This window comes from Pseudomonas sp. P4_B3 (assembly GCF_056402295.1).
Genome location: NZ_JBFUHR010000019.1, coordinates 57,672 through 115,342 on the forward strand (window position 1 = coordinate 57,672; position 57,671 = coordinate 115,342).

Sequence of the window (57,671 nt, forward strand, 5' to 3'; positions counted from 1 at the left end):
CACCGGCTCATCGTCCCGCACTTGCCGGGCACCCAGGCACTGGGCACCGACGTGCTGGGCCAAGGCGCGGTCAGTGCAGCCTGGCGATTGGGCGATGGCAGCCAACTGCGCATTGACCTGAACCTCAGCGACAGGCCCGTAGGCCACACCTCACAGACCGGTGCCGCGCGGTTGTTCGAATACCCGCCAGAGAGCGCCGGCCTTCTGGACCAGGGCACCCTTGCCCCGTATTGCGCGCTCGTCAGCCTCGCCGCCGCAGCCCCTTTGCTACCCCGTATGGAGAGCGTCCATGAGTGATGCGCAACTGGAAATCCTGGCCAGCCGTGCCGGCCTCGCGGTCGACTGGATCGACGCCAACGGTCGCCCGCAAAAAGTCGCGCCTTCAGTGTTGCGCAACGTGCTGAGCGGCCTTGGCCACCCAGCCGGCAGTGCCCAGGAAATCGACACCAGCCTGCTGGAGTTGCAAGCGGCGCAACAGACCCATCACTTGCCGCCATTGATCACCGCCGATGTCGGGGTGGGCCTGGACCTGGCGCGTTATTTCGAGCCCCAGACCCCTTGCGAAATCCACCTCGAAGACGGTTCGCGGCTCAACCTGAAACTGGACGCCAACGCGGTGCTGCCGGGGCTGGTACCGGTCGGCTATCAACAGGTCGGCATCGACGGACAAACCTTCACTCTGGCGGTGGCCCCATCCCGTTGTTACAGCGTGGCCGATGCCGTGGATAACCCCATTCCTCGTGCCTGGGGCCTGAGCGTGCAGTTGTATGGCTTGCGCCGCCCCGGTGATGGCGGGTTTGGTGACACCCAGGCGCTGGAGGACCTCGCCCGGGTGGCCGGTGAGCGTGGCGCCGAGGCGCTGGCGATCAGCCCGTTGCATGCGATGTTTTCCAGTGACACCCAACGCTATAGCCCATATTCGCCGTCCAGCCGTTTGTTTCTCAACAGCCTTTACTGCGCCCCCGGCACCATTCTCGGCGAACGCGCCCTGCGTACCGCCATCGATGCAACCGGCTTGGCCATTGAACTCAAGGCGCTGGAAGAACATCCGCTGATTGACTGGCCGGCCGCCGCCGAAGCCAAGCATCGGTTGTTGCAGGCCCTGTATGAAGGCTTCGTCCAGGGTGAACACCCGTTGCACGAAGACTTCAGCAGTTTTCGTCACGCCGCTGGCGAAGCGCTGGAAAATCACTGCCGCTTCGAAGCCATCCAGGAGGCTCGCGCCGCCCGCGGTGAACACCTCGACTGGCGGCAGTGGCCCGAACCCTGGCGCAACCCGCGCAGCGCCGAACTGGCGGCATTCGCCGAAGAAAATGCCGGGCGCATCGGCTTCTTCGCCTTCTGCCAGTGGCTGATCACGCGCTGCCTGGAGCGCGCGCAAACCGCCGCCCGCGCCAGCGGCATGAGCATCGGCCTGATTGCCGATCTGGCCGTCGGTGCCGATGGCGGCGGCAGCCAGGCCTGGAGCCGTCAGGACGAACTGCTCGCCGCCCTCACCGTCGGTGCACCACCGGACATTCTCAACCGCACTGGCCAGGGCTGGGGGATTTCCGCGTTCTCCCCTGAAGGCCTGGTGCGCAACGGTTTCCGGGCCTTCATCGAAATGTTGCGGGCCAACTTCGCCCACTCCGGAGGCTTGCGCATCGATCACGTCATGGGCTTGCAACGTTTGTGGGTGATCCCCAATGGCTCGCCGCCAGCCGACGGCGCCTACCTGTATTACCCGGTGGACGACCTGCTGCGCCTGCTGACGCTTGAATCCCATCGCCATCAAGCCATCGTCCTTGGCGAAGACCTCGGCACCGTGCAGGACGGCCTGCGGGAAAAACTCATCGCCCGTTCGATACTCGGCATGCGGGTGTTGCTGTTCGAACAGGACAACACGCACTTCAAGCCGATCCTCGACTGGCCGGACAACGCCCTGGCGACCACCAGCACCCATGACCTGCCCACCCTCAACGGCTGGTGGCATGGCCGCGATATCGACTGGAACGCCCGGCTCGGCATGGTCGATGCCAGCACTGAAATCGAATGGCGCCAGCACCGCGAGCGCGAGCGTGAGGGCCTGCGCCGGGCGTTGAGTCAGGACCCGCAGAACTTTCGCGAAGAGTCCCACGAAACCGACCAGGTGCTCGACGCCAGCGTGCGCTTCCTCGGCCATACCCGGTCGCCGTTGGTGTTGCTGCCACTGGAAGATGCCCTTGGCGTGGAACAACAGGCCAATCTGCCGGGCACCATCGATACTCACCCGAACTGGTCGCGGCGCTTGCCCGGATACAGCGAGGCCCTGCTCGATGGAGCGGATGCCGCGCGGCGTCTGGAACTGCTCGCCTGTGCGCGACTTCAGGCGGCCGAGCGTGATCGATGACTCAAGTGCCGAGCCGACCACTGCGCGCCACGTTGCGCCTGCAATTTCATAAAGGCTTCACGCTGGAAGATGCGGTGCCACTGGTGCCGTATTTCGCCCGTCTCGGCATCAGCCATGTCTACGCCTCCCCGCTGTTGCGCGCGCGCGTCGGGTCGATGCACGGCTATGACGTGGTGGACCCGACAAGGGTCAATCCGGAGCTGGGCGGTGAGGTGGCGCTGCGCAGTCTGGTCGGTGCCCTGCACGGGCACAACATGGGGTTGATCCTCGATATCGTCTCCAACCACATGGCGGTCGGCGGCAGTGATAATCCCTGGTGGCTGGATTTGCTGGAGTGGGGGCGCCTGAGCCCCTACGGCGAGTTTTTCGACATCCAGTGGCACTCGCCCGACCCGTTGATGGAGGGCCAGTTGCTCCTGCCGTTTCTCGGCAGCGACTATGGCGTCGCGTTGCAGGACGGCACCCTGCCCCTGCGCTTCGATGCCTGGCACGGAAGCTTTCATGTCGAGTACTACGAACACCGCTTTCCCATTTGCCCCTGGGATTACGGCGAGCTGCTCAAGGTCGATGCGCCGCTCGATACGCAACAGGCCGAACAACTCAAATCCCTGGCCGATCGCTTCAGCACCCTGAGCTACCAGACCGATGCCCACAGCCTGGCGCGACCGCTGAAAGCAGAACTACGCGACCTGGTCAGCGATCCGGCCATTGCCCAAGCCATTGACCAACACCTGAAAAACTACGACTCAGTGACCCGCGAAGGCTTCCAGCGCCTGCACAACCTGCTGGAGCGCCAGAGCTATCGCCTGGCCAGTTGGCGCACCGCCGCCGACGACATCAACTGGCGGCGCTTCTTTGATATCAATGAACTCGGTGGGCTGCGCGTCGAGCGTCCCGCCGTGTTCGAAGCCACCCACGCGAAGATCTTCCAACTGGTGGCTGAAGGGCTGATCGACGGGTTGCGCATCGACCATATCGACGGCCTCGCCGACCCGCGGGGCTACTGCCGAAAACTGCGCCGTCGGGTCGACAGCCTGTCCGCGGGGCGCCACCTGCCCATCTATGTCGAAAAGATCCTCGGCGAAGGCGAAACCCTGCATCGCGACTGGTCGGTGGACGGCACCACCGGTTACGAATTCATGAACCAGTTGTCACTGCTGCAACACGATCCCCGGGGTGCGCAGACACTGGCCGAACTCTGGCATTACCACAGCGAGCGGCCCGCCGACTTCTCCCGGGAAGCACAACTGGCCCGTCAGCAAATCCTCAATGGCTCCCTCGCCGGGGATTTCGAAAGCGTCGCCCAGGCCTTGCTGCAAGTGGCCCGGGACAATCTGATGACCCGCGATCTGACCTTCGGCGCCATTCGCCGGGCCTTGCAGGCGCTGATCGTGCATTTTCCGGTGTACCGCACCTACATCAGCGCCCTCGGCCGGTCGGCCCAGGACGAGGTGTTTTTCCAACGGGCCATGGACGGTGCCCGGCAAACCCTGGGTGAGGCGGACTGGCCGGTGCTCGACTGCCTGGCCGGCTGGCTCGGCGGTGAACCCTGGCGGCAGCGCCGGGCCGGTCGCCAGCGCAAACGCCTCAAGCACGCCTGCGTACGTTTCCAGCAACTGACCTCGCCGGCCGCGGCGAAAGCGGTGGAAGACACCGCGTTCTATCGGTCGGCGGTCCTGCTCTCGCGCAACGACGTGGGGTTCAACACCGAGCAGTTCAGTGCGCCGGTTGCCGACTTTCATCAAGCCTGCATCGAGCGCCTCGACACCTTCCCGGACAATCTGCTGGCCAGCGCCACCCACGACCACAAGCGCGGGGAAGATTCACGGGCGCGGCTGGCGGTATTGAGTGAGCGCAGCGACTGGTACGCCGACCAGATCGGTCTGTGGCGCACTCTCGCCCGGCCACTGCGCAGTGACGATCAAGTGCCGTCGGCGGGCGATGAGTTGATTCTGTATCAAGCGATTCTTGGCAGCTGGCCGCTGGAGTTGGCTGTCGATCATCCGCCGGCGCTAGAGGACTACGCAAAACGCCTCTGCCAGTGGCAACGCAAGGCCCTGCGCGAAGCCAAATTGCAAAGCAGCTGGAACGCACCCAATGACCCTTGTGAGCAGGCGAGCGAGGACTTCATCCAGCGCCTGTTGCTCAGCCCCGAAGGCGAGTTGTTGCGTACGGCCCTGGCCAAGGCTGCCCGTTCGATTGCCGTCCCCGGTGCACTCAACGGTTTGGCGCAAACCTTGCTGCGCATGACCGTGCCCGGCGTACCGGATTTGTATCAGGGCAACGATTTCTGGGACTTCAGCCTGGTCGATCCGGACAACCGTCGCCCGGTGGATTACGCCAGCCGCCTGCAGGCACTGCAGCAAGCGGTGGACCTGCCGGACTTGTTGCTGAACTGGCATGACGGGCGCATCAAGCAAGCCCTGATTGCCCGCACCTTGGGCCTGCGTGCCGAGCATGCCGAGCTGTTTCGGCGTGGCACTTACCAGGCCCTGGAAGTGGTGGGCAGCGAGGCCCATCGAGTACTGGGATTTGTCCGTGAACGGGAGGGGAAACGCGCCATCGTGATTGTGCCGATACGTTGTGCCGAGCTGCTGGAAAACGGTGCCGAACCACAGGTCCACGCGCCGCTGTGGGGCGATACCCGGGTCAAACTGCCGTTCACCGTCCCTGACGAACATATAGAGGGACTTTTTTCCCGCATCACAGTCACACAACACAGGGAGCTGCTGGTCAGCGCCGCGCTGGGGGATTTCCCGGTCAATCTCATTATTCAAACTGCCCACACTTGAGTTCAGTTCAGGAGCATTACGATGAGTACCAACGACAAACGCATCCGCGAGTTCGCCTATCAGATCTGGGAATCCGAAGGAAAACCTGAAGGTCAGGAAGCCCGCCATTGGGAGATGGCGCTCAAACTGGCAGAAGCCGAAGCCCTGGCCCCGAAAAAGTCCACGAAGGCCCCCGCCAGCAAGGCAGCGCCGAAGAAAACCGCAGACGCAAAACTCAGCCCGGACAAGACCCTCAATGGCAAGACCGCCGCGCCGAAAGCCAAGGCCAAACCTGCGGCAGCTTCGAAAGTCATCCCGCCCGGAGAAAAGGCAGTCGAGAAAAAGCCCCGGGCTGCGCGAAAACCGCCGGCGGTTTGAGACTGTCCTGACAGGGCTTGTGAAGAGTTACCATGAATATTGAGCCTTATGGCCTCATCGCGAGCAGGCTCGCTCCTACATGGGATCTGTGTCGTTCAAAAATTTGCGGCCCGTTCCCGATAAATGTAGGAGCGAGCCTGCTCGCGATGGCGGCGTGCCAGTCGCCATAGGTTTTGAGTTTGCAGGAGCACTTATGACCAGCCCAAAGAAAGCCGCCACGCCAGCCCCGCGTGCCGAAGCCACGCGAATCCGCGAAGGCCTGCCCTTTCCGCTGGGTGCCACCTGGGATGGACTGGGCGTCAACTTCGCGCTGTTTTCCGCCCACGCCACCAAAGTTGAACTGTGCCTGTTCGACGACGCCGGCGAGGTGGAACTCGAACGCATCGAACTGCCCGAATACACCGACGAGATCTACCACGGCTACTTGCCCGACGCCCATCCGGGGCTGATCTACGGCTATCGCGTCTACGGCCCGTACGACCCGGCCAACGGCCATCGCTTCAACCCCAACAAACTGCTGATCGACCCCTACGCCAAACAACTGGTCGGCAAGCTGAAATGGTCCGAAGCGCTGTTCGGCTACACCATCGGCCACCCCGACGCCGACCTCAGCTTCGATAAACGGGACAGCGCGCCCTTCGTGCCCAAATGCAAGGTCATCGACCCGGCGCACACCTGGGGCCACGACCACCGCGTCAGCGTGCCGTGGGACAAGACAATCATCTATGAAACCCATGTGCGCGGCTTCAGCATGCGTCACCCTGCCGTCCCCGAAAACCTGCGCGGCACCTTTGCCGGGTTGATGGTCGATGACGTGGTGGAGCACATCCGCAAACTCGGCGTGTCGACCGTGGAGTTGCTGCCGATCCACGCGTTCGTCAACGACCAGCATTTGTTGCACAAGGGCATGACCAATTATTGGGGCTACAACAGCATTGCGTTCTTCGCCCCCGACCCGCGTTACCTGGCCAGTGGCAAGATTGCCGAATTCAAGGAAATGGTCGCGCACCTGCACGAAGCCAATCTGGAGGTGATCCTCGACGTGGTCTACAACCACACCGCCGAGGGCAATGAACAAGGCCCGACCCTGTCCATGCGCGGCATCGACAACGTGTCCTACTACCGCCTCAAGCCCGATGACAAACGCTTCTATATCAACGATTCCGGCACCGGCAACACCCTGGACCTGAGCCATCCCTGCGTGCTGCAAATGGTCACCGACTCCCTGCGCTACTGGGCCTCGGAAATGCACGTGGACGGTTTCCGCTTCGACCTGGCAACCATCCTCGGGCGTTACCACGACGGTTTCGACGAACGCCACAGTTTCCTCGTGGCCTGCCGCCAGGACCCGGTGCTGCGCCAGGTCAAACTGATCGCCGAAGCCTGGGACTGCGGCCCCGGTGGTTATCAGGTCGGCAATTTTCCGCCGGGCTGGGTCGAGTGGAACGACAAATTCCGCGACACCGTGCGCGCCTTCTGGAAAGGCGACGATGGGCAACTGGCGGATTTCGCCAGCCGCCTGACCGCTTCGGGGGAAATGTTCAATCAACGTGGCCGGCGGCCCTACTCATCGGTGAACTTCGTCACCGCCCATGACGGCTTCACCCTCAACGACCTGGTGTCGTACAACGACAAGCACAACGAAGCCAACGACGAAGACAATCAGGATGGCAGCAACAACAACCTGTCGTGGAACCACGGCGTCGAAGGCCCCACCGACGATCCCGACATCAACGCATTGCGCCATCGGCAGATGCGCAATTTCTTCGCCACCCTGCTGCTGGCCCAGGGCACGCCGATGCTGGTGGCCGGCGACGAATTCGCCCGCACCCAGGACGGCAACAACAATGCGTACTGCCAGGACAGCGAGATCGGCTGGGTCAACTGGGACCTCAGCGAAGACGGCAAGGCCCTGCTCAAGTTCGTCAAACGCCTGATCAAGTTGCGCCTGACCTACCCGATCCTGCGGCGCGGGCGTTTCCTGGTGGGTAATTACAACGAGGACATCGGCGTCAAGGACGTGACCTGGCTGGCGCCGGACGGCACGCAAATGACCACCAGGCATTGGCACGATGCGCACAATCGCTGCCTGGGCATGCTGCTCGATGGCCGCGCCCAGGAAACCGGCATTCGCCGCAAAGGCGCCGACGCAACGTTGATGCTGGTGGTCAACGCGCATCACGACATCGTCAATTTCCGGCTGCCGGAAGTGCCTGACGGTGGTTTCTGGACGTGCATGATAGACACCAACCAGCCGTCGATCCACGGCCAGGAGCGCTTCGAGTTTGGCCACAAGTACTCGGTCACCGGCCGCTCGTTGCTGCTGTTCGAGTTGCAGCATGAGGAAGAAGAGTAAAAGAGACTCCAGGCATTCATGGCCGCAACACCGCAGAGCGGAAAAATCATTCTGGATAAGCTCGCGACGCGACGAATAGCGTTACATGAGCAATACTCGATTCGCGGCAATCCAGGGTTAGGCTTGTCGCACATTGCTTTCAACGAGCCCTCACGGGTCTGCCGGCCCTGGCTCGCACACGACTGAGGGCGAAACACAACAAGGACGTAATCCCCATGAAATCCGTTTCCGTCAGCGAAGCCAGCCTGCCATCACAAATCTGGAACAGTGCCCCGCAACTGGACAGCATCCCGGTCATCAGCACCCAATCCCTGGTGCCCACCGGCTCACGCGCGGTGCTCATTGCCCCGCACCCCGGCGATGAAGTCGTGACCTGCGGCGGCCTGCTGCAATTGCTCAGCAACCTGGGCCACCCGCTGCAATTGATCTCGATCACCGACGGCAGCGCCAGCCATCCAGGCTCTCGGCAGTGGTCGGAAAAACGCCTCAGCGTATTTCGTCCCCAGGAAAGCGTGGAAGCCATCCGCCGACTCGGTTTGCCGATGCACAGCCTGAAGTGGATTCGTGGCGGGTTTACCGACAACGCCCTGGTGGAACACGAAGAACAGATCGCCCGATTCATCACGCGCTACCTGCGTCCAGGTGATGTGGTGTTCAGCACCTGGTGCGAGGACGGCAACCTCGACCACGACACCGTCGGCCGGGCCAGCGCCAGGGCCGCGGCCAACGCAGGGGCATCCTACAACGACGTACCGCTCTGGGCCTGGCACTGGCCGGCACGGGACCGGGAGTTGATTCCCTGGCATCGTGCACGCAAGGTGCGCCTCGATACCTGGACCGTCGCCCGCAAGAGCCACGCCATTCACGCCTACGCCAGCCAACTCGACGGCGAACCGGCCATCGGCCTCGCGCCATTGCTGCCGCGGGCGCTGCTCGAGCGTATCCGTTTGCCTTATGAAATCGTGTTGGTTTGACAGCGCACCCCATCAGACTGAACTGCCTGCCGACGCATCAGTCGCATACATAAGCAGCCCTGAATCAGAGGAGTGGATGTGGCCAGTCATTCAAAACGGCAGGTAGCCCAATCAACGCCATTGAACACACCCCCGGCGATTCATCGGCTTCGCGTGCTGACGGTCAACACCCATAAGGGGTTTACCGCACTCAACCGGCGCTTCATCCTCCCAGAGTTGCGTGAAGCGGTGCGCAGTACGTCGGCAGACCTGGTGTTTCTGCAAGAAGTCGTCGGCGAACACGACCGGTATTCCTCCCGCTACAACGATTGGCCACAAACCTCGCAATATGAATTTCTCGCCGACAGCATGTGGGGCGACTTCGCCTATGGACGCAATGCCGTCTATCCCGACGGTCATCATGGCAATGCCCTGCTGTCGAAATACCCGATCCGCGAGTACCGAAACCTGGATGTTTCCATTACCGGCCCGGAACGTCGCGGCTTGCTGCACTGCGTACTGGACGTGCCGGGGCATAACGAAGTGCATGCCATTTGCGTGCACCTCAGCCTGCTGGAAAGTCATCGTCAGCTGCAGTTGCAGTTGCTCTGCCAACTCCTTGAGTCCCTGCCCGAGCAGGCGCCGGTGATCATTGCCGGCGACTTCAATGACTGGCAGATGCAGGGCAATGCCGCCCTGGCTCGTCGCAATTATCTGCACGAAGCCTTCGAACGCCACCATGGCCGCCCGGCCAAAACCTACCCCGCGCGGTTCCCCTTGCTGCGCCTGGACCGCGTCTACCTGCGCAATGCCAGCAGCCACGAGCCGCAAATACTCGGGAACAAGCCGTGGACGCACCTTTCAGACCATTTGCCATTGGCGGTGGAAGTGCATCTTTGAATCACGGCCATTCAGTGCCAATTGACGAAAAATCGTCCCCCACCTGTTATTTCTGACAGTAGCCACGTTGGATCCATGCCTGCTACGTTGGTGACGCCCTGACGGATATCCGCAGGGGCTTGCGACACACACGTAGCGCCTTGGTTGCCGATGGTATTTGCGGGTCACTGTTTTTCCCGATGTTGTCTTGCAACTCGCGCTGCCGAGCACGTCTGATTCCTGGTCGTTCCTGACAACCCAAGGAACGGAAGTTGATCCCATCGCGGAGGCAAGCATGGAGTTTTCGACAGATCTGTCCAAGTACCGTTATGGCGCCTGCCTGTTCTCAATCTGGTTATGTGTGAACTGGCCCCAGCCCACCCAAGCAGCCTGCACAATCTCCCCCACCGCCGGTAACGACAACTTCGTGTGCGACAGCGCCACCAGCGGGCCGCTGACCGATTTGTCGGGCAATAACTCCCTGACCTTCCCCACCAATGGCACCGGCAGGATCAACGGCAACGTGACCTTCGGCGCGGGTACCGACACCGTGACCATGGCCTCGGGCATCGTGGCCGGCGCGGTGGATCAGGGCGACGCAGCGGACAGCTTCACAATCAGTGCCGGGCAAGTCACCGGGGAGGTCAGCCAGGGCAGTGGCATCGATAACTTCGTCATGTCTGGCGGGACCATTCAGTCCCTGGCCCAAGGGGACGGTCACGATACCTTCCTGATGACCGGCGGCACCATCGTCGGCGCTTTCGAGGATGGCGACATCGCCAAAATGACCGGCGGCACCATTGGCCGGGTCGACATGAAACTCGATAACAATATTTTCGATATGTCCGGTGGGCAGATCCTCGGCAACCTGGTGACCGGTTTGGGCACCGATACCATCATCGTTTCCGGTGGCCGTATCGGCGGCAACATCAGTGTCAGCAATGGCAACGACAGCATCACGGTTACCGGCGGGGAAGTCGTCGGCGAGATCCGCGCCGGCAACGGCGATGACAGCCTGGTGTGGGACGGCGGCGGGATCATCCACTCGCAAATTCTCCTTGAGGCGGGCGACGATAGCGCGACCTTGCGCAATCTCACCGAAAGCACCCTCACCCCGAGCCTCAATGGCGGGGTTGGCAATGACCTGCTGACCTTCGATCACACCACCTCGTCAGGCGCCACCCGCTACGTCAACTGGGAAACGGTCAACCTCGGCAACAGCTCGCGCTTTGATCTCGATGGCACTTTTCAATTGGGGGACAGCACCAGCGGCACGGGCGTGTTCAACGTCGATGGCAGCAGCACGCTGACGTCGGTGCAGGGCAGCATCGCGCCATTGACTGCAGGTCGGCTCGTTACCTTGAACAACAGCGGGGTCATCGACCTCACCGGTGGCAACTCGCGCACCAATGACAGCCTGACGGTTGAAGGCAATTACGTGGGTAACGGCGGCCAGTTGCTGCTGCAAAGCGCCGTGGGCGATGACAGTTCTCCCAGCGACAAGCTGGTGGTCAACAACGGGACGCTGACCGGCAGCACCCTGATCAGCGTCACCAACGTTGGCGGCGTAGGCGCCCTGACCCAGCAAAACGGCATCCAGTTGGTACAGGCCAAAGGCACGGCAGTCAGCGACAACACTGCGTTCGCCCTGAAAGCGCCAGTGTCGGTCGGCGCCTTCGATTACCGCCTGTTCAAAGGCGGTATCACACCGGGCAGCGAAAACAGTTGGTACCTGCGTTCCTCGGTTGTGGCGCCGCCAGTGGTTGCGGTTGCCAATCCTGATCCCGCCTTGCCGCCGACGCTGGTGCCCATCGTGGCGGTGCCGGTGGCCGCGCCGGTGGTTGTGGCTTCCGGTGTTGATGGGGTTGCAACCGTCGAAGCCCCGGTGTTACCGGCCGCCGTACCCGGTGCCGCCCCGATCCCCCTGTACCGCGAGGCAGTGCCCACCTGGTCGGTGGTGCCGCCGGCAGCAGCACAGTTGAGCCTGACCGCCTTGGGCACTTTTCATGACCGTCAGGGCGATCAGCGCCTGCTGACCGAAACCGGTGCCTTGAGCGCCGGTTGGGGCCGGGTCTATGGCAAGAACCTCGAGCAGACCTGGACCGGCACCGTCAAGCCAAGACTGGATGGTTCGCTCAATGGCTTTCAGGTCGGCAATGACCTGTTCGCTTCGCAGTTGGCCAGTGGTCAAACCCAGCGCAGCGGTTTCTTTATCGGCCACAGTCGATTGCAAGGCGATGTCGACGGTTTCAACGAGGGCTTTGAAGGCAAACGCTCCGGCAAGGTGGAGTTGCAAGGTGACAGTCTTGGCGTTTACTGGACCCTGACCGATCCTGCCGGCGCCTATCTCGATACCGTGGCCATGTATACCTGGCTCAACGGTGACAACCGTTCCGAAAGTGGACTGAAGATCGACAATGACGGTCACGTCACGACGTTATCGGCAGAAGTCGGGTATCCGATTGCGGTGGCCGGTAGCTGGGTGATCGAACCCCAGGCCCAGGCGATTTATCAGAAGGTCAAACTCGACAGCCAGGACGACGGCATCTCCCATGTCTCGTTCGACTCCGACAGCGCCTGGACCGCTCGCGTCGGCGCACGCCTGAAGGGTCGCTACGAGGTCAGCGGCCGGCCGTTGGAACCGTACCTGCGGGCCAATATCTGGCACACCTTCACCGGTACCGACACGGTCACCTTTGACCATGTCGATCAGGTCGAAACCGAGCAACGAACCTCGTCCGCCGACCTCGGTATCGGCATGGTGCTGAGCGTTGCAGCCTCGGTCAGCGTGTACGCCGGACTCGACTACACCAGCAATATCGACAGCAACCAACAACGGGGAACGTTCGGTAACGTGGGGGTTCGGGTGACGTGGTGAGGGTTGAAAAGCGCTCCGGCCTGATTTTTTTTTGACGATCCACCGAAGACGCCGCGCCCACGGCCTGGGACCAACTCTACGGCCAGCCCTCTCGCCAGGTACAAACCGATTACCTTTCCCTGGGGTTGGCCGTCCCCGGCACCCACGAACTCAAAGGCCCGGCGATATTTACCCTGCAAAGCGCCAGCGGCCATATGCAAAGGGTCGGTCTGGAGTCAGCGGCTTCGGCCGCAACGAGCAAGGGACCCGAAGAGCCACCGAGGGCAGTGCGAGGACGTTGTCGGTGGAAGGTGGTTTCCCCATCGGCCTTGGCGAGAACCGGGTGATTGAACCCCAAGGCGCAATTGATCAATCAGCGCATCACCCTGGACACCCCGTATACCGGCAACACCGTGACCCTCGATCAGGTCGACAAGATCAGCAGTAGCCGTAGTTCCTCGACCGTCGAACTGGGTCTGGGCCAGGTCGCCAAAGTGACGCCGACCGTGGGCCTGTATGTCAGCGCCGACTACAGCAGCGACGTGGATGACAGTGATTTGAACGGATTGATTGGCAGCCTGGATGTGCGGATGCGCTGGTAAAAACTGGTATTTCTTACAGTATCCGCGGCCCTGCGGGTAATGCATTGTAATGGCAGGTCACTCTGATCGAGAGCATCACGAATGTCATTGGACTATGCGCATCACGGCACACCGAACCTTGCGGTTTCAGATCCCCGTGGCCTGGGGGTCAGGGCCATTCAATACCATCGGCGGCTGGCGGCCGATCCGCTTGAAGCGCGGGTGACGCATCAACGGTTCGATGCCGCCGGGCGGCCGCTGGCCAGCCGTGACCCGTATCTGTTTGCCTTGGCGCAGAACGATGCCTCGGTGCCGGCCAACCTTAGCCAGGTGTTCAGTTTGTCCGGCGTACCGTTGTCGAGTGACAGCGTGGACGCGGGGTGGCGAGTGGCATTGCACAGTGCAGCCGGGCAACGTGTCGAAGCTTGGGACGGGCGCGGCAGCCATTCCCTGACTGAGTTCGATGAACTGCTGCGGCCGGTGGCCGTGCATGAACGTGGTGAAGATGTCGCCGAGCATGTCCTTGAGCGTTTTACTTATGCGGGAGTCGATGCCGGCGCGGCCTCACGTAATCTGTGCGGTCAGTTGATTCGCCACGACGACCCGGCGGGGACGTTGCACCTTAATGATCTCGGCATCGCTGGCGCACTGCTACAACAGACGCGGCATTTTTTGCTCGAAACCAATCCCGTGAACTGGCCCGACACCGTGCCCGCCCGCGATGCGTTACTTGAGCCTGCTGAGGGCGCCATCACCGCCCTGCACTATGCCGCCAGCGGTGAACTGTTCCAGCAAATCGATGCACTGGGTAATCAGCAGCGTTTTACCTACACCGTCGCCGGTGAATTGAGCGACACGCGACTGATCTTGGCCGGTGAAGGCCAAACAGAACGGACGCTGGTCAGCGATCTTCGCTACAACGCCTCCGGCCAGATCGAGTCAGAAACCGCCGGCAATGGCGTCGTCACCCGCCACCGCTACGATCCTGCGGATGGCCGCCTCATCGGCCTGAGCGCCCACAAAGCCAACGGCACGCCGCTGCAGGATCTGAAGTACCGCTATGACGCAGTCGGCAACGTTCTGAGCCTCGAAGATACCGCCCAGCCGATCCGCTACTTCAACAACCAGCGCATCGAACCGATCAAGACCTATCGCTACGACACCCTCGATCAATTGATCGAAGCCACCGGATGGGAGGCAAAGACTGGGCATGGCGGTCCCGCCCTGCCCGACCTGCAGCCCTTGCCTCTCGACCCCAACCAGGTTGCCAATTACAGCCAGACGTATCACTACGACGCCGGCGGTAACCTGCTGGACCTGACGCACGTCGGCGCTCAGGCCCATGGCCGCACCTTGACCCGCGCCCGATACAGCAATCGCTGCTTGCCCGAACGCAACGGCCGTCCGCCGACCGAAGAAGAACTGGCCACCGGTTTCGATGCCAATGGCAACCTGCGTGAACTACAAGCGGGTCAATCGCTCGCCTGGGACCTGCGCAATCAGCTGTCCAGCGCGCGCCCGGTCGTCCGCGAAGACGGCAATGATGACTATGAACGCTACCTCTACGACGGCGGTGGCCAACGGGTGCGCAAGGTGCGTGCAAGCCAGACCAACGCTCGCACGCTGGTCAGTGAAGTGCGTTACCTGCCCGGCGTTGAGATCCGCAGCCAAGGCGGCACTGGGGAAATCCTTCATGTGATCTGCGCCAGCGCTGGAAGTAACAGCGTTCAGGTGCTGCACTGGGTTGCCAATCCGTCGGAGAACATCACCAACGACCAGGTGCGCTACAGCCTCAATGACCACCTGCAATCCAGCGCACTGGAACTGGACCAAAACACTGACCTGATCAGCCAGGAATGGTATTACCCGTATGGCGGCACAGCGTGTTTCGCGGCCCGCTCGGCCACAGAAGCCAAATACAAGACCGTGCGCTATTCGGGCAAGGAGCGGGATGCGACGGGGCTTTATTACTATGGGTTCAGGTATTACGCGCCGTGGTTGCAGCGGTGGATTAATCCGGATCCAGCGTGGGGAATTGACGGCCTCAACTTCTATCGAATGGTCAGGAATAACCCCATTGCTCTTCATGATCCAAATGGCTTGTCACCACACGGGGATCTGGCACGAACAATCATGGCCTCCAAAAGCTTTCAAAAAAATTACTATAAAAATCCTGAGATGGCCCTGAGTTTCATGGCAGAGATAGCTCAGGAGCAAAATCATCCCGCAGAGGTGATTGAAAGAGCGATACGAAGGGTTCGAAAGGAAATGAACTCACCGCTTGAAGAAGTAACGACACAGACAAGTAGTTTAGCAATCGCAAAACCTGAAAAAGAAATTCGCAAACCATCGCAAGAATATAAATACATGCGCGAATTCAATGCCATCTATTCCACAAATAAAGGCTCAGCGGCAATCAATAGCGCCATGCGAACGGGAACCCAGATTTCCATTAACGGCAATGAAGTGCTACGTGAAATAACAAAGCGGCATGGAGACGAACAGTTTTCCGGAAAGACAGGTAAAGATATAGAAAGCTCCATCAAAGTTACCGCCAAAGTCTTTAACCTGCACAACACAGAACAAATCAGCTACCAACTCTACAATCAAAGTGAAGCATCACTAACCACCTATTATCGTGGCCAAGACATATCAGATAGAGGCCTAGACGAACTTTTCTCTGCAAAGGAGGAGGGAACCGTCCTTCATTCAACGAGCTTTCTTTCGGTAGCGAAGGAAAAGAGCGTTGCTGAAGGATTCATGCACGGGACCAAGCCACTCCTAATAGCGATAAATGGATTTAGCGCCGCAAATGTAAATTCACCATACTCGGTGCGAATTGAAAAAGATTTAGTATTTACACCGCATGCAGATTTTGTAGTGACCGGTATCGGAAAACGCGAGAGCAACCAGAACCAATACGTTGTTAACCTTAAAGAAATACGAGGACACACTGGCACTCGCACCGCAATGCCATATTAAAACTTTCAATGTAGCGCTGGAGTGTGGCACTGGGTTGCAAGCCCACTCCAGAGCTTCTACTTCAGGTCTGAATTACCCCTCCGGCCTTAACATCAACACCGCCAACGGCGGCAAATTCAGCACCAACGACAACGCCTGCCCATGGCTCGGCGTTTCCTCGGCCAGCGCCCCACCACTATTGCCGTAGTTGGAACCGGCATAAATCGACGAATCGCTATTGAGCACCTCACTCCACTGCCCGGCAAACGGCACCCCGACGCGATAAGCCTCGCGCGGCACCGGGGTGAAGTTGGCCACCACCAGCACAGGCCGGCCGTCCTTGCTCCAGCGCAGCCAGGCATAAACGCTGTTGATCGCGTCATCGCCGATCAGCCACTGGAAACCCTGCGGCACATCGTCCTGCTCGTGCAGCGCCGGCTCTTCGCGGTACAAGCGATTGAGGTCAGACACCAGTTTCTGCACGCCCTTGTGCTCGGAGTATTGCAACAGGTACCAGTCCAGTTGCTGGTCATGGTTCCACTCGCGCCATTGGCCGAACTCGCAGCCCATGAACAACAGCTTCTTGCCCGGATGCGCCCACATGAAGCTCAGGTAGGCCCGCAGGTTGGCGAATTTCTGCCAGCGGTCGCCGGGCATCTTGTCGATCAGCGAGTGTTTGCCATGCACCACTTCATCGTGGGAAATCGGCAGGATGAAGCGCTCGGACCAGGCATACACCAGGCCGAAACTCAGCTCGTTGTGGTGGTGGGCGCGATACACCGGGTCCTGCTGGATGTAATGCAACGAATCGTGCATCCAGCCCATGTTCCATTTATAGGCAAAGCCCAGGCCGCCCTGTTGCGTGCCCTGGCTGACACCCGGCCAGGCGGTGGATTCTTCGGCGATGACCAATGCACCGGGCGCTTCCAGGGCAACCACGTCATTGAGGTGGCGCAGGAAGTCGATGGCTTCGAGGTTCTCCCGCCCGCCATGGCGGTTCGGCACCCATTCGCCAGCCTTGCGCGAATAGTCGCGGTACAGCATCGAGGCCACCGCATCGACCCGCAGGCCGTCGACATGGAAATGCTTGAGCCAGTGCAGCGCCGACGCCAGCATGTAGCCGTGCACTTCGGTGCGCCCCAGGTTGTAGATCAGCGTGTCCCAGTCCTGGTGGAAACCTTCCTGCGGGTTGCCGTACTCGTACAGCGCCGTGCCGTCGAACTGGGCCAGGCCGTGGATATCAGTGGGGAAATGCGCCGGCACCCAATCGAGGATCACCCCGAGCCCGGCCACATGGCAGGCGTTGACGAAGGCGGCGAACTCGTCCGGCGTGCCATACCGCGCACTCGGCGCGAATTGCGACAACAACTGATAGCCCCACGAACCGCCGAACGGGTGCTCCATGATCGGCATCAGTTCGATGTGGGTGAAGCCCAGGTCTTTGACATAGGGAATCAGCCGCTCGGTCAGTTCCGGCCAGGTGTACTGGCGGGCCACTTCGCCCAGGTCGTCCAGCTCGCATTGCCACGAGCCGGCGTGCAATTCGTAGATCGACAAGGGCGCCGTCACCCGGTGGCGGTCGCCCCGGGCCATCATCCAGTCCTGATCCTGCCAGTCGACGTTCAAGGGTGAAGCGACTTTCGAGGCGGTGTCCGGTGGCAGACTGGTGGCCAGTGCCACGGGATCAGCCTTCAACGGCAGTATGCCGTGGGCGCCGAGAATCTCGTATTTGTAGGTGTCCCCGGCCTGCAGGCGCGGGATGAACAACTCCCAGACACCGGTGGGATGACGCAGGCGCATCGGGTGCCGGCGCCCGTCCCAGACGTTGAAATCGCCGACCACCGACACCCGCCGGGCATTCGGTGCCCACACGGCAAAACGCACGCCGTCGACACCGTCCACGGTTTTCAGTTGCGCGCCCAGACATGCACTGAGGTCGCGGTGATTGCCTTCGGCAAACAGGTACAAGTCCATTTCGCCCAGCAACGGGCCAAAGCTGTAAGGATCTTCTACGGTTTGCTCGCCGCCGGCCCAACGGGTGCGCAACAGATACGCTTGCGCATGCTGGAAATGCCCGACGAACAACCCCGGCGTCTCCGTGACTTCAAGGTGACCAAGCTCTTCGCCGGAGTCCCTGGCCAGCACCTGCACACTCAGGGCACCCGGCAGGTAAGCACGGATGAATTGCCCGCCGGCACCGTCACCATGTGGGCCAAGAATGGCAAAAGGATCGATATGCTCGGCGCGCACCAATGCATCGATATCCCGCGTGTTGGGCAGCAGCGCTTCTTTGTGATGACCCTGTTCCTTGTTCGAGACACTCATGACTACTCTCCACCAAGATCGGAAAAGGGTTTAAGCCCACTCAATAATCCATATAAACCGTGCAACGGCACGGGCAACCAGGTGGGGCGATTTTCCGCCTCATAGGCCACTTCATACGCCGCCTTCTCCAGACCGAACAACGCCAGCGCGGCATCCTCGCCTTCTGGATCTTGCCATGCATGGGCAAGACTAGCTGCCGCCAGCCGATAAGCGTCGACAAATGCTTGCCGCGCCTCGCTCAAATAGCGATCGGTGACCCGCAAGCGCGCAGCATCGGCCGCCGCGGTGTTGTCGACGCTCTGCACATTGATCGCCATCGCCGCCGCATAGTCGAAGGAACGCAGCACGCCGCTGACATCCTTGTACGGGCTGTGTTTGCCCCGTCGGTCATGCAATGGCCGGGCCGGTTCGCCTTCGAAGTCGATCAGGTAGGCATCGCCCTTGATCACCAACACCTGCCCCAAATGCAGGTCGCCGTGCACACGAATGCGCAAGCCGCCCGCGGTCTTCTTGCCCAGTGCCTGTACATGGCCGAGGATGGCTTTCCTATTGTCCAGCAAACGGCTGACCAGGGTCTGGTCCGCCGTATTCAGTTGATTTTTATGCTGCTTGAGCAAGTTCAACGCGTCATCGATTTGCGCCGCGACATCCCTGGCCGAAGCCAGCGCCTCCTTCTGCGTGGTGACCTGGGGCAAGAAGTCCGGATTGGCACTCGGCGCCGCCAGCACCTGATGCATTTCCCCCAGGCGCTGACCGAGCATAGCGGCGAAATCTTTCAGTTCGCCGAGCGCGTTGTAGTGTTGTTCCTGCTCGGACACGGCGTCGGCCAGCTCATCGCGCAGCGCCCGTTCGAGGTTGTTCTGCGTCCACTCCCAGGCGTCGCCCTGGTTACTCAGATAGCCTTGGGCGATCATCAGCAGGTTGTCTTCACCCGCCCCGTCCCGGCGCACCACCGCACCCAGCAATGGCGAAATATTGCTGAACCCGGCTTCGGTCAGGAACGCGCTCATTTCCAGCTCCGGGTGCACACCGCAGGCAACCTTGCGGATCAGCTTCAGCACCAGGCTGTTGCCGATCACCACCGAGCTGTTGGACTGCTCGGCCGACAGGTATCGCACCGGGGACTCGGCATTGAGGCCGAGTTTTTCAAGTTCGGCGGTGGACTCGAAGCGAATGTCGCCATCACTGGATGCCAACACGGTGCCGGCCTGAATGCCCTGTAATACGGCATGCACAAAGGAGTCCAGGCTGAAGGCATCGGTGATCAGGCCGACCTGGCGCCCACGCCGTACCCGCGACAACGCCAACTGCTGGGGCAACGGAGTACCGACCTGATCCTCGGAAATAAAGCCGAATGGCAACTGGTAGCGGCTGCGCTGGCCTCCACTGGTGACATTGATCTCACTGAACAGCACCGGATGCTGCGGATCGCCGAAACGCACGCCATAGGCCAGATCGACCTGTTCAATGGCGGCGTCCTTGCCGGCGAACCAGCGGCGATTCTGCAACCAGCTCGGCAGGATGCTTTGCTCCAGCGTGGTGCGTGACGGCGCTTCGAGCAGCTCTTCCATGCGTTTTTTCAGCACCAGCGTGGTGAAGTCCGGCAGGCTTTGTGCGGGCTCCACGTGCCAGCTCGGCATCTGGTTTTCCGCGGCGAGGCCGAACCAGTAAAAGCCGTAGGGCGCCAGCGTCAGGAGGAAATTCAGCTGGCCAATGGGCGGGAACGCGTTACCCCCGAGCATTTCCACCGGCACCATGCCGACGTAGGCCGACAAATCCAGCTCGGCGGCCTGGGCACTGCGCGACACATTGGCCACGCACAGAATGACTTCGTGCTTGCCATCCACCCCGGTGTATTCACGGGTGTAGGCCAGAATCCGCCGGTTGCTGGGCGACAGCATTTTCAACGTACCGCGCCCGAAGGCCTTGGACTGCTTGCGCACGGCAAGCATGCGCCGGGTCCAGTTCAACAGCGAATGCGGATCGCCGGCCTGGGTTTCGACGTTCACCGACAGGTAGCCATATTGCGGGTCCATGATCGGCGGCAGCACCAGGCTGGCCGGGTCGGCGCGGGAGAAACCGCCATTGCGGTCGATGGACCATTGCATCGGCGTGCGTACGCCGTCGCGGTCACCGAGGTAGATGTTGTCGCCCATGCCGATTTCATCGCCGTAGTACAGGGTCGGCGTGCCGGGCATCGACAGTAGCAGGCTGTTGAGCAGCTCGACCCGACGGCGGTCGCGCTCAACCAAAGGCGCCAGACGGCGGCGAATGCCCAGATTGATCCGTGCGCGGCGGTCGGCAGCGTAGTAATTCCACAGGTAGTCGCGCTCCTTGTCGGTGACCATCTCCAGGGTCAGCTCATCGTGGTTGCGCAGGAAGATTGCCCATTGGCAGTTGGCGGGAATGTCCGGGGTCTGGCGCAGAATGTCGGTAATCGGGAAGCGATCTTCCTGGGCCAGCGCCATGTACATGCGCGGCATCAACGGGAAGTGAAAGGCCATGTGGCATTCGTCGCCGTTCAGGCCTTTTTTATCGGTGTCGCCGAAGTACAGCTGTGTGTCCTCCGGCCATTGATTGGCCTCGGCCAGCAGCATGCGGTCGGGGTAGTTGGCGTCGATTTCGGCGCGGATCTTTTTCAGGACGTCGTGGGTTTCCGGCAGGTTCTCGTTGTTGGTGCCGTCGCGTTCGATCAGGTAGGGAATGGCGTCCAGGCGCAAGCCGTCGATGCCCATGTCGAGCCAGTAACGCATCACCGACAGCACTGCTTTCATCACTTGCGGGTTATCGAAGTTCAGGTCCGGCTGGTGGGAATAGAAACGGTGCCAGAAGTATTGGCCGGCCACCGGGTCCCAGGTCCAGTTGGACTTTTCGGTGTCGAGGAAAATGATGCGGGTGCCGTCGTATTTCTGATCGTCATCGGACCACACGTAGAAGTCCCGGGCAGCCGAACCTTTTTTGGCCTTGCGTGCGCGCTGGAACCACGGGTGCTGGTCGGAGGTGTGGTTGATGACCAGCTCGGTGATCACCCGCAGGCCGCGTTTGTGCGCCTCGGCAATGAAACGCCGGGCATCGGCCATGGTGCCGTAGTCACTGTGTACGCCGCGATACTCGGCGATGTCATAACCGTCGTCGCGCCGTGGCGAGGGATAGAACGGCAACAACCAGATGGTGTTGACCCCAAGGTCGGCGATGTAGTCGAGCTTGGCGATGAGGCCGGGAAAATCGCCGATCCCGTCGTTGTTGGAGTCGAAATACGATTTGACATGAACTTGATAGATCACCGCGTCCTTGTACCAGAGCGGGTCCTTGATGAACGTGGCTGCCTTGGGTTTCTTCGCCATGTGAAACTCCTGGAATTCATTAAGGCCGCTCTCAAAACGCCCCCTGTAGAAGCTGCCGAAGGCTGCGATCTTTTGATCTTCGCTGTAAAGCAAAAGATCGCAGCCTTCGGCAGCTCCTACAGGGTGGTTTGCGGCGCATTCAAGCAGTGGTAATCCTCCAAATCCCGAACGGCTGATACGCCGGATCGATCCGCATCAATTGCTGCTTGCCGTACCAGGTCCAGCGATGGCCATTCATCAGGTCTTCGCCGTGAGTGCTGGCGTCATCGGGCAGGCCCATTTCCCACAAGGGCAACTCAAAGCTCGCTTCCTGCACGTTGTGCGGATCGAGGTTGACCGCCACCAGAATGAAATTGCTGCCGTCAAAGCTGCGTTTGCCGAAGTACAGGATATTGTCGTTCCACGCGTTGTAGACCTTCAGCCCCAGATGCGTGTGCAGCGCCGGGTTCTGTCGGCGAATGCGGTTGAGCTGGGCGATCTCGGCAATGATGTTGCCCGGCGCGTTGAAGTTCCTGGGGCGGATCTCGTACTTCTCGGAGTCAAGGTACTCCTCCTTGCCCGGCACCGGCGCCGACTCGCACAACTCGAAACCCGAATACATGCCCCACAAGCCTGAGCCCATGGTCGCCAACACGGCACGGATGAGGAACCCGGGACGCCCGGATTCGTGGAGGAACGCCGGGTTGATGTCCGGTGTATTGACGAAAAAATTCGGCCGGTAGCATTCGCGCCATGGCGATTCGTTGAGTTCCGTGAAGTAGCTCGCCAGTTCGGCCTTGGTGTTGCGCCAGGTGAAATAGGTGTAGCTCTGGGAATAACCGACCTTACCCAGGCGCGCCATCATTGCCGGGGTGGTGAAGGCTTCGGCGAGGAAGATCACCTCGGGGTACAACGCCCGTACATCGGCGATCAGCCATTGCCAGAACGGCAAAGGCTTGGTGTGCGGGTTATCGACGCGGAAGATCTTCACACCCTCCTCGACCCAGCCCACCACGACGTCGCGCAGTTCCAGCCACAGGCTCGGAATCGCCTCGGGGGCATAGAAGTCGACGTTGACGATGTCCTGGTATTTCTTCGGTGGGTTCTCGGCATATTTGATCGTGCCGTCCGGCCGCCAGTTGAACCAGCCGGGGTGTTGCTTGAGCCAAGGGTGGTCCTGGGAACACTGGATGGCAAAGTCGAGGGCGATTTCCAGACCATGGGCCGCGGCGGCCGCCACCAGTCGCCGGAAGTCTTCGCGGGTACCCAACTGCGAGTGAATCGTCTCGTGGCCGCCCTCCTCGCTACCAATCGCATAGGGACTGCCCGGATCATCGGGGCCCGCCGTCAGGGAGTTGTTCGGGCCTTTGCGGTAGCTGCGCCCGATCGGGTGGATCGGCGGGAAATACAGCACATCGAAGCCCATGTCCTGAATCATCGCCAGCCGTGAATGCACGTCATTGAAGGTGCCATGACGCGCCGGACTGTCGGTGATCGAACGCGGGAACAATTCATACCAACTGGCGAACTGCGCCAGTTCGCGCTCCACATCCAGCGGGTACTCCGGGCTCAGGCTCAGGTAAGCACGATGATCGACGCGGGCCATGAGGTCGGCACTACGCTGGTGCAAAAACAGCGCGACCTGCTCGGCTTCGAGCAGTCCTGACAGTTCATGGTGCAAGGCCGCCAGTTGCTCGCTGAGTTGCCCTTCGCTGCGTTCGGCGGCTTGTTGTACATGAATCCGCCCTTCCTGCAATTCCAGGCTGACGGGCACCGCCGCCGCATGCTTCTTTTCCAGCTCATAGCAAAAACTGGCGAACTGATCGATCCAGGCTTCGATACAGAACAGATAACGGCCCTGGCTGTGGACCCGGAACTGCCCTTGCCAACCGTTGTTGCCCAGATCGTTCATGACCGCGCTTTGCCAGACGTCCTCGTCCTCGGCCCGCCAGCGCACGCGAACCCCCAGCTTGTCATGCCCGTCGGCGAAGACCTTGGCCGTCACCACCACATCCTGCCCCTCCACGGCCTTGACCGCGAACTGCCCGCCTTCAAGGGTCGGCATGATGTTTTCCATGACGATACGCGGCAGCAACAACGCCTGCGACAGCGGCATGTGCGGGTTGTAGCTCAATTCAGTCGGTTTTTCAGCCGTCATCGAGCCTCTCTCCTGACGCCCCATGGACGCGTTTGTGTCTGGTCGCCATCCCGCTGGACTGTCCGCCCCGGAATGCACTCACTTAGGTTCCGAGCGACAGTCGCCGGGAAAGTTTCATCAACAATTTGCGCAATCAAGTCCTTCGCGCTGCGACCCACCCACTAGTCCACCAACTAAAGCACGACTCACGCCATGTGCCACCTGAGGTTTGAACAATGAACAATCCACTCCTGGCACGATCCCACCGCCAAGGGAAGAACCACCAACGACGATGCCGCCGGTGATTGTGGATCCGTAATGAAAACAGTTGATCGCTCCTGCGTCGAAAGCAGGGAATATCATAAAAAATGAATGACTCTTCCCAAGAACGCGTAGTACCGATCCTAAAGCGCCAATTCTGCCCGCCCGACACTTTACGAAACGCACATCCCACGCCTTATATGGCCGTCACTCTGTCAGCCTTGAGCGTGGCCAGCCATGAAAACGTTTTTTTCCAGCGTCAGCGAATTCACAGACAACGCTAGCGCACAGCACCACGCGCTCAACCGTGAACGACCAACCGACGGCTGGCCTCCCTTTGAAAATATTCAACTACGAATTTCTTTGCTTCGAAGCCGAACGCAACCCCTCAGAACCATCAACCAGAAGCTCGATCATCAGGGATCTGGAGAATCATCTGCTGCACGGTGATATTGACTACAGCCAGCACGAACTCTCGCAAACCCCGAGCAATGAGCAGGAATCAGGTTGTGAAAAAACCTCCGCTGACAGGGTGAGTCCCTGACAGGCAGGCACGGTGGATGAACGCCGGCACTTGAAAGCCACCGACAGTGGTTCGGTGATTTGACTGAGCTAGCACAGTAGCTGCCGCCACTGTTTGGGTCAGACCCTTGGGCCCAGCTGCGGCGGGTGCTTCAAGTTGTCGCAGGCCGTGCGCCCAGCACCATCTGATCTGCTTTTTAATGCAATACCTGAGTCTGTTATGCAAACAGATCGCCGCTCATAGTGCTCATGCCTGATGGAGGCTGATGAGCGAAAGACCATGAGCGAGAGAATCCCCGTCCGAACCGTAGAAACATTCGAGCCTTCGCGTCCAAAGATGAAGGCCAAATCCAGCGACAACCACATCCACACCCGCAGCTTCACCGGGTTGTTCCGCAACCTGCGCATCAGCGGTGCGGGTTTTCTGTTTTTGCTGTTTTTCGGCACCGTGTGGTTGAACTGGGGTGGCCGCCAGGCGGTGCTCTGGGATCTTTCCGAAAGCAAATTCCATATCTTCGGTGCGACCTTCTGGCCGCAGGACTTCATCCTGCTGTCGGCGCTGTTGATCATTGCCGCCTTCGGCCTGTTTGCGATCACCGTGTTCGCGGGACGGGTCTGGTGCGGCTACACCTGCCCGCAAAGTTCGTGGACCTGGATCTTCATGTGGTGCGAGAAGATCACCGAGGGCGAGCGCAACCAGCGGATCAAGTTGCAAGCCGCGCCGTGGGGCCTGAACAAGCTGATGCGTCGCGCGGCCAAGCACACCTTGTGGCTGGCCATCAGCCTGCTGACCGGCCTGACGTTCGTCGGCTATTTCACGCCGATCCGGCCGTTGGCCGAAGAGCTGCTGACCTTCCAGATGAGCGGCGTCAGCCTGTTCTGGGTGCTGTTTTTTACCGGCGCCACCTACATCAATGCCGGTTGGCTGCGTGAAGCGGTGTGCATGCACATGTGCCCCTATGCGCGGTTCCAGAGCGTGATGTTCGACAAGGACACCCTGACCATTTCCTACGACGTGGCCCGAGGCGAAAACCGTGGCCCGCGCAAACGCGAGGTCAAACCCGCCGAGGTCGGCCTGGGCGATTGCATCGATTGCCAGCTCTGCGTGCAGGTCTGCCCGACCGGCATCGACATTCGCGATGGCTTGCAGATGGAATGCATCGGTTGCGCCGCCTGCATCGACGCCTGCGATTCGATCATGGACAAGATGGGCTACGCCCCAGGATTGATCAGCTATACATCCGAACATCAGTTGCAGGGTGGCAAGACGCACCTGTTGCGTCCGCGCCTGATCGGCTACACCGCCGTGCTGCTGGTGATGATTGCCGCCCTGGTGGTGGCGCTGGTGGAACGGCCGATGGTGTCGCTCGACGTCAGCAAGGACCGGGGCCTGTTCCGCGAGAACAGCCAGGGGCAGATCGAAAACATCTACAGTCTGAAGGTGATCAACAAAACCCAGCAGCGTCAGGACTATCAATTGCGCCTGGTCGATGCCGATGATTTCGAGTTGCGGGGCAAGACCGGGTTGAGCCTGGCGCCGGGCGAGATTGTCGATGTGCCGGTGTCGGTGGCGATGCTCTCGCAGCGTCCGGCCAGCAGCTCACAGAGCATCGGCTTCAAGGTGGTCGACAACGATGAGCCCGACGTCTACAGCGTGGCGAAGAGCCGGTTTGTGGCGCCGATGAATCGCTGAGCCTTTAAGATGCAGAGTTTTAAAGATCGCAGCCTTCGGCAGCTCCTGCGCACGCAAGCCGATCCATTGTAGGAGCCGCCGAAGGCTACGATCTTGGCGGTACGACCGTCCCCTTTCTCCAAATGACACCCAACCGGGCTTTTGATGAAACGCTACGAAAAATTCGCCGACGACATCGCAGAACTGATCCGCTCCGGCGTCCTCGGCCCGGGCCAGCGTGTACCGTCAGTGCGCTACGCCAGCCAGACCTACGGCGTCAGCCCGTCGACGGTGTTCCAGGCCTACTACCTGCTGGAACGTCGCGGGCTGATCCGCGCTCGCCCGCGTTCCGGTTACTTCGTCAACGCTCATGCAACCCGGCCGTTTTCCGAACCGGTGATCAGCAATCAGGTCAACGAATCCACGGAAGTCGACGTCAGCGAACTGGTGTTCTCGGTGCTCGACTCCATCAAAGACCCGAACACTGTGCCCTTCGGCTCGGCGTTCCCCAGCCCGACGCTGTTTCCCCTGCAACGCTTGTCACGCTCCCTGGCCAGCGCCAGCCGCGAGATGGACCCGCGCATGGTGGTCACCGACATGTCGCCGGGCAACCCGCAGCTGCGCCGGCAAATCGCCCTGCGCTACATGGTCGGCGGGCTGATGCTGCCCATGGAAGAATTGCTGATCACCAACGGCGCGCTGGAAGCCCTCAACCTGTGCCTGCAAGCGGTGACCCAACCCGGCGATCTGGTGGCCATCGAAGCCCCGGCGTTCTACGCCTGCCTGCAAGTGCTCGAACGCCTGAAGCTCAAAGCCGTGGAAATCCCCGTGCACCCGCGCGACGGCATCGACCTCGGTGTGCTCGAGCAAACCCTGGAGCGCCATCCGATCAAGGCCTGCTGGTGCATGACCAGCTTCCAGAACCCCATGGGCGCGACTGTGCCCGAGGCAAAGAAGCAGCAGCTTGTGGAATTGTTGCGCCGCCACCAGGTGCCGCTGATCGAAGACGATGTCTACGCCGAACTGTATTACGGCCAACAAGCACCGAAACCGGCCAAGGCCTTTGATACCGAAGGCCTGGTGATGCACTGCGGCTCGTTCGCCAAGAGCCTGGCCCCCGGCTACCGCATCGGCTGGGTCGCCGCCGGGCGCTATGCGCAGAAAATCGAACGACTGAAACTCATGACCTCGCTGTGCGCATCAATGCCAGCGCAGGCGGCTATCGCCGATTACCTGCAGCACGGCGGCTACGACCGGCACCTGCGTAAATTGCGCCACGCGCTGGAAGACCAGCAAAGCGCCATGCTCGCCGCCATCGCCCGCTATTTCCCCGCGCAAACGCGGGTCAGCCAACCGGCAGGCGGGTACTTTTTGTGGCTGGAATTACCGGAGCAGATGGATTCGTTGAAGTTGTTTCAGATGGCGTTGGCACAGGGGATCAGCATTGCACCGGGGCCGATCTTTTCGCCGGCGCAGCGGTTCAGGAATTGTATTCGGTTGAATTATGGCAGCCCGTGGGACGAGGCTGCGGAGAAGGCGATGGAGACGTTGGGGCGGATTGTGCGGTCGTTCTGATGGTTGGATGTCGCCTGCTCTATCGCCTTCGCGAGCAGGCTCGCTCCCACAAGGGTTTATCCGTGTACACAATATCTGTGAACACTGGAATTCCACTGTGGGAGCGAGCCTGCTCGCGATGAGGCCTTATTCAACAACACAAAACTGAAGCGTTAACGCCCACCACCAAGATCAACAAAAGTCCCCGTCGCATAAGAAGCCTTGTCCGACAGCAACCAGACAATCGCCTCCGCCACCTCATCCGGACGCCCGCCCCGGGCCATCGGAATCGCCGATTCCAGTTTGCTGACCCGGTCCGGATCGCCGCTCAGGGCATGGAAATCGGTGTAGATGAAGCCAGGCCGCACGGCATTGACCCGAATCCCCTCGCCCGCCACTTCCTTGGACAGACCGATGGTGAAGGTGTCCAGCGCACCTTTGGAGGCGGCGTAGTCGACGTACTCGTTGGGCGATCCCAGGCGCGAGGCGACCGACGAAACGTTGACGATGCTCCCGCCCTGCCCGCCGTGCCTGGGCGACATGCGCAGGATCGCGTGCTTGGCGCAGAGGATCGGCGCCAAGACGTTGGTTTTCATGATTTTGAGAATGCGGAACTCGGACATCTCGTCGACCCGGGACTTTTGCCCGACGGTGCCGGCGTTGTTCACCAGCGCGGTGACCCGGCCCAGTTCGCTGTCTACCCGATTGAACAGCGCGATGACTTCGTCTTCGATGCTGACGTCGGCCCGCACCGCAATGGCTTGTGCACCGAGGGTGCGGACTTGCTCGAGCACGCCGAGTGCAGCCTGTTCGTCGGCCTGGTAGTTGATGCAGATCCGATAGCCCTGCGCGGCGGCCAACAGCGCGGTGGCGGCACCAATGCCGCGGCTACCGCCGGTGATGACGATGACTTTGTCCATGCGAGCTTTCCCCCAATCAAAGCTTAAGCGGTCGGGGGCTAGAATAACCGCCATTGACGGTTTTTGCATGGATTCACGTCAGCTGTCATGTCATCGACATTTCGCGCTCTGAACTGGCTTTCAACTGCTCGACCAATTGCTCCCCGCGATGGATTTCCACCATGAAGCCTGCGGCCGGCAACGGATGCCCCAGCAGGTACCCCTGCAACGAATCGCAACCGAGTTGAGTCAGGAAGTCCTGCTGCACACCCGTCTCCACACCTTCGGCGACGATGCGCAACCCCAGCGCCTGGCCGAGGGCGACGATGGCCGAAACGATGGCGGCGTCATCGCTGTCGTGCTCCAGGTCGCGGACAAAACCGCGGTCGATCTTCAGTTCGTTGGCCGGCAGGCGCTTGAGGTACATCAAGCTCGAATAGCCGGTACCAAAATCGTCGATGGACAGGTCGACGCCCATTTCCGACAGTTCCTGAAGCACCGTCATGCTCGCATCGGCATCGCTCATGGCGGTGGTTTCGGTGATTTCCAGGGTCAGGCTGTTGGCCGGCAGATGGTGTGTCGCCAGCGCTTTGGCGACGCTCTGGACCAGCCCGGAATGACAGAACTGGATGGCCGAAAGGTTCACCGCGATGCGCCAATCGGTGTAGCCCGACACGTACCACTCGCGCATCTGCCGGCAGGCTTCGTTGAGTACCCACTCGCCAATCGGGATGATCAGGCCGGTTTTTTCCGCCATTTCGATGAATTTGTCCGGCAACAGCATCCCTTGCGTCGGGTGCTCCCAGCGCAACAACGCCTCGGCGCCCACCGGACGGCCATTGGCGGCGTCGAACTTGGGCTGGTAATACAGGCTGAATTCCTGTTGTTCCACGGCATTGCGCAAGTCCTGCAGCAATTGCAGCTGTTTGCGGGCGTTGCTGTTCATCGAGGCATCGAAAAAACTGTAGCCGTTTTTACCCGCGCCCTTGGCGTGATACATCGCCGCGTCGGCGTTCATCAGCAACTCCTGGGCGGACTGCCCATTACCCGGGTAGAGCGCAATGCCGACGCTGGCGGAAATGTGCAAATCATGTTCGGCAACCCGGAACGCCCGCGCGATCAACCCGACCTGACGGGCCGCCAGGCTCAAGGCGTCGTTCTGTTCGCTCAATTGCACCAGCAACACGAACTCGTCGCCGCCGATGCGCGCCAAGGTGTCCTGGCTACGCAAGTCTTCGCGCAGGCGCAAGGCCACTTCGCGCAACAGCAAATCACCCATATGGTGACCAAAGGCATCGTTGACCGGTTTGAAGCCGTCCAGATCGATGAACATCAGGGCAAAGCAGCCACCCTCTTCCCGGACCCACGACATGGCCTGATCGATACGATCAGCGAGCAACATCCGGTTCGGCAACCCGGTGAGGGTGTCATGCAGGGCCAGTTGGGTCAGTTCACGGTTGGCCTCGGTCAGCGACTCGGCCAGGCTCGCGGTGCGGGCCTCCAGGCGCGCATCGAGGATCGAGGTCAGCAAAGCGATGCTCAGCACCGCCAGCGTGGTGACCAGTACCAGGTTGTCCAGGCCCTTGCCGCTCAGGCCATTGACCGCCGCCCCGCAAAAGCTGCCATCGGCAAAGCGTGCGGCGGCCATGCCGGTGTAGTGCATGCCGACGATGGCGATACCCATGATCACGGCGGCACCACCACGGATCAGACGGACATAAGGCGTGTGCTGGCGCAGGCGGAAAGCAATCCACAATGCCGCGCCCGAAGCACCGACAGCGATCATCAGCGAGGTGCCGAACAGCGTCGGGTCGTAGTCGATGCCCGGTTGCATGCGCATGGCGGCCATGCCGGTGTAGTGCATCGCGCTGATGCCGGCGCCCATGACCAACGCGCCAAAGGCCAGTTGCCAGGCCGGCAATTGCGGCTGGCTGACCAGCCACAGCGCAAAACCGCTGGAGAGCACGCCAATCAGCAGCGACAACAGGGTGATGGTGCCGTCGTACCCCAGGTCGATCGGCAACTTGAACGCGAGCATGCCGATAAAGTGCATCGACCAGATGCCGATGCCCATGGCAATGGCCCCGCCCGCGGTCCACAAATGCACGGCGCGGCCTTTGGCAGTGGCAATGCGTCCGGTCAGGTCGAGTGCGGTGTATGAGGCGAGAATCGCGACACAGAGCGAAATGATGACCAGGGTGGGGGAATAGCTACCGATGAGCATGGGGACTTCTCGCGCATGCCCCCGTCAATGGTATTGATTCTCGCTGGGGGGCAAATGCGGCGATTGTACTGATTCCAAATGAGAACGCACTCACAAAATGAGCAAAGGGCCATCAGTCCGATGAAACGCTTGTTTTAAGGTTTTACATTAACTCGCATCGGGCGCAAAAATCTGTAGAAGCTGCGGTGCGGCGATCCGACTTGCCAGCGAAGAGGCCATCAGGTCCAGCATTGTTGTCGCCTGACACACGGCTTTCGCTGGCAAGTCGGATCGCCGCACCGCAGCTCCTCCAGGGATTGCAGCGTTCGACCGTTATTGGCTATCGCTCACCTGAAGCTGTCCATCCCAGCCACCTCCCAACGCGGCAATCAACTGCACGCTGGCTATCAAGCGGCTTTGCAGCAGGTCCAGGTTACTGCGCTCATTGCTCAGCGCCGCCGCCTGGGTCACCACCACATCGATGTAGGCAATCAAACCGGCCTTGTACTGGTTCTGGGTCAAGCGTAGCGATTCACGAGCGGCGTCCAGTGCCTGTTGGCGCACGACGGCTTCGTCTTCAAGCACCTTGAGCTGCACCAGGAAGTTTTCCACCTCGCGGAATCCGTCCAGCACGGTCTGGCGGTACTTGGCCACCGTTTCGTCATAGGCCGCTTCACTGCGATCGACTTCCGCCGAGCGCTGGCCGCCGTCGAACAGGGTCATGGCCAATTGCGGTCCGACCGACCAGAAGCGGTTCGGCAGGCTGATCCAGTTGGAATAGGTGCTGCTGCTATAACCGCCGTTCATGTTCAGTGTCAGATCGGGGTAATAGGCGGCCTTGGCCACACCGATGTTGGCGTTGGCGGCCATCACCGAACGCTCGGCGGCAGCAATGTCCGGGCGCCGCTCCAGTAACTGCGAAGGCAGCGCCGACGGTACTTGCGGCAACGGCGGAATGTCCTGGCTTTCCGCCAGGCTGAACTGCGCCGGTGGCAAGCCGATCAGCACGGCAATGGCGTTCTCGAACTGGGCGCGTTGCCAGATCAGGTCGATCATATCGGCTTCGGTGCCCTTGAGCTGCGTCTGAGCCTGGGCCACGGCGTCCTTGCCGGATACGCCTGCGCGGTACTGGTTCTCGGTCATTTTCAGCGAACGCTGATAAGCCTCAACCGTGTCCTGGAGCAAGCGCTTCTGACCATCGATCACGCGCAATTGCAGGTAATTCTGCACCAGCTCCGACTGTTGACTCAGGCGCATCGCGGCCAAATCGGCAAAGCTGGCCTGGGCATTCGCGGTGTCGGCTTCCAGGCCCCGGCGCAGCTTGCCCCAGACATCCGCTTCCCAACTGACGCCCGCCTGGGCCGAGTACGTGTCGCGAATACCGCTGGACGAACTGCTCAGGCTGGAGTTGCTGCTGCCGGTGCCCTGGCTTGAGCGGTTCTTGCTGACGTTCAGGTCGACCGTCGGGAAAAACGCCCCGCGTGCGCTGCGCACCAACGCCTGGGCCTGCCGGTACTGGGCTTCGGACTGGGCGACGGTCTGGTTGGAGCTGTTGAGCTTTTCGACCAGGTCGTTGAGCTGCCGGTCACCATACAACTCCCACCACGCACCACGCGCCAAGGCATCGCTCGGATTGGCCTGACGCCAGCCCTCTGCGGCCTTGTACTGCGCCGGCTCCGCGGTTTGCGGGCGCTGGTAATCCGGGCCGACGGCGCAGGCACTGAGCATCGCCACGCACAGTGACAGGCTCAACACACGCGAGCCTCGGGCTGTGATCAGCGGTGCAGCCAGGTTGAAAAGCGAACGTTCAGTCATAGCGGAGTTTCCAGAGCAGCATCGGTACGCACCCCACGCCATTTATTGAAGCGATGGCGCAGTTTGTCGAGATAGAGGTAAACCACCGGGGTGGTGTAAAGCGTCAGCACCTGGCTGAAGATCAGCCCGCCGATGATGGTCAGGCCCAGTGGCTGGCGCATTTCCGCCCCTTCGGCACGGCTCAGCAGCAACGGCAAGGCACCGAGGATCGCCGCCAGGGTGGTCATCAGAATAGGTCGCAAACGTTGCAGGCAGGCACTGCGAATCGATTCCAGCGGTGCCATGCCCTGGTGTCGTTCCAGTTGCAACGCCAGGTCGATCATCAGAATGGCGTTTTTCTTCACCACGCCGATCAGCAGAAACAGCCCCAGCAACGAAATCAGGCTGAACTCGCCGCCCAACGCATAGATCGACAGCAACGCGCCAACCCCGGCCGACGGCAGCGTGGACAGGATGGTCAGCGGATGAATGTAGCTTTCGTACAACACGCCGAGCACCAGATACACCGCCACCAGCGCGCCGAGAATCATGAACGGCTGGCTTTTTTGCGTGGCGGCAAAGGCGTCGGCGGTGCCGGCCATTTTCACGATCACGTCTTCCGGCAGGCCGACCTTGGCAATCGCCCGCTCGATGGCGGCACTGCCCTGCTCCACGGTCACGCCTTCGGCCATGTCGAAGGCAATGCTTTCCGAAGCGAACTGGCCTTCGTGGCTGACCCGGTCGTTTTCCAGGCTGTTTTCGTAATGGGCAATGGTCGACAGCGGGATCCGCGCGCCGTCAGCGGTGATCACCTGGACCTGCTTGAGAGTGATCGGGTCCTGGGCGTATTTCGGATTGACCTCCATCACCACCTGATACTGGTTGAGGCTGTCGTAGATGGTCGAAATCTGTCGCTGACTGTAGGCGTTGTTCAGCACCGCCGTGACCATATCCATGTCGACACCCAGGCGCTTGGCCTGGTCGCGGTCGACGATCAGCGTCACCTGCCGGGCGCCCCGGCCTTCCCGCGCATCGATCGCCGTCAGTTCCGGCAAGGCCCGGAGCGCAGTGACGACTTTCGGATACCACTCGCGCAACGCCCCCAGATCCCCGCTTTGCAAGATGTACGAGTATTGCGAACTGGTCTGTTCGCGGCCGCCACCGAATTGCAGGTCCTGGTCGGCCATGAGCATCAGTTGTGCGCCGGGGACCTTGGGCATTTCCTTGCGCAGGCGTTCGATGACTTTCTGTGCGGAAATGTTGCGTTCCTTGATCGGCTTCAGGCGCACCAGCATGAAGGCGTTGTTGGTGCCGTTGGAACCGCCAATGAACCCGGCGACGCTTTCTACGGCCTCGTCCTTCAACACCGCCCGGCGGAAAATCTCCATCTTCGGCTGCATCACACTGAACGAGAGGCCGTCGTCGCCGCGCACGAAACCGATCAGCTGGCCGGTATCCTGCTGCGGCATAAATGTTTTAGGAACAACCACATACAACGCGATGTTCACACCAATTGTCACGAATAGACTGAGCAACGTCAGGCGCTTGTGGCGCAGCACCCAGTCGAGGCTGGTCGCGTATTTGCCGACCATCCAGTCGTTGGCCCGTCGGCTCCAGCGTTGCAGGCGGTTCTCCTGCCCCGGCGTATGCGGCTTGAGCCATCGGGCGCAGAGCATCGGGGTCAGGGTCAACGACACCAGCAGCGAGACCACGATGGCCGCCGCCAGGGTGATGGCGAATTCGCGGAACAGGCTCTCGATGATCCCGCCCATGAACAGGATCGACAGGAACACCGCCACCAGCGACACGTTCATCGACAACAAGGTGAAGCCGACTTCCTGGGCACCGAGGTACGCGGCCCGCATCGGCCGCACGCCTTCGTCGATGTGCCGGGAAATGTTCTCCAGCACCACGATGGCATCGTCCACCACCAGCCCGGTGGCCAGGATCAGCGCCATCAGCGACAGGTTGTTCAGCGAAAAACCGTAGAGGTACATCACGGCAAAGGTGCCGACCAGCGACACCGGCACCGCCAGCGTCGGAATCAGCGAGGCGCGGAAGTTACCGAGGAACAGGAACACCACCAGAATCACCAGCGCCACGGCGATCAACAGGGTCATTTCCGCTTCGTGCAGCGTCGCCTTGATGACGGGCGAGCGGTCCATGGCCAGGTTCAGCTTGACGCTGGCCGGCAACACCGCCTGCAATGCCGGCAGTTGCGCCTTGATCTCGTTAACCGTCTCGATGATGTTGGCGCCGGCCTGCCGGTTGATCACCAGCAGCACCGCCGCGTCGTTGTTGAAGAAACCGCTGTTGTAGCGGTCCTCGACGCCATCGCTGACTTTCGCCACATCCTTCAGGCGCAGGGCCGCGCCGCCGTTGTAGTGGATGATCAGCGACTCGTAGTCCTTGGCCTTTTCCAACTGGTCGTTGGCCTGGACCTGCCACAGCCGTTGATCGTCTTCCACCGAGCCCTTGGGCCGGCGCACGTTGGCATTGGCGATGGTGTTGCGCACATCGTCCAGGGCCACGCCGTACTGGTTGAGCGACTGCGGTTCGAGCTCGATACGTACCGCCGGCAGGGAACTGCCGCCGATCTGCACCTCGCCGACGCCCTGCACCTGGGACAGGCTCTGGGACAGGATCGTCGAGGCCAGGTCATAGAGCTGGCCTTTTTCCAGCACATCCGAGGTCAGCGACAGCACCATGATCGGTGCCTGGGACGGGTTGACCTTCTTGTAGGTCGGCATGCTGCGCATCCCGCTCGGCAGCAGGTTGCGCGAGGCATTGATGGCCGCCTGCACTTCCCGCGCCGCGCCGTTGATGTCGCGGTCGAGGTCGAATTGCAGAATCACCCGGGTCGATCCCTGGCTGGACCGGCTGCTCATGGTGTTGACCCCGGCAATGGCGCCGAAAGAGCGTTCCAGCGGCGTGGCCACGGTCGATGCCATCACCTCGGGGCTGGCCCCGGGCAGACTGGCCTGGACCACGATCACCGGAAAGTCCATTTGCGGCAGCGGCGACACGGGCAGCAAACCGAAGCTCACGCCACCCAGCAGCATGATCGCCAGGCTCAGCAACATGGTCGCGACCGGGCGCTTGATGAAAGGTCCCGAAAGGTTCATGGCTGCTCTACCGCTTCCACGGACTCAGGCTTGCGACCCCAGCGCCGACCGAGACGGTCGAAGTACAGGTAGATCACCGGTGTGGTGAACAGGGTCAGAACCTGGCTCAGCAGCAATCCGCCAACCATCACCAGACCCAGCGGCTGACGCAGTTCCGCGCCGGAACCGGTGGCCAGCATCAACGGCACGGCACCGAACAAAGCGGCCAGGGTGGTCATCAGGATCGGCCGGAAACGCAGCAACGCCGCCTGATAGATCGCCGTTTGCGGGTCCATGCCCTGATTGCGTTCGGCGTCGAGGGCGAAGTCGATCATCATGATTGCGTTCTTTTTCACGATGCCGATCAGCAGAATGATGCCGATGATCGCGATCATGCCCAGGTCATTGCCACTCAGGATCAACGCCAGCAACGCACCCACCGCCGCCGACGGCAAGGTCGAAAGAATGGTGATCGGGTGGATGTAGCTCTCGTAGAGCACGCCCAGCACGATGTACATGGTCACCACCGCCGCCAGAATCAGCAGCAAAGTGCTCGACAACGAAGCCTGGAAAGCCTCCGCCGCGCCCTGGAACTGGGTCTGCACGCCAATCGGCATGCCAATGTCCTTCTGCACCTGCTCGATGATCTCTACCGCATGCCCCAGCGCCACGCCGGGCGCCAGGTTGAAGGACATCATCACCGCCGGGAACTGGCCGATATGGGTGATCGCCAGTTGCGCCTGGCGCTCCTCGATATGCGCCAGGCTGGACAGGCGGACCTGACCGCCATCGGTGGTCTTGACGTGAATCTGGTTCAACGCATCCGGGCCGATCTTCTCGCCGGCCTGCGATTGCAGCACCACGCGGTACTGACTGGCCTGGGTGTAGATCGTGGAAATCTGCCGCTGACCAAAGGCGTCATACAGCGCATCGGTGATGTTCGACACCGACACCCCGACCCGCGACGCCGCATCGCGGTCGATCACCAGGTAGACCTGCAAGCCCTTGTCCTGCAAATCGCTGGCGACGTCGGTCAACTCCGGCCGGTCGGCCAAGGCCTCCACCAGACGCCCGCTCCACAGGCTCAGCAACTCCGAATCCGGCGACGACATGCTGAACTGGTACTGCGTGCGGCTGACCCGGTCTTCGATGGTCAGGTCCTGCACCGGCTGCATGAACAGGCGGATGCCGACCAGTTTGTCCAGCTCCGGTTGCAGGCGGGCAATCACTTGCGTGGCGCTCAGGTCGCGGTTGTGGTGCGACTTGAGGTTGATCAGCAACCGACCGCTGTTGAGGGTCGAGTTGTCACCATCCACGCCAATGTAGGAGGACAGACTCTCGACCGCCGGGTCGGCCAGGATCACCTTGGCCAGTTCCTGCTGGCGCTCGCTCATCGCCGCGAAGGAAATCGATTGCGGCGCTTCGGATATGCCCTGGATGACGCCGGTGTCCTGCACCGGGAAGAAACCCTTGGGCACCACCATGTACAGGAAAACCGTCAGTGCCAAAGTGCCAATCGCCACCATCAAGGTCAGCGGCTGGTGCTTGAGCACCCACTGCAACTTGCGTCCGTAAGCGGCGATCATCCAGTCGATGAACGCACCGCTGGCACGGTAGAAACGGCCCTGCTCTGCTTCCTTGGGTTCGCGCTTGAGCAACCGCGCGCACATCATCGGCGTCAGGGTCAGGGAAACCACCAGGGAAATCAGGATCGCCACCGCCAGGGTGATGGCGAACTCGCGGAATAGCCGCCCGACCACATCCGCCATGAACAGCAGCGGGATCAGCACGGCGATCAGCGACAACGTCAGGGAGATCAGGGTGAAACCGATCTGTTTGGCGCCCTTGAGCGCCGCGTTCAGCGGGCTGTCGCCCTCCTCGATGAAGCGCGCAATGTTCTCCAGCATGACGATCGCATCGTCCACCACGAAACCGGTGGCGATGGTCAGGGCCATCAGGGTCAGGTTGTTGACCGAGAACCCCGCCAGGTACATCACGCCGAACGTACCGATCAGCGACAGCGGCACGGCCACCGACGGAATGATCGTGGCGCTGGCGCGACGCAGGAACAGAAAGGTCACCATGACCACCAGGGCGATGGCGATCAGCAATTCGTGCTGCACGTCCTTGACCGAGGCGCGGATGGTCTGGGTGCGGTCGGTCAGCACCACCACGTCGAGGCCGGCCGGCAGGTTGTCGGTGATGCTCGGCAACAGGGCCTTGATCCGGTCCACCACCTCGATGACGTTGGCGCCGGGCTGACGCTGGATGTTCAGCAGCACGGCCTGGTTCTCGTTGGCCCAAGCGGCCAGACGCTCGTTCTCGGCGCCGTCGACGATTTCCGCCACGTCCTTGAGTCGCAACGGTGCGCCGTTGGCGTAGGCCAGAATCAGATTGGCGTAGTCCTTGGGCGACGTCAGTTGATCGTTGGCATCGAGCATCGAGACCCGGGTCGGGCCGTCGAAGTTACCCTTGGGCTGGTTGACGTTGGAGGCGCCGATCAGGGTGCGCACATCCGACAGGTTCAGGCCGTTGGCCGCCAGGGCCTCGGGGTTGACCTTGATCCGCACGGCCTGGCGCTGGCCACCGGCAATGCTGACCATGCCGACGCCGCTGATCTGGGCAATCTTCTGTGCCATGCGCGTATCGACCAGATCGTTGAGCTTGGGCAACAGCATGGTCTTGGATGTGATGGCCAGAGTCAGCACCGGCGTGTCGGCCGGGTTGACCTTGTTGTACACCGGCGGTGCCGGCAGGTCCTTGGGCAGCAAGTTGGTCGCGGCGTTGATCGCCGCCTGAACTTGTTGCTCGGCCACGTCCATGTTGATGTCGAGGCTGAACCGCAGGGTCAGCACCGACGCCCCGCCGGAACTGGTGGAGGCCATTTGCGTCAGGCCGGGCATCTGCCCGAACTGCCGCTCAAGTGGCGCAGTCACTGCGCTGGTCATGACATCCGGGCTGGCGCCGGGATACAGGGTCATGACGCGAATGGTCGGGTAATCGACCTGGGGCAGCGCCGACACCGGCAGCAGCCGATAGGCGATGACGCCGGCCAGGATAATGGCCAGCATGCTCAGCGTGGTGGCTACCGGGCGTAGGATGAACAGCCGCGAGAGATTCATGCGCCGTCCTTTTTCGCCTTGTCAGTGGTCGCAGGCTCAGCCGCGTCGGCCGCCGACTTGCCTTGCAGGTGTTCGGTTGGCGTGGTCGGCACGTCCTGGCGGTCGTTGACCACCTCCACGTCGCTGCCGTCCTTCAGGCGGTCAGTGCCTTCCAATACGACCCGATCGCCCGCCGACAGGCCTTCGGTGACCACAGTGTTCAGGCCGTCACTGGCGCCGACTTTCAACTGACGGATCTTGACCTTCTTGTCACCGTCCAGGACATAGGCGAACGTGCCGTTGGTGCCGAACTGGATCGCGGCGGAAGGCGCCAGTACGACGTCCTTGAGGGTGTCGGCCAGCAGGCGCACATTGACGAACTGATTGGGGAACAGCGACTGATCGCGGTTCTCGTAACGGGCCTTGAATTTCAGGGTGCCGGTGGTGACGTCGATCTGGTTGTCCAGGCTCTGCAGCACGCCCGTGGCTTGCAGTTTGGTATCACCGCGGTCCCAGGCTTCAGCCGGCAGTTTGGCGCCGCTGCGATAACGGGCGAGCACGGTGTCGAGGCTGTTTTCCGGCAGGGTGAAGGCCACGCTGATCGGTTGGGTCTGGGTGATGATCGCCAATGCAGTGGTGTCGTTGGCCGCGACCAGGTTACCGACGTCCAGTTGACGCAGGCCGACGCGACCAGTGATCGGTGCGCGGATCCGGGTGAATTCGAGGTTGAGCTTGGCGTCGTTGACCGCCGCCTGATTGGTCTTGACGGTGCCCTGGAACTGACCGACCAGCGCTTCGGCGGTGTCCAGGGTCTGCTTGGCAATACTGTCTTCGCGGTACAGGCCGCGATAACGCTCGACATCGACCTGGGCGTTTTTCAGCTGCGCCTGATTCTGCAGCAAGGTGCCTTCGGCCTGGAGCAAGGCGTTCTGGTACGGGCGCGGATCGATTTCGGCCAGCAGGTCGCCGGCCTTGACCATCTGCCCTTCTTCGAAATAGATCTTGACCAGCTCACCGCCGACGCGGCTGCGGACATTGATGGTGTTCAGCGCCGTGACCGTGCCCAGCGCCTTGAAGTACAGAGGGAAATCACCAGTGACTGCCGGCGCCACTCGCACCGGTACCGGCCCGGACGCCCCGCCGAATCCAGGTCGCATTCCGCCTGACCTGCCGGTATGCCCCGCGACGGCTTTCTGCCCCGCAGCCTCTTTGGTTGCAGCGCTGCCGGGCCAGAATTTCCAGCACAGGGCGGCGATGACCAACAGGACAAGCAGGCCGAACAGCCAGCGACGAGGACTATGGGAAGCGGAGGATTGCATTGAGTGATCAACCATTGGGCGCGTGGGCTTTTTTACATGAGGCTGAACGATAAGCACTGGCGGGTTTTAAGCAAAGCGCCTTTACCGGCAATTTACCTTTGGCTTACGTAACAGGAGTTTTGTGTAAGACACTGAAGCACAAATGAAAACGGCCTGGACAGAGCCAGGCCGTTAAACATTCTAAAGCCAGACTTATTTCAGAACAGCAAGTGCCGCTTCGTAGTTCGGCTCGTCAGCGATTTCGCCAACCAGTTCGCTGTGCAGCACGTTGTCGTTTTCGTCCAGAACCACAACGGCACGAGCGGTCAGGCCTTTGAGCGGGCCGTCGGCGATGGCCACGCCGTAGTTCTGGATGAACTCGGCACCGCGCAGGGTCGACAGGTTCTGTACGTTTTCCAGGCCTTCGGCGCCGCAGAAGCGGGCTTGGGCGAACGGCAGGTCAGCGGAGATGCACAGTACGACAGTGTTGGCCACGTCGCTGGCCTTGGCGTTGAACTGGCGCACGGAAGTGGCGCACGTCGGGGTATCAATGCTTGGGAAGATGTTCAGTACTTTGCGCTTGCCGGCAAAGTCTTTCAGGGTGACGTCGGACAGATTGCCGGCAACCAGGGAAAAGGCTGGCGCCTTGGAACCGGCTTGTGGCAGTTGGCCGTTGACTTGAACCGGGTTGCCTTTAAGAGTGACTTGAGCCATGAACGGAGTCCTTCTGAACGTTGTGGTGGAGAATTTTGACGAGGCCGAAGTTAACCACGAAATTGTCCTACGACCTATGGTCAAACATAAATTGTCATGTATCAGCGTACAAAACTGGATACAAACCTTACCCCCGTGGGAGCGAGCCTGCTCGCGATAGCGCTATGTCATTCAACATCGCTGGTGACTGATCTGACGCCATCGCGAGCAGGCTCGCTCCCACAAGATCACGGCGCTACTTAAGCAATTGCAGCATGTTCCGATGTCGCGCCTCGAAAATCCGCCGCATATAGGAATTCACAAGCAGCGCTTCCACCAGCGCACCGCCAATCGCCGAATACGTCACCCGGTCGGTGTATAGCGTACCGCCCTCTCCCGCCTCGACCCGATGTTCATGACGAAAGGCACGCATCGGTCCCTTGAGCATCTCGTCGATGAAATACATTTCACCGACTTCACGGATCACTACCGTCCAGCTCGACGGAATCACATTGAACATCCAGTGGCGAAAGCGGAATTGCCGCCCGGCTTCAATCCGCAGGTCATTCAGATTGATATCGCCTAGCGGGGTAATGCGCTCAGGGAAAATCTTCGGAAAGTTGACCCCTTCCAGGCAGAAGTCGAGGACCTGTCCGGGCGTGCGGCCGGGGATGAGTGTAGTGAGTTCCAGAATTGCCATACGGGACACATTCCTTTGATCGTTGGACAGGCTCGCCAGAAATACGGTGTAGCGAAATGGCGGTCGAAAAGAAACCTGCCAAAGTGTCTTCTACAACAATTTTGTCGAGGGGCTGTCGATTTGCACTACAGCCATTCGACCATTTAGCGAGTCACTCAATAACAACGGAGAATACACCATGCGATTCATGATCATCATCAAGGCCAGCGCCGATTCCGAAGCCGGCGTGATGCCCAGCCAGGAACTGCTGACTGCCATGGGCAACTACAACGAAGAACTGGTCAAGGCCGGCATCATGCTCGCAGGCGAAGGCCTGCACCCCAGCAGCAAAGGCACCCGCGTAAAGTTTTCGGGGGAGCAACGCTCCGTCATCGACGGCCCCTTCATCGAAACCAAGGAACTGATCGCCGGCTTCTGGTTGTGGAAAGTGAAGTCCAAAGAAGAAGCCATCGAGTGGGTCAAGCGCTGCCCCAACCCGATGCCGGGCACCGAAGCCGAGATCGAGATTCGCCAGGTGTTCGAGGCTGAAGACTTTGGTGCCGAATTCACGCCGCAACTGCGTGCGCAGGAAGAACGGGTGTGGGAGCAGGCGAAGAAGAACTGAATCCCCTGGAGCGAGCTTGCTCGCGAAGGTGGCAGATCAGCCACCATCAGCGTTGAATGTAAATCCGCCATCGCGGGCAAGCCCGCCAAACTGGATCTGTGTGCGCCACCGGTCCCCTGTGGGAGCGACGGTGCGGCGATCCGACCTGCTCGCGATAGCAATAGCACATCCACCACAAAATTCGGCACCTTGCTCCTTTGCCTGATCGGAACAAGCACCCTCGCCGCCGAACCCGAACTGGGGGTCAGCGTCAGCCTGCAACCCGCCGATCCCGTCATGGTCGGCAGCCTGGTCGAACTGCAACTGGGTATCTGTGGACCCGACGCAGCCGTCGCAGCCTGACGGCCCGCGCCTGCAAACCTTCCTGCGGGCCTGTTACGGCCGTGAACCGGACAAAGATCAAGCGCTGCGCCAAACCAGGGAATCCTTGTCTACGCTGCATAGTCAGGCCGGGCGCAACAGAGAATCAGTCACTTGTGCACTGCATCCGCCCAACCCCGTTCACGAGAAGGATTTCCCATGACGAATTCGATATCGTTGCGCCATCACTGCGCATTCAGCTTCCTGCTGACCCTGGCTTTGAGCCTGCCGTTACTGGTCCAGGCGGCCGAGCCGCTACCCTCCTGGAACGATGGCCCGTCGAAAAAGCAGATCATCGAGTTCGTGCAGACGGTCACCGATCAAAACAACAAGGACTTCGTCAAGCCCGAGGACCGAATTGCCGTGTTCGATAACGACGGCACCTTGTGGAGCGAGCAGCCGATGTACTTCGAGTTATTGTTCGCCCTCGAGGAAGTCAAACGCACCGCATCGCAGCACCCGGAATGGAAAACCACCCAGCCCTTCCAGGCGGTGCTGGAAAACGATCACAAGGCCCTGGCCGCCAGTGGCCTTGAGGGCATGATGAAAATTTTCGGTGCCACCCACACCGGGATGACCACCGAAGCCTTCGATGACTACGCCAAGACCTGGCTGAGCCAGGCCCGCCATCCGAAAACCGGCAAGCCGTACACCGAGATGATCTTCCAGCCGATGCTGGAGATGCTCGACTACCTGCGCGGCAAAGACTTCAAGACCTACGTCGTGTCCGGCGGCGACACCGGGTTCATGCGCGCCTTCGCCGAGAAGGTCTATGGCATCCCGCCAGAACAGGTCATTGGCACCACCTTTGTCACTGCCTATCAATTCAAGGACGGCCAGGCGTCTATCCTGCGCACGCCAAAACTGGCCCACAACGACGATGGCCCGGGCAAACCGGAAAGCATCGACGCCGTGATCGGACGCCGGCCAATCCTCGCCTTTGGCAACTCCGACGGTGACTTGCAAATGCTCCAGTGGACCGCCGCCGGTCCCGGTAAACGCTTCATGGGCCTGGTGCATCACACCGACGCCAAACGCGAATGGGCTTACGACCGGCAATCGCAGATCGGTCGTCTGGACAAGGCTCTGGACGAAGCAAACAAACGTCGCTGGACGGTCGTCGACATGGCGTCCGATTGGCGTCGGATCTATCCGTTCGATGCCTCCACAGCCGAGCAAGTGCAATAAAAAGACGTGATGCAGGACTGCAATAAACGTTTTTCGCAGTACATTACCGGTGGTTTTTCGGGGAGTGATTGGGTGCCTTGCCCGCGAAGGGGCCATCAGCCCAACGCAACGTCATTTGACACACGCCGACCATCCGGCAAAGCTGCATCGAGCTTCATCGCGCACCGCAAGGCAATCGCACCTGGACCATGGAAGTCGTGATGCCGAAACATAAAAATAAAGCTGCAAACCCACACCCTGTTTCGCAACCGACCCTGATCAACCGTTATCTGTTCCCGGTCACCATCGGCATCTTGCTGCTCGCAGTGGTAGGTATTGGCTGGTTTTTGCTGAGCAGTACACCGACGCAGCTCCAGCCAGTCCCTGTCAGCGCCCCTGTCGTCGAACCGGCCAAGCCGCAACCGGTCGCTCTCGTGCCTGCGAAAATGGTCGACGAGCAACAATGCCAGGGCTGCCACGGCGAGCAGGTCAAGGACTGGCAAGGCTCCCATCACCAGTTGGCGATGCAGCAAGCCAACGCCGACACCCTGCTCGGCGACTTCAATAACGTCACCTTCAAGACCGAAAAAGAGACCACGGTGTTCTCGCGCAAAGGCGACGAATTCCGGGTCAACACCCCCGGCGTCGACGGCAAGAATGCCGACTTCAAGGTGGCCTATGCTTTTGGCGTCGCCCCCTTGCAGCAATACCTGATCGAGGTCGGCGAAGGCCGCCTGCAGGCGCTCGGCGTAGCCTGGGATACCGAGAAGCACCGCTGGTTTCACCTGTATCCGGGCCAGGGTGTGAACTTCAAGAACCCGCTGCACTGGAGCAAACCGAGCCAGAACGCCAATTTCATGTGTGTCGAGTGTCACACCACCGGTTTCAAACGCAATTTCGATGCGGCGAAGAACACCTTCGACAGTCACTGGAACAGCCTCGGTGTCGGTTGTCAGGCCTGCCACGGTCCGGCGTCCAGCCACCTGGAATGGACGGCGAAGAAAACCGACCTGATCCATGCCGGATTTGCCGTCGACCTCAAGGACAAGAACGCCACCGTCGAAATCGAAACCTGCGCCCGCTGCCACTCGCGCCGCGCACCATTGGACGACGGTTACACAGTCGGCAAGCGCCTGATGGACGACTACCTGCCGAGCGTTCTGACCCGTGAACTGTACGCACTGGACGGCAAGATCAAGGACGAAGTGTTCGAACACGGCTCCTTCGCCCAGAGCAAAATGTTCGACAAGGGCGTGCGTTGCAGCAACTGCCACAACCCGCACAGCACTCAATTGAAAGCGCCAGGCAACGGCGTTTGCCTGCAATGCCATAACACCGCCGGCAAAACCACCGTGGAAGGCGTCGACAGCAAGGGCCTGCAAGCGAAAAACTACGATTCAATCGAACACACGCGCCACACCATGGGCCAACCGGGCTCGCAGTGCGTGGATTGCCATATGCCCGGCAAGTTCTACATGGGCAATGACTTGCGGCATGACCACAGCTTCAGCATTCCCAACCCTGAGCGAGCAAAGATTCTCGGTACGTCTGACGCCTGCCTGACCTGCCACCAGGGCAAGGCCGGCGACAAGATCACCGGGCAATTCAAACTGTGGAACACCGCCAACGCCAGCGCGGTGCAAGCCCCGCGTTACGACGAAAGCCTGTGGCTGATCCGTAACGGTCAACCGGGTGCGGCGCAGGCGCTGTTCGAGCAACTGCAACGCAGCAATCTGCCGGCGATCCAGCGCGCGACGCTGCTCGGCGAATTGTCACTGTATCCGAGCGAACAAGCGTTGAAACTGGCCACCAGGGACCTGAACAACCCGGCGCCTGAAGTACGTGAGAGTGCCATACGCGCGCTCAGCGCATTCCTGCCGCCACCGGAACGCGCGCATCTGCTGACCCCCTTGTTGAATGATCCTGTCAGAGCAGTGCGCATCGCCGCCGCCCGGGATTTGCTCAGTGTGGCGCGCAACGGCCTGGGCACGGCTCAGGACAACTGGAATGCCGCTATCGTCGAATACGAGGCGGTGCAAAAGAGTCTGGCCGAGCGTGCCGAGGCCAACCTCAACCTGGCCATGCTCTATCAGGCGGATGGCCGCAGTGCAGAAGTCGAAGGTTTGCTGCGTACCGCCTTGCAGCGCGATCCGGACTTCTACCCGGCGCTGGTCACCCTGGTGCAATGGCTAGAGGCCAACGGTCGCCGTCAGGAAGGCCATGTCCTGCTGGCGCAAAGCCTCAAGGACCACCCCGACTCAGGCCTGCTGCAACACACCCGGGGCCTTGCGCTGATTCGCGCGGGCAAGGCCGCACAGGCCATGCCGTACTTGCGCAAGGCCGCGCAACTGGAGCCACAGAGCGGACAGTTCGGCTATGTGCTGGCGGTGGCCCTGCATGACAGCGGCAAGATTGACGAGGCGTGCGCAGAGCTGGAACGGCTGTTGAAAGAACAACCGTCCAACCGCAATGCCCGCTTGTCGTTGATCCAGTACTACCTGGACAACGGCCAGGAGCCCAAGGCGCAGGTTCTGTTGCAGGGCTGGAAGAAAATGAACATGGGGGACCCGGCGTTGAAATAACAGCTGGCGTCACACCTCAAACGCTTTGCTTGCCCTGGCAAAAGTGTATCGAAACCAAGGCGTGAAATGCTCCGGGTCCCGGAGCAGGCGCGCCTCTATTTGCCCTCGGGACAGGTAACAAAACGCTTGGGCTTCATCTGGGTTCAGTACCGGCAACTGGTCGCTGACCCCATAAAATACGTGACCGTATTCGTGCTCCACCAAGCCTTGGTCAACCTCCAGCCGGTACTTGATCTCAAAGCCCTTGTGTAGCGTACACCTGAGGCCCATTTCCTCTTCAAGTCGCCTCTGTGCCGCTGCAAGTGTGTCCTCCCCTGGGTAAGGATGACCACAACAGGCGTTACTCCAAAGCCCACCACAGTGGTATTTGTCCGCGGCGCGCTGCTGGAGCAAAAGCTCACTGCGCGAGTTGAACACGTACACCGTGACCGCTCGGTGCAACAGCCCCTTTTCGTGGGCTGCCAGCTTTTCCATCTCGCCCACCGGATGGTCATTTTCATCAACCAGAATCACTTTGATCTCAGCCATCACAGCTTCACCAGATGCAACTGGACCATGCGCAAGGTACCGACAACGTACAGTGGATCATCCGCAATATGCGCCAGCTGGGCAAGAATGGAATCAGCCTCTTGCCCAGTACACAACCCCATCGAGATCAAGGGTTGATGAATTTGCGTAAATGAACGCCAAAGCAGGCTTTTCTGGCGGTCGGTGGCCAGGATCGGCTGGCTGAACGAATAAGCCTTTACCCGGACACTGTCCAGTGCATGAACATAGCTCCATAACGGATCAATACAGTCAAAACGCAAGCCCATCCTCGAGGTCAGTGCTTGTCCGAGGGCGTTCGCACGATCGAGCGCTTCATGGCGTGGATAACAGAAAAAGGGAAATCCCGGCTCTTCGATCAGCAGTGAACCGCCCGGCTTACAGAGTGCCAGAGCGTTATGGAAGAAGGTGTCCCACTCTCTCAAATGCAATAGGAGATAGCGGCAATAAACTGCATCTGCCTGTGGAATATCCCGGGCAGGGTCCAGCACATCATGACGATGGAAGCTGACGTTCGGCACGTCAAGCGCCACCCGGTTCTGCTCACAGATAGACAGCTGCTCATCCGATAGATCCAGCCCGTAGACCCAGGACCGGGAGAACGCCTTCGCCGTCCAGCATGTCAGTTGGCCGTGACCACAACCAAGATCAATCAGAGTACTTGCCTGAGCTGGCAGGTGACGTTGCAGAAAGTCCTGGCTGCCTGGATCGTAGATGCTGGCCAGCACTTCGAGGCGCTCGCGATCGGCATCGCCCACGCGTAATAGATAGGACCGGGATTGACTGTCCAATTAAAGCTCCATCTTCAAGGTTTATTTCCGGGTAGGGTCAACGCTTGCTCAGCAGTACCGGCACATGCGAGGGGCAAAGGGTGAAGGCGTAAACTTCACTCGTTTCAACGGCGTCCGGGTCCGGTAGCACATGGAAGTTCCTGGCCAATGTACTGATGGCCATGAGGCACTCCAGTTTCGCCAGGCGATGACCGGGGCAATACCTCGGCCCGGATCCAAAGGGCATGAAGGCCTTGTGGTTGTCATCGATATAGCGGGCGTCATCGAGCCAGCGTTCGGGGCGCATCTGCCAGGCATCGGTAAAGCAGCCAGGCTGCTGTCCCAGGTGGCCCGGCAACAGGAATAACGGGGTGCCTCGGATCACCGACACATTGTCGATCACCACATCCTGGTTAGGCTCAAGCGTCAGGAGCGGAAACACCGGTTTGAGACGCATGCTTTCCTGTATGACTGCGTTGACGTAGCGCAACTCATCAATTTGCTTTATGTCGCTCAACCGGGTGCCGGCACCGATGACACTGTCCACCTCGCGCTGCATCTCACGCTGAATATCGGGGTGACGGGCCATGTAGTAAATCGTCCAGGCAATCGTATTGGCAGTGGTGTCCTCTCCCGCCAACAGGAAAGTCAGCACATTGCCGACAATCTCGCCATCGCTCAGGGCTCCGGTGTCATTGTTGTTCTGGTAGGCAACCAATGCTTCAACCATGTTACCCGGGCGCTCGCAAAGCGAGGGATCGGCTGCAATACGCACGCGCGCCTGCGCGATCATTTCATTGACTGTCTGGTTTATTTGCGCAAGGGATGCGTCGAACTTGCGGTCCAACCTAGACTTCAGGTAACGCCAATAGGGAAATATCGCGGCCTGACGCCGCGCAGCCGTGTGCAAGAACTGCGACAGGTGCCCCTGCAGCACGCTGTTCCTGTCATTCAAGGTGTTCAGGTCATGACCAAAGGCAAACCCCGCAACGATGTCGACCGTATAGCTCATCGAATCCTGGCGAATATCAAACGCCTGCCGGGCGATAGCGCGCGCGCGCCAATGGTTCTCAAGGCGTTCCGTGACTGCCTCCAATCGACTCCAGAAATGTTTGACATGCAGTTTGTCAAATGCCGGCACAACCAACTCGCGATGGCGTCGCCACTTCTGCCCCTCGGCCACAAACACGCCATCGGCTCCAACTTCCAGCCCCAGCTCTTCCATTTTGCTCCATCGACGAAACTTTTCCGGACGATTGCGCAACAACTCGCCGATCAGTGCCGCATCGGAAATAACCAGAATACGGCGCCAACCGATTCTGAATGTATAGATAGAGCCATATCGGTCCGCCCACTCGCATAGTTGCCTGTAGACCTGCGATGACTTGAGTTGCAATGCATTACCGAGCAATGGCAACCCGACGGGTCCGGGAAGTTGTTCAATCGCAGGCATTGCGACCCCCTGGTTCAACATCATTTCGAGAGGTCAGGCGTAAATAGGCATTTTTTAATGTTTGATCGAGTTGCCAATCCTGACTGGCACCTGTGCGACCTCTGCTCTGGACGAGTTCAGCGAGATGCAGACTGTCTTCTTTTCCTTTCCAGTTTTTCCGGTACTCACCCGATTTGTATCCATTGCGTTGTCGAAACACATGCAATTCATATTTTTCGCGGTACGTTGAAACTACAGCGTCCCAGTCACTCAGCCCCGACAGGCAAAATATGCGCTCCAGCACAGGCAAGGCAGCCACTCCAAAAATCGCCAGGCCCGCGAACCACTCCAATAGCTGCAGGACATCACAGGCCTTCAGGTCAATCACGCGCTTGTCGAACAGATAATGTTTCACTTCGGGATCTGATTGCCCGACCAGGGCGCGAGCGGAAATACTCAGGTCACCGCGATTTTCACTGATGTGATGGGAGAGGAAGAAGCTCAATACATCCATGAGTTCATATTGAAACTGTTGCAGATCGGGGGCCTGGGGAGTCCACCACTTCCAGCCGTGATGGTCCATGGCCTCGGCGGTTTCAGCCAGAACGCCACGCAGATAAGGATACCGAGCACGGGACCAGTCCGGATCCACCAGGCAATTGAGACTGTTCTGCCACGAGACCAGCGACAGAGCCTGTTCAAACGAAATTCCCTCCATCCGATGAAACCTCTTCGATCTGACCACCCATTCAAGAGTTGAACAAAGTGTCATCTCGGAATCAGAGCCACTATCAGCTTTTTCGGATATGTACGTAGGAAACCACGTTACAGATTCAGCTACCCTGATCGCCGCTCCCACAGGGTTACCTGCCAATCACAAAATTGACAACAATCAGCTGCGCTCGCGAGGAATCAGACTCTGCAACTGCTGCGCCAGAAAGTTCGCATCGAAGGCAAAGGTGTCCGGGTCTTTCAGGCCATTGGTCTTGCGCCACTGCCAGCTGTCCGACGGCGGCAGGCAAACCAGCGAAACACTGCCATACCGCGCCGCCGTGAATCCCATCACCGCCAACGAAATCTGTCCGCCGACACCCATCACGTCCGGTACGAATTCCACCGGTTTGCCGGCGATCAGGATGCTCAGCTTTTCGGTCTTGAATGGAGAGGTCTCCACCGGAGCACTCGGCCCCGACGCGACATACGCTTCGCGGTTCACTTCGAGCAGGTCAGGTGCCTTGACCGGTTCCAGCCACTGCTGGATCTGATCGAACAGCCCACCAATACGCGCTGCCCAATCGGCCGACCGGGACTCAAACAGTTGCTTCTTGTGCGCTTCGCTTTGCGCATAGTGGCGCAGCATTTCACCCAGTTGCTGTACATCGTCCATTGCAGTGTTCCTTTGGTTGCAGCAGTGCTACGGACATTGAGCATGGCAGATGCGTGCAGCCGGTGTGCAACTAACAGCCGGGAGGTACGCCAGAGGTTTGCCCTGGGTGGCTGACTCAACCGGCTTTGGGCGGGCGACGCAGGCGCGCCATGCTCAAGGTGTCCACCAGCACGCCGTCGCGCACGGCGTAATCACGGAACAGGCCCTCGGTTTCGAAGCCGAACTTGCGGTACAGGGCAATGGCCGCTTCGTTGTCGGCGTACACCGAAAGCTCGATGCGCTGCAGATTCATCCAGTTGTCAGCGATATCCAGCGCCGTCGCGAGCAGCTTCGAACCCACGCCCTTGCCCTGCCACGCCACCGCAACGCCCATACCGAAACTGCCGGCATGGCTGCGACGAATGCGTGAGAACTGCTCCAGGCCAATGTTGCCGATGACCGTCCCTTGATGCAGGGCCACCACTTTCACCAGGCGTTCGTTATCCTGCGCCAGGCGACTGCGCCAGAGCTCGGTGGACTGAAACGGCATTTGCAGGGTTTGTCGGGCGATCTCCGGGGCGTTGTACAGCGCCGTGATGCCTTCGATATGGGACTCGTTGAAGCGTTCGAGGGTGATAACGGGTTCGGTGGCTGGCATGGGTGAATCATCCTTGAAGCAGACATGGTCGCTCACTCTATAACGCTACCTTCGGGTGTGGCGAGAACCAATGTGGGAGCACTCAGCTTTCAAACCACGCCCGGCGCTCGCTGAAGGTGTTTTCGATCAATTCGACGATCATCTTTACCTGCGCGTCGTCCCCGGAATGGGCGTTGACCGCCATCCACACCTGACGTCGCATCGGCTGGTCAAACAGGCCCGGCAAGGCGATCAGCCCGCGGTCGAAGTGGCTCATGTAGTGCGGCAGCAGGCCGATGCAGGCACTGCAACGGATCATCTCCAGCATCAGCTCCCAGGATTGCAGTTGCACCGCTCCGGCCAGGCGCTGATCCACCAGCGCATTCCATGGCCGCAAGCTTTCTACATGCCCGTCCTGCTGCCATTGCACCAGGAGAAAATCGGCCAGGTCATCCAGGCATTCCGGCCTGGAAGCGACCCGCGAGTAGCGCTTGGCAATGTGCGGCAGGTAATCCAGTTGCACCAGACGCCGGGGTTCAGTGGTGGCAAAGCTTGGCCCCGGTAACGGCGACTCGGTCTCGCCCAGCCACACCACCACGTCGGCGCTGACCGCCTGCAATGACAATTCGCTGTCGAGCGTGATGATGTCCAGCCGCACGCTGGCGTTGCGCCGCAGCAGTGCAACCAGGCCGCGTCCGAGAATGTCATGCAGGATCGAATCCGCCACGGCCAGGCGAATCAACGGCTGCTCGATCACCGGCAAATTGCGCTCATGGGCCAGGGCGATCAATTGTGCGTGCAAACGCAAGCCATCGCGGCTGAGGCTGAAACCATTGTCTGAATGGTTGAACAATGAACACTGGAGCTGCGTTTCCAGCAGCACCAGTTGCCTGCGCAGGCGGGTGGCCTTGAGGTTGAGACTGCGGGCGGCCTGCATGAAGCAACCGCAACGGGCGCTGACGGTGAAACACAGCGCCAGTTCGGGGTCGATACCTGCTGCCAACTGGCGCCAGGAGGTGTTTTTATCAATGGCTACACGATACTCGGTAGCCCCCTGGCGGGTGCTGGTTTCCATGACTGACATCGAGGACTCCCTGTCGATCTGACACTGACATTTGCATCCTGCGGGTCGTTCATGAACCTGCCATGACAAAGACTCAGGCGCTGGGCGTCTGACGAAAGCTCACGGCCAGACGGTTCCAGCTGTTGATGGTGGTGATGGCGATGGTCAAGTCGACCATTTCACTTTCAGTGAACTGCTCCCGGGTTTGCGCGTAGACATCGTCCGGCACGTGGCTTTCGCAGAGCAAGGTGACCGCCTCGGTCCAGGCCAGCGCGGCTCTTTCCCGCGGATTGAAAAAATTACTGTCGCGCCAGACCACTATGGAATAGAGGCGCCGATCGCTTTCGCCCAGGCGCCGTGCATCCACCGAATGCATGTCTGTGCAAAAGGCACAGCCATTGAGTTGCGAAGCACGAATCTTGATCAGGTGCAGCAGGCCCTGCTCGATGCTCAGGCTGCTGGTCAGGGCCTCCATCGCGATCATGGCTTTCATCGCTTTGGGGGACGCGCTGTAGTAATCCAGGCGGGGGGTCATGGAGCGATCTCGTGCAGCAGTGATGTGACCTTCACGGTAGTCGCTGGCGCGCAGGCATGACAGATCCAATCAGGCGATTTCCCCGGGGACCAACGCCACCAGACCAATTGACGGTTTTTCCACTGCACAACTTCTGCACGACAAGCGGATAAGGGTAATCTTGCGCGACGCACACGCGCCTCAACAGACCCGGAGCCTCGCCGGTATGGAACTACATGTTGTCATCAACGGCCGCAAGGACCTGGCCGGCCAGCTGTACAACCAACTGCGCAGCGCCATCGAATCCGGTCGCCTGGCCGCCGGGACGCAACTGCCGCCCAGCCGCTTGCTGGCCGGGCAATTGGGTATTTCGCGCAAGACCATTTCCGATACCTACGCCCAGCTGACCTACGAAAACTTCCTCACCGGCGTGGTCGGCAAAGGCACTTACGTCAACGCGCGCACTTCAAAGGTGCAGCGTAAACAGAGCCATTGCGAGCTTGCCGGTTTCGAGGTGATCGAGTCCTGGCGCAACCTGCCGGTGTTTCTGCGTCACCCGACGCTTGAGGGCTCGCTGCGCTACGACTTCATCGGCGGCGCCACCAGCAAGGGCCAGTTTCCCCAGGATGACTGGCGACGCTGCACCTCTCACGCACTGCGCCAGATTGCCGGTTCCAAAGGCCTCTACAGCCTGCCAGAGGGTTTGCCAGCCCTGCGCAACGCCATTGCCCGGCACATCGCGTTCTCGCGCGGGGTCAATTGCCAGGATGAGGATGTGGTGGTGTGCAACGGCGCGCAGCAGGCGCTGGACCTGATCGCACGGGTGCTGATCAGTCCAGGCAGCCTGGTCGCCATGGAGGACCCCGGTTACCCGCCGGCGCGGCTGCTGTTCGGCACCCATGGCGCCACGGTGATTGGCGTACCGGTGGACGCCGAAGGCATTGTGGTGGACCAGATTCCTCGCGGCACGCGCCTGATCTATGTCACCCCTTCGCACCAGTTCCCGCTGGGCATGCCGATGAGCCAGGCGCGCCGGGAAGCACTGCTGGTCAAGGCCCATGAGCTGGGCGCAATCATCATCGAGGACGACTACGACAGCGAATTCCGCTATGAGGGCCGACCTGCCGATTCCCTGCAAAGCATGGATGAACGGGGGATCGTCGCTTACGTCGGCACGTTCTCGAAAACCCTGTTGCCGGAGCTGCGGCTCGGCTATGCGATCCTGCCACCAGCGATCCTCGAGGCCGTGGTGCGTGCCAAACAGCTCACCGACCTGCATACCTCGACCCTGCCGCAATGGGCGCTGGCCAAGTTCATTGCCGAAGGCTGCCTGCTCAAGCACATTCGACGCTGCCATACGATCTATGCCGGGCGCCGCGAGCGGATCCTGACGCGCATGGCCGGCGACCTTTCGCCCTGGCTGGAAGCGGTGCCGTCCACTGCCGGATTCCACATGGTGGTGATGTGCAAAGTGCCGATGGATATTCCATTGGTGATCGAACTGGCGAAAAAAGTCGAAGTCGGGCTCTATGCCATCGACAGCTTTTTCTATCAGCAAGCGCCCAGGGCCGGGCTTTTCTTCGGTTTTGGCGCCATCGAAACCCTCGACATCGACATCGCCCTGGACCGTTTGCGCGACATCCTGCAGCAGGTAGCCTGACGAATTGGCCTGCGCCTTTATCCGGCGATTGGCTATTGGCGGTCCCCGGGGGCAGGCCTATCCTGCATAGGCGTTATCCCTCAATGAGCAGGATTCGTCCGGCCTGATTCAGGAGTGTGAGCAATGTCCCATGAAGTGATCAATACCGTACAGGTACAGGCCGCCGCCGGCCGCTCGGATGAACTGGGTAAGCAACTGCAAAAGATTGTCGAAACCCTGCGTGAACTACCGGGCTGCGAATCCTATATGGTCGACCGCTGCCCCGAGGACACCAATCGCTGGACCGTCAGCGCCCACTGGCAATCGGAAGCGGCCATGCGATCGCATTTCAACTGCCCGCAGGTCCAGGGTTTTATCAGCCTGATCGATAGCCAACTGGCCAATGCCGTGGACTTCAACAGTTTTCCGATCGTTTAAAAACAAGATCAAAAGATCGCAGCCTGCGGCAGCTCCCACACGGAATTCTCCGTAGGAGCTGCCGCAGGCTGCGATCTTTGCTTTTAACGCCGGTTAATTGGTCCCCTCGCCTTCCCGAATATTGGCTGTTTGATCGTTACCACTTGCGCACTACTGTGGATTGCAACAACCAACCACCGCAGGTAACGAACCATGAACGTGTTGCGCTTCTGTGCTGCCCCCCTTGCCGCCCTGGCCCTGATGTTTTGTGCATCGGCTTTTGCCCATGATCCTGCGGAAAAGGTCACTGTCCTGCAGGACGAAATGCTGAAGAACGTCCCCGGTAAAAAAGCGCTGATGATCGAAGTCGATTACCAGCCCGGCCAGTCGTCCATCGCCCATAAACACGATGGCACCACCATGGCCTATGTCATTTCGGGAGCAATCGTTTCTCAGGTCAAGGGCGAGCCGGCGAAAACCTACAAGGCCGGTGAGTTCTGGTATGAGCCAGCGGGGTCGGAACACCTGGTGTCGAAAAACGCCAGCGCAACCAAGCCTGCCAAGTTGCTGGTATTCATGGTTTTGGCCCCGGACGAGAAAGTGTTGATCCCATTGGAACACTGATGGCTGAACGTACAGCTATAAATAAAAAGGCTCGAATCACGGATTCGGGCCTTTTAATTTCCTCACGCAATTAACCGAAAACTTTTAAACCAAACAAAACTATTGGCCACCGGACAAGTGCAGGTATTGGCTATTTAAATAAATCATTCAGGGTTTAGTCTTGAGTCACCGCCGGTACCACGCCGGCAACTTTAACTTTCGACTGAAGTTGTTTCACTGGAGAAACACCATGAAACTTGCGCTTGCCAGTACGTTGACCATGGCTGTTGTTTTAACCGGCTGCTCGATCCCCACCGCGCCCACGGCGATCTCTTCGCTGAACGGTATCTTCACCGAACCGGTGGGCCGCAGCGGTGCCACCAGCATTACCAACGGTAGCCAAGTTTCGTTGGGCGTTATCTACAGCCAATCCACTCAGACCAATCGTGCCTACCTTCGGGATTATCAAGCCAACGCCGGCACCGGTTTCGGCCAGAGCCTGCTGGTGCAGCCGATTCATGACGCCTACGTAGCCACCTCCAGGCCAGACCAGGCGGTGGATTGGGTCAAGGCCTCCCTGCAGCGGCAATTTGGCTCGGTTATCGTATACCCGGACATTCAGAGCCTCAGGGCAGCGAAACCGGATGTAATGGCAGTGATTGACACCCGCAGTCAACTGATGACCTCCCGCAGTTCGGATATCCAGGCGGATGTCCGTGCGGACTTTTATGACAAGAACTTCAACTACATCGGTACTGCACAAGGCCATGACGCGAAAGCACTCAGCCCGGTGTGGGCCGACTATAAGCGCAGTGAAGAGATAGTTGCGGATATTAATCAACAACAGAACGTGCAAGTAAGGGCCCTGCAAAAATTTGATCAGTCGCTCAGTAATTTACTGACCAGCCCGACAAGTAATGTCTCGATGAGCACTGAAAATTCTTCAGTCTTCCAGTAATTAGTTGATCCTTAGTCCCCCATCGCGGGCAAGCCCGCTCCTACAAGGTTCTTCGGTGTTCACAAAACCTGTGGGAGCGGGCTTGCCCGCGAAAAACCCCGCATCTTTCGATGCGGGGCTTTTTCATTCAACGCCTGATCAGGCAGCCGGTTCCAGCTCGGCGGCGACAGCGGCAGGCACTACCGCTTGACCGCTCAACGCCAGGTCCAGCAGTTCGCGGTTGGCCACCGCGTACATGGCGTAGTCGGTGCCGCTGGCAGCACGGATTTCCACCAGCATGACGCGCCAGCGTTCGATCATGCTCTCGTGCTGATCCATCCACAGCGCCAGGCGTGTTTCCACGTCCCGGGTACCATCGCCCTGTTGCAGGACCGAGATGGTGATCGCACGTTGCTGCCAGTCGACGTCATCGCGGAACGCTTCACGGGCCAGGGCCTGCCAGTTGTTTTCAACCGGCAGAGCGCTGATCTGTTGGATGTACCAGGTGATGTCCAGCGCGCTGCCCACGGCGAAGTAGGYCTTGGCCACCTCTGCCGGGTCCTGGCCAGTCACGTCGGAAGCCTCGATGATCGGCAGCAGGGTATACAGGTGCGAGGTGCCAGCCACCATACGCGCCAGAAGCTCCGGAACACCGGCTTCGACGTAAGCCTGATAACGGCTCTGCCAGTTTTCACGGATCTCGCCACTGAGCAGCTCGTCGAGCTTCAGACCCAACTCCTTCAGGTGCGGACCGAAGTGCGCGACGTCACGTGCAGCGTTCTGCTCGTTGCGACGGGCACGCAGGAACCAGCGCGTGGCGCGGCGGCCCAGACGCATCAGCTCGTCCATCAGCTCCAGTTGCACGTCGGCGGAGACCTGGTAGTCCAGGTTCTCGATCTGACGGAACCAGTGCGGGAGGTGGAAAATGTCGCGCACGATCACGTAGGCGCCGGCCACGTTCGCCGGGCTCATGCCGGTCGACTCTTTGAGTCGCTGAACGAATGTGATGCCCATGTGGTTGACCAGGTCGTTGGCGATCTGGGTGCTGACGATTTCGCGCTTCAGACGGTGACGACGCATCGCCGCGGAGAACTTGCTCACCAGGGTTGGCGGGAAAGCGGTTTCCATGTCGCGGGTCAGGTAGTCGTCGTCCGGCACCAGGGAGCCCAGCAGCTGCTCCTTGAGGTCGATCTTGCTGTACGAGATCAGCACCGACAGCTCGGCACGGGTCAGGCCATGGCCTGCCGCGATGCGCTCGTTGATAGCATCTTCGGCCGGCAGGAACTCGATGGCGCGATCCAGCTTGCCACGGCCTTCCAGGTCGTTCATCAGGCGCTTGTATTC

At 60.3% G+C, this 57,671-nt stretch carries 40 protein-coding genes and 1 pseudogene (2 of these 41 cut by a window edge); 21 read left to right on the forward strand and 20 right to left on the reverse strand.

What is annotated here, in order from left to right:
* The 10 genes and pseudogenes from treZ to AC1DWG_RS21555 all read left to right on the forward strand — a co-directional run.
* Window positions 1-297, forward strand: the end of a protein-coding gene (gene treZ, locus AC1DWG_RS21510) for a malto-oligosyltrehalose trehalohydrolase (RefSeq protein ID WP_477764172.1). 1,503 nt of this gene lie to the left of the window's left edge; the window shows 297 of its 1,800 coding nt (coding positions 1,504-1,800); its start codon lies off the left edge, out of view; it ends in the stop codon at window positions 295-297.
* On the forward strand, window positions 290-2,368 hold the full coding sequence (gene malQ / locus AC1DWG_RS21515) for a 4-alpha-glucanotransferase (protein WP_477764171.1): 2,079 nt from the start codon (window positions 290-292) through the stop codon (window positions 2,366-2,368). The genes treZ and malQ overlap by 8 nt, the downstream gene beginning before the upstream one ends.
* Window positions 2,365-5,160: a malto-oligosyltrehalose synthase gene (locus tag AC1DWG_RS21520; RefSeq protein WP_477788323.1), complete on the forward strand. Its 2,796-nt coding sequence runs from the start codon at window positions 2,365-2,367 to the stop codon at window positions 5,158-5,160. The genes malQ and AC1DWG_RS21520 overlap by 4 nt, the downstream gene beginning before the upstream one ends.
* A 21-nt stretch (window positions 5,161-5,181) precedes the next feature.
* The gene (locus AC1DWG_RS21525; RefSeq protein WP_477764169.1) at window positions 5,182-5,517 is read left to right on the forward strand and encodes a DUF2934 domain-containing protein; all 336 of its coding nucleotides are present in this window, start codon (window positions 5,182-5,184) and stop codon (window positions 5,515-5,517) included.
* 193 nt (window positions 5,518-5,710) lie between these two features.
* Window positions 5,711-7,873 carry a glycogen debranching protein GlgX gene (gene glgX, locus AC1DWG_RS21530; protein WP_477764168.1) on the forward strand — a complete coding sequence of 721 codons (2,163 nt, stop codon included), beginning with the start codon at window positions 5,711-5,713 and terminating at the stop codon, window positions 7,871-7,873.
* 215 nt (window positions 7,874-8,088) lie between these two features.
* Window positions 8,089-8,847, forward strand: coding sequence for a PIG-L deacetylase family protein (locus AC1DWG_RS21535; RefSeq protein ID WP_477788324.1), 759 nt, complete (start codon window positions 8,089-8,091; stop codon window positions 8,845-8,847).
* A 78-nt stretch (window positions 8,848-8,925) separates the two neighbouring features.
* Window positions 8,926-9,726, forward strand: coding sequence for an endonuclease/exonuclease/phosphatase family protein (locus AC1DWG_RS21540; RefSeq protein WP_477788325.1), 801 nt, complete (start codon window positions 8,926-8,928; stop codon window positions 9,724-9,726).
* A 274-nt stretch (window positions 9,727-10,000) separates the two neighbouring features.
* Window positions 10,001-12,583 (forward strand): autotransporter family protein, encoded by a 2,583-nt coding sequence (locus tag AC1DWG_RS21545; RefSeq protein ID WP_477788326.1) that lies wholly within the window; start codon window positions 10,001-10,003, stop codon window positions 12,581-12,583.
* 41 nt (window positions 12,584-12,624) lie between these two features.
* Window positions 12,625-13,164, forward strand: a pseudogene (locus tag AC1DWG_RS21550) (autotransporter outer membrane beta-barrel domain-containing protein); the annotation flags it as partial.
* An 81-nt stretch (window positions 13,165-13,245) separates the two neighbouring features.
* Entirely contained in the window at window positions 13,246-16,125 is a 2,880-nt protein-coding gene (locus AC1DWG_RS21555) for an RHS repeat domain-containing protein (RefSeq protein ID WP_477788327.1), read from the forward strand.
* A gap of 72 nt (window positions 16,126-16,197) precedes the next feature.
* Here the strand turns inward: AC1DWG_RS21555 and glgB are convergent, their stop codons facing one another.
* From glgB to AC1DWG_RS21570, 3 genes are all read right to left on the reverse strand, one after another.
* The gene (glgB, locus tag AC1DWG_RS21560; protein WP_477764163.1) at window positions 16,198-18,429 is read right to left on the reverse strand and encodes a 1,4-alpha-glucan branching protein GlgB; all 2,232 of its coding nucleotides are present in this window, start codon (window positions 18,427-18,429) and stop codon (window positions 16,198-16,200) included.
* Window positions 18,430-18,431: 2 nt separating this feature from the next.
* Entirely contained in the window at window positions 18,432-21,773 is a 3,342-nt protein-coding gene (treS, locus tag AC1DWG_RS21565) for a maltose alpha-D-glucosyltransferase (RefSeq protein WP_477764162.1), read from the reverse strand.
* 139 nt (window positions 21,774-21,912) lie between these two features.
* Window positions 21,913-23,910: an alpha-1,4-glucan--maltose-1-phosphate maltosyltransferase gene (locus tag AC1DWG_RS21570; protein WP_477764161.1), complete on the reverse strand. Its 1,998-nt coding sequence runs from the start codon at window positions 23,908-23,910 to the stop codon at window positions 21,913-21,915.
* Window positions 23,911-24,457: 547 nt separating this feature from the next.
* On the opposite strand from AC1DWG_RS21570, the gene AC1DWG_RS21575 reads away from it, so the two are divergent.
* The 3 genes from AC1DWG_RS21575 (at window position 24,458) to mapR (ending at window position 27,919) form a co-directional block, all read left to right on the forward strand.
* The gene (locus AC1DWG_RS21575; RefSeq protein ID WP_477764160.1) at window positions 24,458-24,694 is read left to right on the forward strand and encodes a hypothetical protein; all 237 of its coding nucleotides are present in this window, start codon (window positions 24,458-24,460) and stop codon (window positions 24,692-24,694) included.
* A gap of 258 nt (window positions 24,695-24,952) precedes the next feature.
* Window positions 24,953-26,365 carry a cytochrome c oxidase accessory protein CcoG gene (ccoG, locus tag AC1DWG_RS21580; RefSeq protein ID WP_477764159.1) on the forward strand — a complete coding sequence of 471 codons (1,413 nt, stop codon included), beginning with the start codon at window positions 24,953-24,955 and terminating at the stop codon, window positions 26,363-26,365.
* Between the two features lie 144 nt (window positions 26,366-26,509).
* A complete protein-coding gene (gene mapR, locus AC1DWG_RS21585; RefSeq protein ID WP_477764158.1) occupies window positions 26,510-27,919 on the forward strand; it encodes a GntR family transcriptional regulator MpaR in 1,410 nt (469 codons plus the stop codon).
* A gap of 152 nt (window positions 27,920-28,071) precedes the next feature.
* Here mapR and AC1DWG_RS21590 read toward each other — a convergent pair whose 3' ends face one another.
* The 8 genes from AC1DWG_RS21590 to AC1DWG_RS21625 all read right to left on the reverse strand — a co-directional run bounded on the left by AC1DWG_RS21590 (window position 28,072) and on the right by AC1DWG_RS21625 (window position 41,690).
* The gene (locus AC1DWG_RS21590) at window positions 28,072-28,818 is read right to left on the reverse strand and encodes an SDR family oxidoreductase (RefSeq protein WP_477764157.1); all 747 of its coding nucleotides are present in this window, start codon (window positions 28,816-28,818) and stop codon (window positions 28,072-28,074) included.
* An 85-nt stretch (window positions 28,819-28,903) separates the two neighbouring features.
* Window positions 28,904-31,021 carry a putative bifunctional diguanylate cyclase/phosphodiesterase gene (locus AC1DWG_RS21595; protein WP_477788328.1) on the reverse strand — a complete coding sequence of 706 codons (2,118 nt, stop codon included), beginning with the start codon at window positions 31,019-31,021 and terminating at the stop codon, window positions 28,904-28,906.
* Between the two features lie 312 nt (window positions 31,022-31,333).
* A complete protein-coding gene (locus AC1DWG_RS21600; protein WP_477788329.1) occupies window positions 31,334-32,815 on the reverse strand; it encodes an efflux transporter outer membrane subunit in 1,482 nt (493 codons plus the stop codon).
* Window positions 32,812-35,919: an efflux RND transporter permease subunit gene (locus AC1DWG_RS21605; RefSeq protein WP_477764154.1), complete on the reverse strand. Its 3,108-nt coding sequence runs from the start codon at window positions 35,917-35,919 to the stop codon at window positions 32,812-32,814. The genes AC1DWG_RS21600 and AC1DWG_RS21605 overlap by 4 nt, the downstream gene beginning before the upstream one ends.
* Window positions 35,916-39,020: an MdtB/MuxB family multidrug efflux RND transporter permease subunit gene (locus tag AC1DWG_RS21610; RefSeq protein WP_477764153.1), complete on the reverse strand. Its 3,105-nt coding sequence runs from the start codon at window positions 39,018-39,020 to the stop codon at window positions 35,916-35,918. Before AC1DWG_RS21610 ends, AC1DWG_RS21605 begins: the two co-directional genes overlap by 4 nt.
* Entirely contained in the window at window positions 39,017-40,333 is a 1,317-nt protein-coding gene (locus tag AC1DWG_RS21615; protein WP_477788330.1) for an MdtA/MuxA family multidrug efflux RND transporter periplasmic adaptor subunit, read from the reverse strand. Before AC1DWG_RS21615 ends, AC1DWG_RS21610 begins: the two co-directional genes overlap by 4 nt.
* A gap of 177 nt (window positions 40,334-40,510) precedes the next feature.
* A complete protein-coding gene (tpx, locus tag AC1DWG_RS21620) occupies window positions 40,511-41,011 on the reverse strand; it encodes a thiol peroxidase (protein ID WP_477754059.1) in 501 nt (166 codons plus the stop codon).
* Window positions 41,012-41,246: 235 nt separating this feature from the next.
* Window positions 41,247-41,690, reverse strand: coding sequence for an SRPBCC family protein (locus tag AC1DWG_RS21625; protein ID WP_477764151.1), 444 nt, complete (start codon window positions 41,688-41,690; stop codon window positions 41,247-41,249).
* A 178-nt stretch (window positions 41,691-41,868) separates the two neighbouring features.
* On the opposite strand from AC1DWG_RS21625, the gene AC1DWG_RS21630 reads away from it, so the two are divergent.
* From AC1DWG_RS21630 to AC1DWG_RS21645, 4 genes are all read left to right on the forward strand, one after another.
* A complete protein-coding gene (locus AC1DWG_RS21630; protein WP_477788331.1) occupies window positions 41,869-42,294 on the forward strand; it encodes a YciI family protein in 426 nt (141 codons plus the stop codon).
* 189 nt (window positions 42,295-42,483) lie between these two features.
* Entirely contained in the window at window positions 42,484-42,636 is a 153-nt protein-coding gene (locus AC1DWG_RS21635; RefSeq protein ID WP_477788332.1) for a hypothetical protein, read from the forward strand.
* Between the two features lie 177 nt (window positions 42,637-42,813).
* Window positions 42,814-43,842 (forward strand): HAD family hydrolase, encoded by a 1,029-nt coding sequence (locus AC1DWG_RS21640; protein WP_477764148.1) that lies wholly within the window; start codon window positions 42,814-42,816, stop codon window positions 43,840-43,842.
* Window positions 43,843-44,042: 200 nt separating this feature from the next.
* The gene (locus tag AC1DWG_RS21645) at window positions 44,043-46,403 is read left to right on the forward strand and encodes a tetratricopeptide repeat protein (protein ID WP_477788333.1); all 2,361 of its coding nucleotides are present in this window, start codon (window positions 44,043-44,045) and stop codon (window positions 46,401-46,403) included.
* 9 nt (window positions 46,404-46,412) lie between these two features.
* Here the strand turns inward: AC1DWG_RS21645 and idi are convergent, their stop codons facing one another.
* From idi to AC1DWG_RS21685, 8 genes are all read right to left on the reverse strand, one after another.
* Window positions 46,413-46,931, reverse strand: a complete 519-nt coding sequence (idi, locus tag AC1DWG_RS21650) for an isopentenyl-diphosphate Delta-isomerase (protein WP_477764146.1) — start codon at window positions 46,929-46,931, stop codon at window positions 46,413-46,415.
* Window positions 46,931-47,740: a class I SAM-dependent methyltransferase gene (locus AC1DWG_RS21655; protein ID WP_477764145.1), complete on the reverse strand. Its 810-nt coding sequence runs from the start codon at window positions 47,738-47,740 to the stop codon at window positions 46,931-46,933. The genes idi and AC1DWG_RS21655 overlap by 1 nt, the downstream gene beginning before the upstream one ends.
* Window positions 47,741-47,777: 37 nt before the next feature.
* Window positions 47,778-49,172, reverse strand: a complete 1,395-nt coding sequence (locus tag AC1DWG_RS21660; protein WP_477764144.1) for a cytochrome P450 — start codon at window positions 49,170-49,172, stop codon at window positions 47,778-47,780.
* Window positions 49,159-49,869 (reverse strand): dUTP diphosphatase, encoded by a 711-nt coding sequence (locus AC1DWG_RS21665; RefSeq protein WP_477764143.1) that lies wholly within the window; start codon window positions 49,867-49,869, stop codon window positions 49,159-49,161. The genes AC1DWG_RS21660 and AC1DWG_RS21665 overlap by 14 nt, the downstream gene beginning before the upstream one ends.
* A gap of 174 nt (window positions 49,870-50,043) precedes the next feature.
* Window positions 50,044-50,538, reverse strand: a complete 495-nt coding sequence (locus AC1DWG_RS21670) for a hypothetical protein (RefSeq protein WP_477764142.1) — start codon at window positions 50,536-50,538, stop codon at window positions 50,044-50,046.
* Window positions 50,539-50,653: 115 nt separating this feature from the next.
* Complete coding sequence (locus AC1DWG_RS21675) at window positions 50,654-51,175, reverse strand: GNAT family N-acetyltransferase (protein WP_477788334.1); 522 nt, start codon at window positions 51,173-51,175, stop codon at window positions 50,654-50,656.
* A gap of 82 nt (window positions 51,176-51,257) precedes the next feature.
* Window positions 51,258-52,238: a LysR substrate-binding domain-containing protein gene (locus AC1DWG_RS21680; protein ID WP_477764141.1), complete on the reverse strand. Its 981-nt coding sequence runs from the start codon at window positions 52,236-52,238 to the stop codon at window positions 51,258-51,260.
* Window positions 52,239-52,311: 73 nt separating this feature from the next.
* Window positions 52,312-52,752, reverse strand: a complete 441-nt coding sequence (locus AC1DWG_RS21685) for a carboxymuconolactone decarboxylase family protein (protein ID WP_477764140.1) — start codon at window positions 52,750-52,752, stop codon at window positions 52,312-52,314.
* A 205-nt stretch (window positions 52,753-52,957) separates the two neighbouring features.
* Here AC1DWG_RS21685 and pdxR point away from each other — a divergent pair, with 205 nt between their 5' ends.
* The 4 genes from pdxR (at window position 52,958) to AC1DWG_RS21705 (ending at window position 56,348) form a co-directional block, all read left to right on the forward strand.
* Window positions 52,958-54,391 (forward strand): MocR-like pyridoxine biosynthesis transcription factor PdxR, encoded by a 1,434-nt coding sequence (gene pdxR, locus AC1DWG_RS21690; RefSeq protein ID WP_477764139.1) that lies wholly within the window; start codon window positions 52,958-52,960, stop codon window positions 54,389-54,391.
* Between the two features lie 123 nt (window positions 54,392-54,514).
* A complete protein-coding gene (locus tag AC1DWG_RS21695) occupies window positions 54,515-54,808 on the forward strand; it encodes a putative quinol monooxygenase (RefSeq protein ID WP_108215849.1) in 294 nt (97 codons plus the stop codon).
* Window positions 54,809-55,000: 192 nt separating this feature from the next.
* On the forward strand, window positions 55,001-55,411 hold the full coding sequence (locus AC1DWG_RS21700; RefSeq protein WP_477764138.1) for a cupin domain-containing protein: 411 nt from the start codon (window positions 55,001-55,003) through the stop codon (window positions 55,409-55,411).
* 229 nt (window positions 55,412-55,640) lie between these two features.
* Window positions 55,641-56,348, forward strand: coding sequence for an ATPase (locus AC1DWG_RS21705; protein WP_477764137.1), 708 nt, complete (start codon window positions 55,641-55,643; stop codon window positions 56,346-56,348).
* A 138-nt stretch (window positions 56,349-56,486) separates the two neighbouring features.
* Here the strand turns inward: AC1DWG_RS21705 and AC1DWG_RS21710 are convergent, their stop codons facing one another.
* Window positions 56,487-57,671, reverse strand: partial view of an NAD-glutamate dehydrogenase gene (locus tag AC1DWG_RS21710; protein ID WP_477788335.1) — the 3' portion only. Its footprint extends 3,711 nt past the window's final position; 1,185 of the gene's 4,896 nt are visible here — the last part of the coding sequence; the start codon falls outside the window, past its right edge; its stop codon occupies window positions 56,487-56,489.

What these genes read in the sequence shown, in the direction of transcription:
- tpx (WP_477754059.1), bottom strand. Translation starts at nt 41,011, where the DNA reads ATGGCTCAAGTCACTCTTAAAGGCAACCCGGTTCAAGTCAACGGCCAA.
- malQ (WP_477764171.1), top strand. Translation starts at nt 290, where the DNA reads ATGAGTGATGCGCAACTGGAAATCCTGGCCAGCCGTGCCGGCCTCGCG.
- AC1DWG_RS21570 (WP_477764161.1), bottom strand. Translation starts at nt 23,910, where the DNA reads ATGACGGCTGAAAAACCGACTGAATTGAGCTACAACCCGCACATGCCG.
- AC1DWG_RS21675 (WP_477788334.1), bottom strand. Translation starts at nt 51,175, where the DNA reads ATGCCAGCCACCGAACCCGTTATCACCCTCGAACGCTTCAACGAGTCC.
- AC1DWG_RS21680 (WP_477764141.1), bottom strand. Translation starts at nt 52,238, where the DNA reads ATGTCAGTCATGGAAACCAGCACCCGCCAGGGGGCTACCGAGTATCGT.
- pdxR (WP_477764139.1), top strand. Translation starts at nt 52,958, where the DNA reads ATGGAACTACATGTTGTCATCAACGGCCGCAAGGACCTGGCCGGCCAG.
- AC1DWG_RS21670 (WP_477764142.1), bottom strand. Translation starts at nt 50,538, where the DNA reads ATGGACGATGTACAGCAACTGGGTGAAATGCTGCGCCACTATGCGCAA.
- AC1DWG_RS21625 (WP_477764151.1), bottom strand. Translation starts at nt 41,690, where the DNA reads ATGGCAATTCTGGAACTCACTACACTCATCCCCGGCCGCACGCCCGGA.
- AC1DWG_RS21665 (WP_477764143.1), bottom strand. Translation starts at nt 49,869, where the DNA reads ATGGAGGGAATTTCGTTTGAACAGGCTCTGTCGCTGGTCTCGTGGCAG.
- AC1DWG_RS21645 (WP_477788333.1), top strand. Translation starts at nt 44,043, where the DNA reads ATGCCGAAACATAAAAATAAAGCTGCAAACCCACACCCTGTTTCGCAA.
- AC1DWG_RS21590 (WP_477764157.1), bottom strand. Translation starts at nt 28,818, where the DNA reads ATGGACAAAGTCATCGTCATCACCGGCGGTAGCCGCGGCATTGGTGCC.
- AC1DWG_RS21605 (WP_477764154.1), bottom strand. Translation starts at nt 35,919, where the DNA reads ATGAACCTTTCGGGACCTTTCATCAAGCGCCCGGTCGCGACCATGTTG.
- AC1DWG_RS21535 (WP_477788324.1), top strand. Translation starts at nt 8,089, where the DNA reads ATGAAATCCGTTTCCGTCAGCGAAGCCAGCCTGCCATCACAAATCTGG.
- glgX (WP_477764168.1), top strand. Translation starts at nt 5,711, where the DNA reads ATGACCAGCCCAAAGAAAGCCGCCACGCCAGCCCCGCGTGCCGAAGCC.
- AC1DWG_RS21630 (WP_477788331.1), top strand. Translation starts at nt 41,869, where the DNA reads ATGCGATTCATGATCATCATCAAGGCCAGCGCCGATTCCGAAGCCGGC.
- AC1DWG_RS21555 (WP_477788327.1), top strand. Translation starts at nt 13,246, where the DNA reads ATGTCATTGGACTATGCGCATCACGGCACACCGAACCTTGCGGTTTCA.
- AC1DWG_RS21600 (WP_477788329.1), bottom strand. Translation starts at nt 32,815, where the DNA reads ATGACTGAACGTTCGCTTTTCAACCTGGCTGCACCGCTGATCACAGCC.
- mapR (WP_477764158.1), top strand. Translation starts at nt 26,510, where the DNA reads ATGAAACGCTACGAAAAATTCGCCGACGACATCGCAGAACTGATCCGC.
- AC1DWG_RS21615 (WP_477788330.1), bottom strand. Translation starts at nt 40,333, where the DNA reads ATGGTTGATCACTCAATGCAATCCTCCGCTTCCCATAGTCCTCGTCGC.
- ccoG (WP_477764159.1), top strand. Translation starts at nt 24,953, where the DNA reads ATGAGCGAGAGAATCCCCGTCCGAACCGTAGAAACATTCGAGCCTTCG.
- AC1DWG_RS21705 (WP_477764137.1), top strand. Translation starts at nt 55,641, where the DNA reads ATGAAACTTGCGCTTGCCAGTACGTTGACCATGGCTGTTGTTTTAACC.
- idi (WP_477764146.1), bottom strand. Translation starts at nt 46,931, where the DNA reads ATGGCTGAGATCAAAGTGATTCTGGTTGATGAAAATGACCATCCGGTG.
- AC1DWG_RS21610 (WP_477764153.1), bottom strand. Translation starts at nt 39,020, where the DNA reads ATGAATCTCTCGCGGCTGTTCATCCTACGCCCGGTAGCCACCACGCTG.
- AC1DWG_RS21545 (WP_477788326.1), top strand. Translation starts at nt 10,001, where the DNA reads ATGGAGTTTTCGACAGATCTGTCCAAGTACCGTTATGGCGCCTGCCTG.
- glgB (WP_477764163.1), bottom strand. Translation starts at nt 18,429, where the DNA reads ATGAGTGTCTCGAACAAGGAACAGGGTCATCACAAAGAAGCGCTGCTG.
- AC1DWG_RS21595 (WP_477788328.1), bottom strand. Translation starts at nt 31,021, where the DNA reads ATGCTCATCGGTAGCTATTCCCCCACCCTGGTCATCATTTCGCTCTGT.
- AC1DWG_RS21695 (WP_108215849.1), top strand. Translation starts at nt 54,515, where the DNA reads ATGTCCCATGAAGTGATCAATACCGTACAGGTACAGGCCGCCGCCGGC.
- AC1DWG_RS21685 (WP_477764140.1), bottom strand. Translation starts at nt 52,752, where the DNA reads ATGACCCCCCGCCTGGATTACTACAGCGCGTCCCCCAAAGCGATGAAA.
- treS (WP_477764162.1), bottom strand. Translation starts at nt 21,773, where the DNA reads ATGGCGAAGAAACCCAAGGCAGCCACGTTCATCAAGGACCCGCTCTGG.
- AC1DWG_RS21520 (WP_477788323.1), top strand. Translation starts at nt 2,365, where the DNA reads ATGACTCAAGTGCCGAGCCGACCACTGCGCGCCACGTTGCGCCTGCAA.
- AC1DWG_RS21640 (WP_477764148.1), top strand. Translation starts at nt 42,814, where the DNA reads ATGACGAATTCGATATCGTTGCGCCATCACTGCGCATTCAGCTTCCTG.
- AC1DWG_RS21660 (WP_477764144.1), bottom strand. Translation starts at nt 49,172, where the DNA reads ATGCCTGCGATTGAACAACTTCCCGGACCCGTCGGGTTGCCATTGCTC.
- AC1DWG_RS21525 (WP_477764169.1), top strand. Translation starts at nt 5,182, where the DNA reads ATGAGTACCAACGACAAACGCATCCGCGAGTTCGCCTATCAGATCTGG.
- AC1DWG_RS21700 (WP_477764138.1), top strand. Translation starts at nt 55,001, where the DNA reads ATGAACGTGTTGCGCTTCTGTGCTGCCCCCCTTGCCGCCCTGGCCCTG.